51 protein-coding genes, 1 tRNA gene and 3 pseudogenes (2 of these 55 only partly in view) are annotated in these 56995 nt (G+C 65.9%); 18 read left to right on the plus strand and 37 right to left on the minus strand.

The features are described 5' to 3' along the window. From ACQCSY_RS04780 to ACQCSY_RS04790, 3 genes are all read right to left on the minus strand, one after another. Nucleotides 1–710, minus strand: the 5' portion of a protein-coding gene (locus ACQCSY_RS04780) for an ammonium transporter (protein ID WP_427133625.1). 679 nt of this gene lie to the left of the window's left edge; 710 of the gene's 1389 nt are visible here — the first part of the coding sequence; it begins with the start codon at nt 708–710; the stop codon falls past the left edge of the window. Nucleotides 711–1052: 342 nt separating this feature from the next. Beyond that, a complete protein-coding gene (locus ACQCSY_RS04785; protein WP_427133627.1) occupies nt 1053–1829 on the minus strand; it encodes a hypothetical protein in 777 nt (258 codons plus the stop codon). Between the two features lie 125 nt (nt 1830–1954). Beyond that, nucleotides 1955–2530: a helix-turn-helix domain-containing protein gene (locus ACQCSY_RS04790; RefSeq protein ID WP_427133629.1), complete on the minus strand. Its 576-nt coding sequence runs from the start codon at nt 2528–2530 to the stop codon at nt 1955–1957. A 257-nt stretch (nt 2531–2787) separates the two neighbouring features. Between ACQCSY_RS04790 and ACQCSY_RS04795 the strand changes: the two are divergent. Then, nucleotides 2788–3728, plus strand: a pseudogene (locus tag ACQCSY_RS04795) (sodium:solute symporter family transporter). A gap of 187 nt (nt 3729–3915) precedes the next feature. On the opposite strand, the gene ACQCSY_RS04800 reads toward ACQCSY_RS04795, so the two are convergent. Beyond that, nucleotides 3916–4122 (minus strand): hypothetical protein, encoded by a 207-nt coding sequence (locus ACQCSY_RS04800; protein ID WP_427133631.1) that lies wholly within the window; start codon nt 4120–4122, stop codon nt 3916–3918. Nucleotides 4123–4380: 258 nt separating this feature from the next. Between ACQCSY_RS04800 and ACQCSY_RS04805 the strand changes: the two genes are divergently transcribed. Continuing rightward, nucleotides 4381–5589: a VIT1/CCC1 transporter family protein gene (locus ACQCSY_RS04805; protein ID WP_427133633.1), complete on the plus strand. Its 1209-nt coding sequence runs from the start codon at nt 4381–4383 to the stop codon at nt 5587–5589. Beyond that, nucleotides 5589–6554 carry a matrixin family metalloprotease gene (locus ACQCSY_RS04810; protein WP_427133635.1) on the plus strand — a complete coding sequence of 322 codons (966 nt, stop codon included), beginning with the start codon at nt 5589–5591 and terminating at the stop codon, nt 6552–6554. Before ACQCSY_RS04805 ends, ACQCSY_RS04810 begins: the two co-directional genes overlap by 1 nt. Before the next feature lie 4 nt (nt 6555–6558). Here ACQCSY_RS04810 and ACQCSY_RS04815 read toward each other — a convergent pair whose 3' ends face one another. The 5 genes from ACQCSY_RS04815 to ACQCSY_RS04835 form a co-directional block, all read right to left on the minus strand. Further along, nucleotides 6559–7704: an LOG family protein gene (locus tag ACQCSY_RS04815; protein ID WP_427133637.1), complete on the minus strand. Its 1146-nt coding sequence runs from the start codon at nt 7702–7704 to the stop codon at nt 6559–6561. Between the two features lie 92 nt (nt 7705–7796). After that, complete coding sequence (locus ACQCSY_RS04820; RefSeq protein WP_427133639.1) at nt 7797–8573, minus strand: SDR family NAD(P)-dependent oxidoreductase; 777 nt, start codon at nt 8571–8573, stop codon at nt 7797–7799. Between the two features lie 27 nt (nt 8574–8600). Then, entirely contained in the window at nt 8601–9974 is a 1374-nt protein-coding gene (locus ACQCSY_RS04825) for an MFS transporter (RefSeq protein ID WP_427133641.1), read from the minus strand. Between the two features lie 196 nt (nt 9975–10170). Beyond that, complete coding sequence (locus ACQCSY_RS04830) at nt 10171–10878, minus strand: FadR/GntR family transcriptional regulator (protein ID WP_427133643.1); 708 nt, start codon at nt 10876–10878, stop codon at nt 10171–10173. A gap of 14 nt (nt 10879–10892) precedes the next feature. Further along, nucleotides 10893–11393: a polyketide cyclase / dehydrase and lipid transport gene (locus ACQCSY_RS04835; protein ID WP_427133645.1), complete on the minus strand. Its 501-nt coding sequence runs from the start codon at nt 11391–11393 to the stop codon at nt 10893–10895. Between the two features lie 40 nt (nt 11394–11433). Here ACQCSY_RS04835 and ACQCSY_RS04840 point away from each other — a divergent pair, with 40 nt between their 5' ends. Next, on the plus strand, nt 11434–12204 hold the full coding sequence (locus tag ACQCSY_RS04840) for a gamma-glutamyl-gamma-aminobutyrate hydrolase family protein (RefSeq protein WP_427133647.1): 771 nt from the start codon (nt 11434–11436) through the stop codon (nt 12202–12204). A gap of 9 nt (nt 12205–12213) precedes the next feature. On the opposite strand, the gene ACQCSY_RS04845 is transcribed toward ACQCSY_RS04840, so the two are convergent. From ACQCSY_RS04845 to ACQCSY_RS04860, 4 genes are read right to left on the minus strand one after another with little or no spacing between them, the layout of a single operon-like run. After that, nucleotides 12214–13248, minus strand: a complete 1035-nt coding sequence (locus ACQCSY_RS04845) for a Gfo/Idh/MocA family oxidoreductase (RefSeq protein ID WP_427133649.1) — start codon at nt 13246–13248, stop codon at nt 12214–12216. A 24-nt stretch (nt 13249–13272) separates the two neighbouring features. Further along, nucleotides 13273–14178 (minus strand): ATP-binding cassette domain-containing protein, encoded by a 906-nt coding sequence (locus ACQCSY_RS04850; protein WP_427133651.1) that lies wholly within the window; start codon nt 14176–14178, stop codon nt 13273–13275. 11 nt (nt 14179–14189) lie between these two features. Beyond that, nucleotides 14190–15248: an ABC transporter permease gene (locus ACQCSY_RS04855; RefSeq protein ID WP_427133653.1), complete on the minus strand. Its 1059-nt coding sequence runs from the start codon at nt 15246–15248 to the stop codon at nt 14190–14192. A gap of 50 nt (nt 15249–15298) precedes the next feature. After that, entirely contained in the window at nt 15299–16294 is a 996-nt protein-coding gene (locus ACQCSY_RS04860; protein WP_427133655.1) for a substrate-binding domain-containing protein, read from the minus strand. 320 nt (nt 16295–16614) lie between these two features. Here ACQCSY_RS04860 and ACQCSY_RS04865 point away from each other — a divergent pair, with 320 nt between their 5' ends. Both ACQCSY_RS04865 and iolB read left to right on the plus strand, forming a co-directional pair. Continuing rightward, on the plus strand, nt 16615–17355 hold the full coding sequence (locus ACQCSY_RS04865) for a GntR family transcriptional regulator (RefSeq protein WP_427133657.1): 741 nt from the start codon (nt 16615–16617) through the stop codon (nt 17353–17355). Between the two features lie 45 nt (nt 17356–17400). Beyond that, complete coding sequence (iolB, locus tag ACQCSY_RS04870; RefSeq protein ID WP_427133659.1) at nt 17401–18300, plus strand: 5-deoxy-glucuronate isomerase; 900 nt, start codon at nt 17401–17403, stop codon at nt 18298–18300. A 39-nt stretch (nt 18301–18339) separates the two neighbouring features. Here the strand turns inward: iolB and ACQCSY_RS04875 are convergent, their stop codons facing one another. After that, entirely contained in the window at nt 18340–19572 is a 1233-nt protein-coding gene (locus ACQCSY_RS04875) for an MFS transporter (RefSeq protein WP_427133661.1), read from the minus strand. A gap of 173 nt (nt 19573–19745) precedes the next feature. Here ACQCSY_RS04875 and ACQCSY_RS04880 point away from each other — a divergent pair, with 173 nt between their 5' ends. Next, nucleotides 19746–20195 (plus strand): MarR family winged helix-turn-helix transcriptional regulator, encoded by a 450-nt coding sequence (locus ACQCSY_RS04880; RefSeq protein ID WP_427133662.1) that lies wholly within the window; start codon nt 19746–19748, stop codon nt 20193–20195. 34 nt (nt 20196–20229) lie between these two features. On the opposite strand, the gene ACQCSY_RS04885 is transcribed toward ACQCSY_RS04880, so the two are convergent. Both ACQCSY_RS04885 and ACQCSY_RS04890 read right to left on the minus strand, forming a co-directional pair. Further along, a complete protein-coding gene (locus tag ACQCSY_RS04885) occupies nt 20230–20370 on the minus strand; it encodes a hypothetical protein (protein WP_427136040.1) in 141 nt (46 codons plus the stop codon). Nucleotides 20371–20563: 193 nt separating this feature from the next. Beyond that, nucleotides 20564–20824, minus strand: a pseudogene (locus ACQCSY_RS04890) (helix-turn-helix domain-containing protein); the annotation flags it as partial. Between ACQCSY_RS04890 and ACQCSY_RS04895 the strand changes: the two are divergent. The 3 genes and pseudogenes from ACQCSY_RS04895 to ACQCSY_RS04905 all read left to right on the plus strand — a co-directional run bounded on the left by ACQCSY_RS04895 (nt 20823) and on the right by ACQCSY_RS04905 (nt 23935). Next, nucleotides 20823–22043 carry a phytanoyl-CoA dioxygenase family protein gene (locus tag ACQCSY_RS04895; RefSeq protein WP_427133664.1) on the plus strand — a complete coding sequence of 407 codons (1221 nt, stop codon included), beginning with the start codon at nt 20823–20825 and terminating at the stop codon, nt 22041–22043. The pseudogene ACQCSY_RS04890 and the gene ACQCSY_RS04895 sit on opposite strands and share 2 nt — an antisense overlap. A gap of 3 nt (nt 22044–22046) precedes the next feature. Next, on the plus strand, nt 22047–23147 hold the full coding sequence (iolG, locus tag ACQCSY_RS04900; RefSeq protein WP_427133665.1) for an inositol 2-dehydrogenase: 1101 nt from the start codon (nt 22047–22049) through the stop codon (nt 23145–23147). A 90-nt stretch (nt 23148–23237) separates the two neighbouring features. Further along, nucleotides 23238–23935, plus strand: a pseudogene (locus ACQCSY_RS04905) (SDR family oxidoreductase). On the opposite strand, the gene ACQCSY_RS04910 reads toward ACQCSY_RS04905, so the two are convergent. The 9 genes from ACQCSY_RS04910 to ACQCSY_RS04950 form a co-directional block, all read right to left on the minus strand. Further along, nucleotides 23926–25395, minus strand: a complete 1470-nt coding sequence (locus ACQCSY_RS04910) for a sugar porter family MFS transporter (RefSeq protein WP_427133667.1) — start codon at nt 25393–25395, stop codon at nt 23926–23928. The pseudogene ACQCSY_RS04905 and the gene ACQCSY_RS04910 sit on opposite strands and share 10 nt — an antisense overlap. 30 nt (nt 25396–25425) lie before the next feature. After that, the gene (locus ACQCSY_RS04915; protein WP_427133668.1) at nt 25426–26298 is read right to left on the minus strand and encodes a sugar phosphate isomerase/epimerase family protein; all 873 of its coding nucleotides are present in this window, start codon (nt 26296–26298) and stop codon (nt 25426–25428) included. Between the two features lie 50 nt (nt 26299–26348). Further along, nucleotides 26349–27362 (minus strand): Gfo/Idh/MocA family protein, encoded by a 1014-nt coding sequence (locus ACQCSY_RS04920; RefSeq protein ID WP_427133669.1) that lies wholly within the window; start codon nt 27360–27362, stop codon nt 26349–26351. Nucleotides 27363–27410: 48 nt separating this feature from the next. Continuing rightward, complete coding sequence (locus ACQCSY_RS04925) at nt 27411–28322, minus strand: sugar phosphate isomerase/epimerase family protein (protein ID WP_427133671.1); 912 nt, start codon at nt 28320–28322, stop codon at nt 27411–27413. 91 nt (nt 28323–28413) lie between these two features. Beyond that, nucleotides 28414–29925 carry a CoA-acylating methylmalonate-semialdehyde dehydrogenase gene (locus tag ACQCSY_RS04930; protein ID WP_427133673.1) on the minus strand — a complete coding sequence of 504 codons (1512 nt, stop codon included), beginning with the start codon at nt 29923–29925 and terminating at the stop codon, nt 28414–28416. Between the two features lie 34 nt (nt 29926–29959). Continuing rightward, entirely contained in the window at nt 29960–31909 is a 1950-nt protein-coding gene (iolD, locus tag ACQCSY_RS04935; RefSeq protein ID WP_427133675.1) for a 3D-(3,5/4)-trihydroxycyclohexane-1,2-dione acylhydrolase (decyclizing), read from the minus strand. Nucleotides 31910–31913: 4 nt separating this feature from the next. Beyond that, nucleotides 31914–32852 (minus strand): Cgl0159 family (beta/alpha)8-fold protein, encoded by a 939-nt coding sequence (locus ACQCSY_RS04940; RefSeq protein WP_427135685.1) that lies wholly within the window; start codon nt 32850–32852, stop codon nt 31914–31916. 38 nt (nt 32853–32890) lie between these two features. Continuing rightward, complete coding sequence (gene iolC, locus ACQCSY_RS04945) at nt 32891–33904, minus strand: 5-dehydro-2-deoxygluconokinase (RefSeq protein WP_427133677.1); 1014 nt, start codon at nt 33902–33904, stop codon at nt 32891–32893. Nucleotides 33905–34122: 218 nt separating this feature from the next. Then, nucleotides 34123–34527, minus strand: a complete 405-nt coding sequence (locus ACQCSY_RS04950; RefSeq protein ID WP_427133679.1) for a tautomerase family protein — start codon at nt 34525–34527, stop codon at nt 34123–34125. A 195-nt stretch (nt 34528–34722) separates the two neighbouring features. Here ACQCSY_RS04950 and ACQCSY_RS04955 point away from each other — a divergent pair, with 195 nt between their 5' ends. Together ACQCSY_RS04955 and ACQCSY_RS04960 are read left to right on the plus strand one after the other, a co-directional pair. Continuing rightward, entirely contained in the window at nt 34723–35085 is a 363-nt protein-coding gene (locus ACQCSY_RS04955) for an ArsR/SmtB family transcription factor (protein ID WP_427133681.1), read from the plus strand. Next, nucleotides 35082–35564, plus strand: a complete 483-nt coding sequence (locus ACQCSY_RS04960; protein ID WP_427133683.1) for an SRPBCC family protein — start codon at nt 35082–35084, stop codon at nt 35562–35564. Before ACQCSY_RS04955 ends, ACQCSY_RS04960 begins: the two co-directional genes overlap by 4 nt. A 189-nt stretch (nt 35565–35753) precedes the next feature. Here ACQCSY_RS04960 and sucD read toward each other — a convergent pair whose 3' ends face one another. The 5 genes from sucD to ACQCSY_RS04985 form a co-directional block, all read right to left on the minus strand. After that, nucleotides 35754–36656, minus strand: a complete 903-nt coding sequence (sucD, locus tag ACQCSY_RS04965; RefSeq protein WP_427133685.1) for a succinate--CoA ligase subunit alpha — start codon at nt 36654–36656, stop codon at nt 35754–35756. 11 nt (nt 36657–36667) lie between these two features. Next, nucleotides 36668–37837 (minus strand): ADP-forming succinate--CoA ligase subunit beta, encoded by a 1170-nt coding sequence (gene sucC, locus ACQCSY_RS04970; RefSeq protein WP_427133687.1) that lies wholly within the window; start codon nt 37835–37837, stop codon nt 36668–36670. Between the two features lie 361 nt (nt 37838–38198). Next, entirely contained in the window at nt 38199–39509 is a 1311-nt protein-coding gene (locus ACQCSY_RS04975; RefSeq protein ID WP_427133689.1) for a glycosyltransferase, read from the minus strand. A gap of 177 nt (nt 39510–39686) precedes the next feature. Continuing rightward, nucleotides 39687–42218 (minus strand): DNA helicase PcrA, encoded by a 2532-nt coding sequence (pcrA, locus tag ACQCSY_RS04980; protein ID WP_427133691.1) that lies wholly within the window; start codon nt 42216–42218, stop codon nt 39687–39689. 473 nt (nt 42219–42691) lie between these two features. Then, a complete protein-coding gene (locus tag ACQCSY_RS04985) occupies nt 42692–43489 on the minus strand; it encodes an inositol monophosphatase family protein (protein WP_427135687.1) in 798 nt (265 codons plus the stop codon). Between the two features lie 242 nt (nt 43490–43731). Here ACQCSY_RS04985 and ACQCSY_RS04990 point away from each other — a divergent pair, with 242 nt between their 5' ends. Continuing rightward, on the plus strand, nt 43732–44382 hold the full coding sequence (locus ACQCSY_RS04990) for a hypothetical protein (protein ID WP_427133693.1): 651 nt from the start codon (nt 43732–43734) through the stop codon (nt 44380–44382). A 157-nt stretch (nt 44383–44539) separates the two neighbouring features. Here ACQCSY_RS04990 and ACQCSY_RS04995 read toward each other — a convergent pair whose 3' ends face one another. Then, a complete protein-coding gene (locus ACQCSY_RS04995; RefSeq protein WP_427133695.1) occupies nt 44540–45565 on the minus strand; it encodes a hypothetical protein in 1026 nt (341 codons plus the stop codon). Between the two features lie 211 nt (nt 45566–45776). Here ACQCSY_RS04995 and ACQCSY_RS05000 point away from each other — a divergent pair, with 211 nt between their 5' ends. After that, on the plus strand, nt 45777–45929 hold the full coding sequence (locus ACQCSY_RS05000) for a hypothetical protein (RefSeq protein WP_427133697.1): 153 nt from the start codon (nt 45777–45779) through the stop codon (nt 45927–45929). 107 nt (nt 45930–46036) lie between these two features. On the opposite strand, the gene ACQCSY_RS05005 is transcribed toward ACQCSY_RS05000, so the two are convergent. The 3 genes from ACQCSY_RS05005 to ACQCSY_RS05015 form a co-directional block, all read right to left on the minus strand. Next, a complete protein-coding gene (locus ACQCSY_RS05005) occupies nt 46037–47572 on the minus strand; it encodes a putative bifunctional diguanylate cyclase/phosphodiesterase (RefSeq protein ID WP_427133699.1) in 1536 nt (511 codons plus the stop codon). Beyond that, the gene (locus tag ACQCSY_RS05010; RefSeq protein WP_427133701.1) at nt 47562–47903 is read right to left on the minus strand and encodes a hypothetical protein; all 342 of its coding nucleotides are present in this window, start codon (nt 47901–47903) and stop codon (nt 47562–47564) included. The genes ACQCSY_RS05005 and ACQCSY_RS05010 overlap by 11 nt, the downstream gene beginning before the upstream one ends. 158 nt (nt 47904–48061) lie before the next feature. Next, on the minus strand, nt 48062–50407 hold the full coding sequence (locus ACQCSY_RS05015) for a glycosyltransferase family 2 protein (protein WP_427133703.1): 2346 nt from the start codon (nt 50405–50407) through the stop codon (nt 48062–48064). A gap of 205 nt (nt 50408–50612) precedes the next feature. Here ACQCSY_RS05015 and ACQCSY_RS05020 point away from each other — a divergent pair, with 205 nt between their 5' ends. Continuing rightward, nucleotides 50613–52178 carry a chitinase gene (locus ACQCSY_RS05020; protein WP_427133705.1) on the plus strand — a complete coding sequence of 522 codons (1566 nt, stop codon included), beginning with the start codon at nt 50613–50615 and terminating at the stop codon, nt 52176–52178. Nucleotides 52179–52185: 7 nt separating this feature from the next. On the opposite strand, the gene ACQCSY_RS05025 is transcribed toward ACQCSY_RS05020, so the two are convergent. Next, nucleotides 52186–53010 carry a DUF998 domain-containing protein gene (locus tag ACQCSY_RS05025; RefSeq protein ID WP_427133707.1) on the minus strand — a complete coding sequence of 275 codons (825 nt, stop codon included), beginning with the start codon at nt 53008–53010 and terminating at the stop codon, nt 52186–52188. Nucleotides 53011–53096: 86 nt separating this feature from the next. Here ACQCSY_RS05025 and ACQCSY_RS05030 point away from each other — a divergent pair. The 3 genes from ACQCSY_RS05030 (at nt 53097) to ACQCSY_RS05040 (ending at nt 54082) form a co-directional block, all read left to right on the plus strand. Continuing rightward, nucleotides 53097–53169: transfer RNA gene (locus tag ACQCSY_RS05030), tRNA-Arg, on the plus strand. 1 nt (nt 53170) lies between these two features. Then, a complete protein-coding gene (locus ACQCSY_RS05035) occupies nt 53171–53668 on the plus strand; it encodes a DUF6314 family protein (protein WP_427133709.1) in 498 nt (165 codons plus the stop codon). Nucleotides 53669–53677: 9 nt separating this feature from the next. Next, the gene (locus ACQCSY_RS05040; RefSeq protein ID WP_427133711.1) at nt 53678–54082 is read left to right on the plus strand and encodes an NUDIX hydrolase; all 405 of its coding nucleotides are present in this window, start codon (nt 53678–53680) and stop codon (nt 54080–54082) included. A gap of 23 nt (nt 54083–54105) precedes the next feature. On the opposite strand, the gene ACQCSY_RS05045 is transcribed toward ACQCSY_RS05040, so the two are convergent. Both ACQCSY_RS05045 and ACQCSY_RS05050 read right to left on the minus strand, forming a co-directional pair. Next, entirely contained in the window at nt 54106–56037 is a 1932-nt protein-coding gene (locus ACQCSY_RS05045; RefSeq protein WP_427133713.1) for an ABC transporter ATP-binding protein, read from the minus strand. Beyond that, nucleotides 56034–56995 carry the 3' portion of an ABC-F family ATP-binding cassette domain-containing protein gene (locus ACQCSY_RS05050; protein ID WP_427133715.1) on the minus strand. The gene runs 766 nt beyond the window's last position, so only the last 962 of its 1728 coding nucleotides appear in the window; its start codon lies off the right edge, out of view — the gene reads right to left on this strand; its stop codon occupies nt 56034–56036. Before ACQCSY_RS05050 ends, ACQCSY_RS05045 begins: the two co-directional genes overlap by 4 nt.

Raw genomic sequence — 56995 nt, forward strand, 5'->3', positions numbered from 1 at the left:
GCAAGTTCCGAGCCGGCATTGAACCCGAACCAGCCAAACCACAGCAGACCCGCGCCGAGCATCACGAATGGCAGGTTGTGCGGCCGGATATTGGGGTCCTTCATGAAGCCGAGCCGCTTGCCCAGCACCACCGCCAGCATCAGGCCCGCGATGCCGGCGTTCATGTGCACGACGGTGCCGCCGGCGAAGTCGAGGGCCGAAATCTTGCTGCCAACGATGCCGTCAGCCCCGAAGATCCCGCCGCCCCAGACCCAGTGGGCGATCGGCGCGTAGACGAGTGTGACCCACAGCGCGGCGAAGAGGAGCCAGGGGCCGAACCGGACACGTTCTGCCACCGCCCCGCTGATGAGCGCGACGGTGATGATGGCGAAGGTGGCCTGGAAACCGATGAACACCATGTCCGGCAGGCCCGCGGCCTTGCCGCCGATGCTGCTGGTGAGTCCGGTCAGGCCGAAGTTGGCGAAGGGATCGCCGACGAATCCGCTGAGGGTGTCGGGTCCGAACGCCATGCCGTAGCCCCATAGGGCCCAGACGACGGCGACGACGCCCATGGCGCCGAAGCTCATCATCATGATGTTCAGGACGGATTTCATTCTCACGAGGCCGCCGTAGAAGAACGCGAGACCGGGAGTCATAAGGAGGACGAGGGCGGAAGCTGCAAGCATCCACGCCGTCGCACCAGGATCGAGAGCCTGGGGATCTACTTCCATTCCTGCTGCAAGTCCTACTGCAAGCACAGACAAGTTCATTGCGGGAGCCTTCCTCGAGTGATGGCGCTCCGACGGCGCCGAATCGGCGAGACCATTTCAACTGCGGGACTGTTGCACGTCTCCGCAGATGACGCTACCCACGGCATGTTTCAGTCAGGCTCTTCTGCCTTTGCGCCCACGTTACGAGGAAGGCCCGGGAATTAAATCGTCGTGTCCGGCCTGTTAGCAGCATGTGACGCACATCTCACCACGCCCGGCACCCGGGCGGGCGGGCGGGCCGGCGCACGTCCCCTGCCCGCCCGCCTGGCCTCAGCTGAAGTTAAGGCTCACTGTATTTAAGGCTCAACTGTATTTAAGGCTAAACAGCAGCCGCTTCAGCTGGCTGTACTGCTCCGTGGTCATCCACGCCTTGGCGGCCTCGACGGAGGCGAAAGCCGGACTGCCGAAGATGACCTTGGCCTCGGCGGCGCCGTTCGGCATCTGGACCTGGGAATAGCCGGCGTCGGGGAGCGAAGGCTGGAAATCGCGGTCCCGGCGCACTCCCATATGGAAGTCCGGCTGGTCAGCGAAGGAATCAAAGGCAAACCCGAAGGAAAGCTGCTCGCCGGCCGCATCCTTGAGTCCCGGCACCGGTGCGGTGTCCAAGACCGTGCGGAGCACCGGCCCGGTTGCGCCACCGGCGTAGGTGCCGCTCGTGACGGACGCCAGCTCGTTACCGGTGGCGTCGGCAAGAACGGCCCGCACGCCGTCCGGGCGGCCGGGAGTGGCGCCAGGGGCCGCGGACTCCACCACCCGGATGGACCAGTCACTCGGGTACGAGAAGGACAGATGCCCGTCAGGGAAGGTAAAGGATTTCACTCCGGCCACAGGCGCCGTGCTGCCCGTAGGCTTCGCCGCCGTCGGGGTGGCAGGAGGCGGAGCGGCAGAAGCGGATGCCGCGCCGGCCGGAGCGGAGGCCTGCTGCGCCGGAGACGCTGCCGAAGCGGCCGGGGTGGCAGACCCCGTGCCCTGGTCTCCGGCGGCCCGCTGACCACCTGCGGCGCACGAGGTTACGCCCAGCGCGGCGGCGATGGCGGCTGCGAGTGCCAGTGACAGAAAGACGATCTTGCGTTGATTCATGGATTCCCCCGTTGAAGCTGAGCTGAACGATGGCCGGATGACGACTCGTTCCTTATGTTTCCGGATGGCTGTTTCCGGACGGCTGTTGTTTCCGGACGGCCCGGACTGGTCACTGCGCCGCTGCCCTAGCGGCTGGCGGCCGGCACCAGCACCCACAGCACCTCGACGGCGTCGTCCGTGGGGTTGACCCAGGTGTGCGGTTCCCGGCCCGGGAACGTGACAGTGTCCCCGGTGTGGAGTTCGAACTCCTCGTTGGTGAGGATCAGCCGAATGCTGCCCTTGACCACATGCAGCACGTCGACGTCGCAGTCCACGGCGTACAGTTCGGCTTCGCCACGGCCCCGGGGGTCGATCACCGCCTGGATGATCTGGACCCGGCGTTCGGAGCGGGCAGTCAACAGCCGCTCCACGATCCCCTCTCCGCCGAGCGAGATCCGGGGACCTTCATTGCTCTTGGTGAGGTGGGTTTCCGGTGCGGCAAAAAGATCACCGATCGAGATGGAAAGCACCTGGCACAGCGTCACCAGGGAGGCGACCGAGGGTGAGGTGAGATCCCGCTCGACCCGGCTGAGGAAGCCCTTGGTCAGCCCGGTGGCATCGGCGACCTGTTCTATGGTGAGCCGCTGCGACTGCCGCGCGGCACGGATCCGGGAACCGATGGCAACGGGAACGTTGCTCGGTTCAACTGGTAGAGCCTTCATTTAGGAACCTTTCACGGCCGGCCGCTTGGCCCCATCATTGGAGCAATCCTAGCCGGATCGGGGTCCAGTCACGCCTGAAGCGGCTGCGGCGCGGAATGCGTCTTGACTGTTACCGGGATCACAACATACTCTAATTGGCAACAAGTGTTGCCTATTAGGCAATCGCCCGAGATTGCCCAGGGGCATCCTCCTCCAACACACCGTCAAGTAGCAGCCGAATTGCCGCGCGTACTGTTGTCACGGCCAAGGAGCCTTCTATGGACGCACGTTTCGTCAACATCGCCATTGTGGTGGTGTACCTGGCCGCCATGCTGGCGTTCGGGTGGTGGGGCAAATCCCGCACCAAGAACAATAGCGACTTTTTGGTCGCCGGCCGCAGGCTCGGCCCGTTCCTCTACACCGGCACCATGGCCGCCGTCGTCCTCGGCGGCGCCTCGACCGTCGGCGGCGTGGGCCTGGGCTACAAGTTCGGCATCTCCGGCATGTGGCTCGTGGTCGCGATCGGCTCCGGCGTGCTGCTGCTCAGCCTGCTCTTCGCCGGCACCATCCAGAAGCTGAAGATCTTCCAGATCGACGGCATCGGCATCCAGACCTGCTTCCGATCAGAATCGGCGGCCTGGTGCTCGCCGCGGCCGTAGCCGCAATGATGTCCACCGCCTCCGGTGCGCTGATCGCCGCCGCGACAGTGGCACGCGCCGACGTCCTCCCCTTCGTCGCCAGCTGGTTCGGCAAGAACATCAACACGGAGGACACCGACAACCCCGAGCACGACGTCAAGGCAAACCGCATGTGGGTCCTGGGCCTGGGCGTGGTGGCGATCGTCATTGCCATCATCACCACGGACGTTGTGGCTGCCCTCACCATCGCCTACGACATCCTCGTGGTCGGCCTCCTCGTCGCCATCCTCGGCGGCCTGGTGTGGAAGCGCGGCACCGGCGTGGCCGCCGCCGCCTCCATGGCGGTCGGCTCGGTCATCACGCTCGGCACCATGATCACGCTGGAGATCAACGCCGCTGCCCCGCTGGACGGCATTTACGCGAACGAACCGATCTACTACGGCCTGATCGCCTCCGCCGTTGTCTACGTGGTGGTGTCTCTGCTGACCAAACCCACCGACGCGCACGTCATGAAGAACTGGTACCGGCGCGTCGCCGGCCAGGCATCCGTCGAAGAGCCAGTGATGGTTCCTTCCCGGTAGAGATTGGGGCAGGCCCTTTCGTGTCGACTCCGTCGCCACGTAGGGACCCTGCTGCCCCACTCTAGCCCGGACTGCCCGTGACGTACGACGGCGGCGCCTCCCTACAGGGAAGCGCCGCCGTCCTGCTGCGGTGGCGTTGGCCGTTGACGGCGACGATCGGCGCGTAACGGGCCTGTCATTGGCCCGCTTAGTCCGTGTCCTCCGGCTCACGGAACTCGTCCGCGTCCAAGGGCACCACCCGTTCCTCGGCGTCGACGAACTCCCCTTCGGTGGCCTCCCCGTCCTCCTCAGCCCAGTCCTCGTCAACCGGAGCGTCCTCGGCAAAGTCATAGGCGGGATCGGACTCGACTGTGTCCCGTTCGGGCTGGGTGGCGTGTGATCCGGTGGTGTCCATGATGCAACCTCCGTGTCTGGTTGAGCGGCCAAGGGCCGGGATACGGGAAGACCTTCCCTGACAATCATCAGAGCACCGGGAACATCGACGGTCAATAGCCGGCGCCTGGACGGCGGCGAACGCCCGAGCCGGACCGCATATTTTGAGGGCCGCCTAAACTTCCGGGCGAGGAATACCGGCCGAAATTCAGCGTAAAACGAGGGTAGGCTTGGAGCTGCAATGGGGCCGAACCATGCCCTATCAAGCCCAGGAGCCTTCGTGTCTCAGCACGCCCCATCTGACCAAAACCACTCGGACCAAAACCACTCCGATCAAAGCCACTCGGATCAGGATCACCCGGACCATCGCCCCGATCACGGCGCTGCCGCATCCCGTCATGCGGCCCCGGCACCGAGTGCCGCGGACATCAAGCGCTGGCGCCAGTATCTCGCCGACGAGCGCGCTGAGGCCGCCGTCTACCGTGACTTGGCGCAGAACCGCAGCGGTGAAGAGCGCGCCATCCTGCTCGCGCTGGCCGAGGCCGAGGGACGCCACGAGGCGCACTGGCTCGCGTTGCTGGGCGAACACGCCGGCAGGGCCCGCCATGCCTCGCTCCGGAGCCAGTTCCTGGGTTTCCTGGCGCGCCACATCGGCTCGGTGTTCGTCCTGGCCCTGGCGCAGCGGGCCGAGAGCCGCTCGCCGTACGCCACTGACCCGACCGCCACCCCCGCGATGGTCGCCGACGAACAGATCCACGAGGAAGTGGTCCGCGGTCTTGCCACCCGGGGCCGGAACCGGCTGGCCGGAACGTTCCGGGCTGCTGTTTTCGGTGCCAACGACGGGCTGGTCAGCAACCTGTCCCTGGTCATGGGCATGGCCGCCTCGGGGGTCGGGAGCCACGTGGTCCTCCTCAGCGGCGTGGCGGGGCTCCTGGCTGGGGCGCTGTCCATGGGCGCCGGGGAGTTCATTTCCGTGCGTTCGCAGCGGGAACTCCTGGCCGCGACCCGCCCGACGCAGATCACCCTGGCCGCGGCGCCGTCCCTGGATATCGAACACAATGAGCTCCTGCTCGTCTACCTGGCCCGGGGAATGTCCCGGGAGGCGGCCGAACACCGCGTCGCGGAGCGGATGGGCCTGCTGGACTGCGACTGCGATCCGAGCCTGTCACTGCGGCCGGAACTGCCCGAGACCCCGGACCAGCACGAGGCGGTCGGCACCGCCTGGAGCGCGGCGGCGTCGAGCTTCTGCTTCTTCGCCTCCGGCGCGATCGTGCCGATCATCCCCTTCCTCCTCGGCATCACCGGACTGGCGGCACTCGTGGTGAGCGCCGTCCTGGTGGGCTTGGCGCTGCTGTTCACCGGCGGCGTCGTCGGGCTGCTGTCCGGCACCTCCCCCACCACCCGAGGCTTCCGCCAGCTCGCCATCGGCATGGGGGCCGCCGGCGTGACGTACCTGCTGGGCATGGCGTTTGGCGCGGTGGTCGCCTAGTGGAAGGTCCTGATCTCCGGGACCGCACGCCGCGACACAGCCGCTCCAATACCGCCCTGCGGATAGTCAGGAACCTCGCAACTGCCGCCCTGATTGCCGGTGCGGCGTTCCTCGCGGCCGGACTCGTGTACGGCGATCCCCGCTTTGTGGGGCTCTTCGAGGTCAACCACGGCGCGGGACCGAATGGCCGGCCCGCCGGCCACGCATCCGGCAATTCATCCGGCAACTCATCCGGCCAGGCGAATGCCGAGCAGGCCGCCCGGCAGCCCGGCGTCCCCGCCGGCGGATCCCGCACGGATGCCCCGCCGCCGGGACTCGAAGAGCAGGACAAACCGCTCGGAACGCCCCGGAAACCGGCCGCCGCCAGCACCTCGTATAAGTTCCTCGCCACGAACGAAGACGGCACTCCCGTGGGCTACTCGCCGTGCCGCCCGCTGCACTACGTGGTCAACGCCGGACTGGCCCCGCAGGGCGCCGAACGGCTCGTGGAGGACTCCATCAGGACCATCTCGCTGGCCACCGGAATCAAGTTCATCAACGACGGTCCCACCACGGAGGTCCCGTCGCAATCGCGCGCCCCCTACCAGACGGACGCCTACGGTGACCGGTGGGCGCCGCTGCTGATCGCCTGGACCACGCCGGAACAGGCCCCGCAGCTCAAGGGCCCGGTGATTGGCACCGGCGGCAGCACCCACTTCAGCTTCGGCGACGGCCCCAAGAGCTTCGTCACCGGGAGCCTGGAACTCGATGCCCCGCAGATCACCGAAGACCTGGACCGGGCGGACGGGGCAGCCTATGCCACGGCCGTGATCCTGCACGAACTGGGACACGTGATGGGGCTGGAGCACGTTGACGACCCGGCCCAGCTCATGTACCCGGAGATCGGCGCCCCTGACGGCCTGGCCGCCGGAGACCTCAACGGCCTGTACGAGCTCGGCCATGCCCAGTGCCGCAAGGACTTGTAGCCGCCTAGTTACCCGGCTGGGCGTCCAGCACGGCGAGCGCTTCGTCCACGGTGTCGACCAGGAAGATCCGGTTTTCCATCCGCCGGCCGGAGGCGAGGCTCTGCAGCAGGGGCCAGGCCGGGAAGCGGCGCAGCCAGTGCTCCTGCCCCACCAGCACCATGGGGGTGATGGTTTCCGGGGCGCCGTAGTAGTTCTCGCAGGCGTCCTGGAAGATCTCCTGCACGGTGCCGCCCGAGCCCGGCAGGAAGATGATGCCGCCGTTGCAGAGCTCGAGCAGGATGGCCTCGCGGACGGCGTTGGCGAAGTACTTGGCGACGTGCGTGGCGAAGAAGTTCGGCGGCTCGTGCCCGTAAAACCAGGTGGGAATCCCCAGCGACGGATTACCATCCGGATAGCGTTCGACGACGGCGGCGGCCGCGCGCGCCCACGCCGACACCGAGGGACGGAAGGAAGGGACCGCGGCCAGGTCGTCCAGGCCCCGCCGGACTTCCTTTTCCGGTGCCTCGCTGAGGAAGGCACCCAGGTTCGCGGCCTCCATGGTTCCCGGCCCGCCGCCGGTGGCGACCATCCGGTTGTTCCGGGCCAGCAGCCGGCCCAGCCGCGCGGCCTCTTCGAAGCTCGGAGAGCCGCGGCGGGCGGCGTGGCCGCCCATGACCCCGACCAGAGTGCGTCCGACGCAAAGCTTCGAGCGGGTCAGCTCGTCGAGGGCGTCGCCGATCGAGTGGTCGTGCAAGGCCGCGGCGAGCGTCGCATCGAGGCGGTGGCGCTGGCCCCGCCGGATGCTCCACTGGTACACCCTCGCATCCAGGGTGTCCTCGTAGCGTGAGGTGGCGATTCCCGCATACAGTTCTTGCGGGGTGTACAGCCGGCCGCGGTAGGGGTTGAACGGCACCGCCTCAAGCCTGGGGAAGATGAGGGCGCCCCGGCTGCGCAGCGAATCCTCCACGCCGTCGTCGAAGGTGCAGCCCAGGAAGATCGCACCCTGCACGTCCATCGCGTCCAGCGCTGCCCGGCGGCCGCGCAGGTCCAGTGACTGGGCATGCCAGCCCTGCATGCTGCGCGCCCCGGCCGCAACCAGCCGGTCGAAGCCGGCCAGGCTCTCGACTTCAAGCGTGCGCGGGCTGGGGTGCAGGCTGCGGGCGGCGCTCATGAGGCCAGCCTAGACCGTGGCACTCCCGCGCTCCTCCAACAAATACCAGGCGCCCTGCGGAAAATCCGGCAGGGCACCTGGGCGCGAACGGGTCAGGAAACCTGGAGCCCGCCGTTGATGTCATACGTGGCGGCGGTGATGTAGCCGGAGTCCGGTCCAAGCAGGAAGGAGATCAAGGCCGCCACTTCCTCGCGGGTGCCGACCCGTCCCATCATGATGCCCTCCGACATCTGCGCCTTACGCTCCTCGGAAAGCGTGCCGCCCATGATGTCGGTGTCGATCGGGCCAGGTGCAATGGCATTGACTGTGACCCCGAATTCGCCCACCTCACGGGCCAGGGCGCGGGTGAACCCGATGATCCCGGCCTTGGACGCACTGTAGGCAACCTTGGAGTAGGTGCCGCCGCCTCGCTGTGCAGAGATGGACGAGATACTCACGATCCGCCCGAGTTTGCGCTCGATCATTCCCTTGAGGACCCGCTGGGAAACGATGAAGGTTCCGCGCATGTTGATGGCAAACACCTTGTCCCACTCCTCCACGGTCGTCTCCATGAACGTCGTCGGGGAGCTGATACCGGCCAGGTTGGCCAAGGCAACAATCGGGGGCAGTGAGCCTTCGATCTCGGTGATCGCCCGGTCAACGGATGCCGCGTCGGACACGTCTGCGCCTACGCCCACGGCCTTCACCGCGCGGTTGGAGCCGATCTCGGCGGCGGCGGCCATGGCGTCCTCAGCGTTGATGTCCAGGATGGCGATGGACCAGCCCTCGCTGGCCATACGGTCCGCAGCCGCGCGGCCAATGCCGCGGGCCGATGCGGCGCCGGTCAGGACAACTGTGCGTTCGGCGGGGAACGTGGTGATGGAGGTCATTTCGTGTTTTCCTTCGGGAATTCGGGGTCAGGAGACTTTGGCAGGCGCGACCGCTGCAGCCGCGGCAACTGCGGAATCCAGGGCGGCGTCGCCTTCGGGGCGCTTGCGTGCGTAGAGATAGGTGGCCGCCGCAGTGAGGCACAGGCAGAGCGAGAGGAACAGCAGTCCGCTCTGGTTGTTGCCCGTGGCATCCTTGAGCAGTCCGACGGCGTACGGGGCAACGAAGCCGCCGAGGTTGCCCAGCGAGTTGACCAGGGCCAGCCCGGAAGCGGCAGCCGCACCGGTCAGGGCCGCGGAGGGCATGGACAGGAACGGGGCAATGGCGCCGTAGATGCCCATGGCCGAGGCCGTCAGTCCGATCAGGGCCAGGACCGGGTTGACCGGCAGCAGGTACCCGGCGGCCAGCAGGCCCATGCCGGCCAGCACCATGCTGACGGCGGTGTGCCAGGCGCGCTTGCCGGTCCGGTCCGCCCGCTTGCTCCAGAAGTACACAAACACGGCGGCCACCGTGTAGGGGATGAAAACGATGAACCCGATCTCAGCAGTGGAGAACTTGCCGAGGGCGGAGACGATGGTGGGCATCCACAGACCCAGTCCATAGATACCGCAAACCAGGCCGAAGTACAGGGCGGAGTAGGCCAGGGTGCGCTTGTCCTTGAGCCCGGCCAGGAAGTTGTGGTTTCCGGACTGGGACTTGACCGCCAGTTCGGCTTCCATGGTGGTGGCGAGCCAGTTGCGCTCGTCGGTGCTGAGCCACTTGGCGTCCCGCGGACGGTCCGTCATAAGGATGGGGGTCAGCAGGCCCAGGAGAATGGCCGGGATACCCTCGACGATGTAGAGCCACTGCCAGCCCTGAAGGCCCATGACGCCGTCCATCTGAAGGAGCAGGCCGGACACCGGGGCACCCAGCGCATTGGACACGGGCTGGGCCAGAATGAAGATGCCCAGCACCGTCACACGCTGCGCGGCGGGGAACCACAGCGTCAGGTAGAACAGGATCGCCGGGAAGAACCCGGCTTCGGCCGCGCCCAGCAGGAAGCGGACGATGAAGTAGGTGCTTTCGCCGTTCACCAGGCACATGGCCGTAGCGAAGATGCCCCAGGTGATCAGGATCCGGGCCAGCCATTTCCGGGCGCCGAACCGGTACATTCCCGCGTTGCTCGGAACTTCGAGGAGGGCGTAGCCGAGGAAGAAAATCCCGGCGCCCAATCCGTAGGCAGCGGCGTTCAGGCCGATGTCCTCGCTCATGGTGAGCTTGGCGAAGCCCACGTTGTTGCGGTCAAGGTAGGCAACGAAGTAGAGCAGGACTATCAACGGCATGACGCGGCGGCGGACCTTGCGGAGCGTGCGGTCGCCCAGTTCGCCGAGCCCTGTGGACTTTGTGGCTAATGAAGTCATCATCGACCTTCTATCTGGAGGTTCCCTTTCGGCGGCGGTGCCCGGCAGGAATCCGATGGGTATATATGGGGACGTCCTGCCCGCCTGTGTACACGGGATCCAGGATCTCAGTTGAGTCAGATGTCAGACATCTGACTCAAGAACTAGGCTCGATCCTAGAATAGTGATCTGCATTACGTCAAGACCCCTCGGGTGCCGGTCAGGATTTGGTGCCGCGGACGTAGCGTTCGTAGTCCTCGTTGGTCTGGTCCATGTGCTCGTCCATCGCCTGGCGGGAGCGCTCGGCATCGCCGCTCAGGATGCCGTCAAGGACCCGCTGGTGGTAGTCGATGGCGTGCTGCTGGATCTCGTAGACCGCAGAGGTTTCGCGTCGGGTCATGTATAGCAGCTGGCCCAGTTGCCCGAACAATGCCCGGACGAACGGATTGCCCGAGGCCATCAGCACTGCATCATGGAATCCGATATCCGCTTCCACAAAGCGATCCAGATCCCCGGATTCATGGGAGCGCTTCATGTCCGCGATGCACTCGCGCATCCGTTCGGCATGCTCGGGAGTATGGCGTATGGCGGCCAGTGCGGCTGCCCCGGTTTCCACCATGCGACGCATCTCGATCAGCCCCACCGAGACTTGATCGGCTCCGTTGCCGTGGGAGGCCGCCTTAAAGATCGCGTCCAGCCCGGTCCAGTTGTCGGAGGGGTTGACGAAGGTTCCGCGGCCGGCCTTCACATAGAGGATGTTCTGCGCCCTGAGGGCCTTGAGCGCCTCGCGCACCGTCAGCCTGCTGACGTCGTAGGCCTTGGCGATGTCGGCTTCGGGCGGAATGGCGTCATGGGGTTTCAACTTGCCGTCAAGGATGTCAGCGAGCAGGCCGTCGACAAGGTCGTCAACGAGTGTCCTGCGGCCCATCGCGGTTCCCACCTTCAGTCTTGCCTGTTGCTCCCGGTGCCTTCCACATTACAGATGTGGCCGGGCGCGGCCAGATGGGCGTCGAGCTTGGCCAGCGTCTGTTCCAGGTTGGCCGGGTGGCGGCGGAGGTAGCCGGCCAGCCTCAGCAGAATCTTGCCGCGGACACGGCGCGCGTCCCACTGCTCGGTGACCAGGGTGCCGGGCGTGCCGGCTGCGTCCGTGGCAGGCTCCAGCAGATAGCGCCACACATGACCGTAGAAGTGGCGCCAGGCGATGCGGCGGCCTTCCTCGAACTCGCAGACAGTATTGAGGATCTTGTAGTCCACCCGCACGTTCATCTCCATGCCGAACTTGGCGCCGAGGGCCAGCCGCTCGGGGCCGTGCGGCTGCGCACCCTTGACGGTGTCCGAGCCGTCGATGACGCTGTGCAGGGCAGGTCTGGCGAGCACGTCGAAGATGGCTTCCGGGGCCGCCGCGATGAAGCGGCTGCGGGACACGAGATATCTGTTGTTCATCCGGCAATCCTAGTCCTCGGATTCTGTTGCAGAATGAGTCATGCAGACTTCCCGCCACCCCCTCAGCAGCCTGCCCCGCATCGGCATTCCGATCCGCTTCAGCAGTTCTTCCGACCCGGACCCGCGGGTGGCCGAGGCCAACGAACTGTTCGACTACATCGTGGAGCTGGTGCGTGAGGGCGGCGGCGAACCCGTGCTGCTCGCCGCCGCGCCGGCGGACGGCGGCCGGCTCGAAGCGGAGCTCAAGGCGCTCGACGGCGTCGTCCTTCCGGGCGGCGGCGACCTGGACCCCGGCCTCTACGGCAAGGAACAAAGTGCCGTCTGCTACGACGTGAACCGGTCCCAGGACCAGCTCGACCTGGCCGTTGCGCGGCAGTCGATCGACGCCGGCCTTCCGGTGCTCGGCATCTGCCGGGGGCACCAGCTCCTGAACGTCCTCTACGGCGGGACCCTCATCCAGGACATGGCGCCGGGCACCGTGGTGCACAATGAGCCGGCTCCGGTGCACGGTGCGGGCCCGTGGGCCTGGCACGAGGTCCAGGTGCAGGCCGGCACCAAAGTGGCGGCACTGTACGGCAGCGCCGCCGGAGTCACCATGAAGATCGCATCCGGCCACCACCAGGCCGTGGCCCGGGTGGCCGACGGCCTGGCGGTGACGGCCGTGGCCGAGGACGGGACCATCGAGGCGCTGGAGGATCCGGAGCGCTGGGTGGCGTCGGTCCAGTGGCATCCCGAGGCCGTGGAATTGTCCGCCGAGGAGCGCCTCGCACCGTTCCGGGCCTTTGTGGAGGTCTGCCGTAGCCGCCGCTAGCCTTTCATGCTAAAGACTCACCGCGGCGGCCACGCGCACCGGCCGTCCCGTTTCGAGTGATTCCTGGGCCGCATCCGCAACCCGGGAGGCGGCGACGGCGTCTTCCGGTGTGCAGGGATTTTCCCGCCGGCCCAGGATCAGTTCAACGAACGCAGCCATTTCGGAGCGGTAGGCCTGGTCGAAGCGTTCGGCAAAAGTCTTGTGCGGTTCGCCGGAGGGGAAGGTGATGCCTGCTTCGGCTGAGGTCAGGGCCGCCTTCTCGTCCAGTCCCACCATGGCTGACGCCCGGGAGCCCTGGATTTCGAGCCGGACATCATGGCCGGCCCCGTTGTAACGGGTGGCCGAAACGGTACCCACGGTGCCGTCGTCGAACGTCACCAGCGCCAGGGCGGTGTCCACGTCCCCCACCTCGCCGATCGCCGGATCGCCGTTGTTGGAGCCCCTGGCGTAGACCTCCACGATTTCCCGCCCGGTCAGCCAGCGCAGGATGTCGAAATCGTGCACTGAACAGTCGCGGAAAAGGCCGCCGGACGTCGCCAGGAACTCCACCGGCGGCGGCGTCATGTCGCAGGTGACGGCCCGCAGCGAATGGATCCAGCCCAGTTCACCGGCATCAAAGGACCGTTTGGCCTCAAGATAGCCAGCGTCGAAACGGCGCTGATGGCCTATCTGCACGGTTCCGCCATTCTCCGTGATGTAGTCCAGCACCGGCATCGAGTCAGCCACGTTCATGGCCACGGGCTTCTCGCAGAAGACAGGAATTCCTGCGTCAACCCCCGCCCGGATGAGGTCAGGGTGGGTGCCGGTACCTGTGGCTATGACCAGTCCGTCCACGCCAGAGCTGATCAGCTCCCCGACGGAGGGCAGGAATTCGGCACCGAGCCCGGCCGCAACGTTGCGGGCATGGTCCGCCGCGACATCGGTGAGTTTGAGCAGGACGTTGATCCCCTGCGGGTTGAGCACGCCGTTGAGCGCGGAGATGTTGTTGGCGTGCATGACGCCGATGCGCCCCACCCCGACCAAGCCGAGAGTTACGTCTTTCATAGTGCTCCTTGTGTGTGCCATTCGTTATCCGTGATGGCTTGAAGTCCCGGCCACCTCCGCCTGGACTTCCTTCACGACGTCGCCGTGGCCGCCAATCTGCTCCAGCTCGTGGGCCAGCTCCGCTAGTTCCGCACCGCCGGCCATTTGCGCCGTCAGCTCTTCCAGCGTGATGTCCTTCTTCTCGTAGTAGCCGATCGACTTGCCGCGCTTGAGCAGCAGGAAGCGGTCGCCCACGGGGAAGGCATGGTGCGGGTTGTGCGTGATGAAGACGACGCCGAGCCCGCGGTCGCGGGCCTGCAGGATGTAGCGCAGCACCACGCCGGACTGCTTGACGCCGAGGGCCGCGGTGGGCTCGTCCAGGATCAGGACCTTCGCACCGAAATGCACGGCCCGGGCGATGGCCACGCACTGGCGCTCACCGCCGGAAAGCTGACCGATCGGCTGCTCGACGTCGCGGAGGTCGATGCCCATGTCCGCCAGTTCCTTCTTGGTGATGTCCTTCATCCGCTGGACATCCATGCGCTTGAACGGACCCCAGCCAACGGTGAGCTCCGAGCCGAGGAAGAAATTCCGCCAGATCGGCATCAGGGGGACGACGGCCAGGTCCTGATAGACCGTGGCAATGCCGGAATCCAGCGCCTCACGCGGGCTGCTGAGTTTCCGCTCCTCGCCCAGGATCTTGAAGGTTCCCTCGTCGTGCTGGTGCAGGCCGGCGATGATCTTGATCAGCGTTGACTTGCCGGCCCCGTTGTCGCCCAAAACGCAGGTCACCCGGCCATTGTCCACCGCCAGGGTCACATCGCTCAACGCGATGATGTTGCCATAGTGCTTGCCGACGCTGTCCAGAGACAGCAGGTGCACGGGTGTGTGGGTCAACGGGTCTTTTTCATCCTTGAGCAGCGTCTGCTGGTCAATCTGTTTGGCATTCATTGGTTCAGCCCTTACTTGAGTTCTGCGCGGCGCTTGACGATCAGGTTGACTATGGTGGCCAGCAGCAGCATCAGGCCCAGGAAGAACTTGAACCAGTCCGGGTTCCACTGGGCGTAGACGATGCCCTTGTTGGCCATGCCGAAGATGAAGGCACCGATTGCCCCGCCCACTGCCGAGCCGTAGCCGCCGGTCAGGAGGCAGCCGCCGATGACGGCCGCGATGATGTAGAGGAATTCATTGCCCACGCCTTCGCCGGACTGTACGGCGTCGAACGCGAACAGGTTGTGCATGCCCAGGATCCAGCCGCAGAAGCCGACAGCCATGAACAGCCCGATCTTGGTCTTGGTGACCGGCACGCCCACGGCCCGGGCCGCGTTGGCGTCGCCGCCCGCCGCAAAGATCCAGTTGCCCACCTTGGTGCGCAGCAGGATCCACGAGGCCACCGCAACCAGGATGACCCAGGTGAACACGGTGTTCTTGACCTCGACGCCCCCGATGCTGACCGAGGAGGCGAAAACAGCCTGCGCCGATTTGAAACCGTCCATGGTGGAAATCGACGGCGAGGACACGGAGCCGCCGATCAGGCGGGTCAGGCCCAGGTTCAGGCCCGTCAGCATCAGGAAGCTCGCCAGCGTCACGATGAAGCTGGGCAGTTTGGTCTTGATCAGGATCCAGCCGTTGATGAAACCGATGGTCAGCGACACCACCAGCGCCAGGGCAACACCGACCCAGACGTTGGTGGTGAAGTACCAGCTGAGCAGGGACGCCGTCAGCGCGGAGCTGATCACTGCCACGCCGGTGGAGAGGTCAAATTCGCCACCGATCATCAGGAGCGAGACCCCTACGGCCATGATGCCGATGGTGGAACTGCCGTACAGCACGGTGGCGAACGCGTTTGGCTGGATGAAGGTCTGCGAAACAATTGCGAAGAAGACGAACAGCACGATGGCGCCAACGAGCGCACCGACCTCTGGACGGCCAAGCAGCTTCTGGAGCGGGTTGCGTGTCCCCACGCGTTCATCGTCAGCCAGGGGTTTTGTCAGTTTTTGTAGTGTTTCGGTCATGATCATTTCTCCTATGCGCCTGGCCCGGGCCAACCCGGGCCAGGCTGAAAGACTGCTTAGCGGATGCCCTGCTGGGCAAACTTGAGGGCATCTGTGGCAGCAGCCTTGTCAATGATGGTCGGTCCGGTCAGCACGGGCTGTCCGCCGCCGATCTTGAAGCCGCCGCGCTTGGTCTGCCAGATGGCGTCGATGGAGCTGTAACCCTGGAGCCACGGCTGCTGGTCGACAGTGAAGATGATCTCGCCGTCGACGATTTTCTGTGCCAGTTCGGGGTTCATGTCAAAGGAAGCAACCTTCGCCTTGCTGTTGGCCGAGGTAACAGCCTTGAGGATGGTGAGCGTGAAGGGAGCGCCCAGGCCGATGATGGCGTCGGCGTCGGCCGTGGCCTGCAGCTTGGCCGTCACAGTCGAAGAAACCTGCGTCATGTCGGTTCCGGTGACGTAGAGGACTTCGGTGGCCGGGACCTTCTCCTTGACGCCAGCGCACCGTGCTTCCAGCCCCACGTGGCCCTGTTCCTGGATGACGCAGATCGGGTGCTTCAGGCCGAGCGAACTGAGCTTCTCGCCGACGGCGGCGCCGGCAAGCTTTTCGTTGGATCCGAAGTGGGTGAACGCGCCCAGCTGTGCGGATACGGACTCACCGGCGTTGAGGCTGACAACAGGAATGCCTGCGTCGGTTGCCTTCTTGAGTGCATCCTTAAGTGCATCAGGCTTCGCCAGGGTGACGGCAATGCCGTCAACTTTCTGGTCCACGGCCTGCTGGATGAGCTGCGCCTGCCGGCCGCCTTCGGGATCCGAGGTGTAGAGCAACTCAACGTTGTCCTTCGCGGCGGCTTCCTCGGCACCCTTGCGGACAATGTCCCAGAAGGTGTCGCCCGCTGCCGCGTGGGTAATCAGTGCGACTTTGAGCCGCGGAGTGCTGACCGCCTGACCGCCGCCGGCAGCATTTCCGGTGTCTGCCGGCTTCCCGCCGGTGCTGGAGCAGGCACTGAGTCCGAGCATGGGGACAACCGCCGCCACCAGTGCTGCTTTCCGCCAAGAGAACTTCGTCACGATAAATCTCCTTTGATTCCGGGCCAGGCCTGCAGCCTCATCGCTGCATTCCGCTAGCCTCCTACTCAGATCATGGTGACTCGGCTCACAAATGTCAATAGTTTGTCCTGACATTAGGATGTTTGGACGTAACGCCCGCTGTTTGAGCGTACGGCATGCAGCCCAGAGGCCGCCCAAAAGGAACCGCACTGCCCCTTGGATCCCCCAAATCGTCCTGCTAGTATCAAAGAAAAGGCAGTATGTCCTATCAAGCGAACATAACCTGACATACGCGGAGGATCCGGCACAATCGGACGCCGCGCGGCACAAGGGAGCACTCAATGGCGACGCAACTCAATCTCAGCATCGACCGCTCGTCACCCGTTCCCCTCTACCACCAGGTGGTGCAGGGCATCGAGGCGGCCATCCACACCGGACTGCTGGAACCCGGCAGCCGGCTGGAAAACGAAATCGATCTCGCCGCGCAGCTCAACCTTTCACGCCCCACCATGCGCAAGGCCATGGACGAACTCGTCCGCTCCGGCCTTCTGGTGCGCAAGCGCGGGGTCGGCACCCAGGTGGTCTCCAGCCAGGTCCGGCGCCCGCTGGAACTCTCCAGCCTTTACGACGACCTCACCAACAACGGCAGCAAGCCCACCACGGAGGTGCTGAGCTTCTCCCACGTTGAGGCCGACGCCGCCACCCGGGCGGCCCTGCATCTTCCCACCGGCGCCAAGGTTTACCACTTCACCCGGCTCCGGAAGGTGGGCGGCAAACCGCTGGCGCTGATGGAGAACTGGGTCCGCGACGACATCACCACCATCGATGAAGCGCTCCTCGGCTCGCAGGGCCTCTACGGAATCCTCCGCAAGGGCGGTGTGAACTTCCGGCTCGCATCCCAGCGGATCGGCGCCATGATCGCCAACGACTACCAGTCGCCGCTGCTGGAGACTACTCCGGGTTCCGCACTGGTGACCATGGAGCGCACGGCCGTGGATGACACGGGCCGCATGGTGGAAACAGGCCACCATGTCTACCGGGCCGATTCCTACAGCTTCGAAATGACACTGGTCCAACGCTAAGCGCCGGCGCCGGGCGCCGGGCACACATACCGAAAGAGCAAATCCATGACCAACTGGGTCTATCCGCTGGGTTCCGCCGCCGAAGGCAGCTGGGACATTTCATTGGGAACCTCCGACTCCACGCTTGCCGTGGACGGCTGGGCTCACACCGGGCTGAAGGTGGCCACGCTGGCCGCCGGGGGCGCCGTCGAGCTCGACGCCGCGGCCGAGGAACGCATCGTGGTCCCGCTCAGCGGATCCTTCACGGCGAGCGTGGGCGGCCAGGAGCACCGTCTGGCCGGCCGAGCCAGCGTTTTCAGCGGACCCAGCGATGTGCTGTACACGGGAACCGGCAAGGCCGTGACCATCGTCTCGGCCGACGGCGGCCGGGTGGCGGTTGCCACCGCCCCGGCGAAGGCCTCCTACCCCACCCGCCTGATCACCGCCGCCGAGACGCCGGTAGAACTGCGCGGTGGGGGCAACTGCTCCCGTCAGGTCCACAACTTCGGCACCCCGGCGGCGCTGGAAGCCGACCGTTTCATCGTCTGCGAGGTCCTCACGCCGGCCGGGAACTGGTCCTCCTATCCCCCGCACAAGCACGACGAGGAAAAAGACGGCGAGACCAGCCTCGAGGAGATCTACTACTTCGAAACCCGGGTGGCCCCGGGAGCGCCGGACCGCCCGGGCGTGGACGACGACGCCATCGGCTACCAGCGCGTGTATGCCTCCGACGAGCGGCCCATCGACGTCTTGGCCGAGGTGCGGACCGGCGACGTCGTGCTGGTGCCCTACGGCTGGCACGGCCCCGCGATGGCCGCCCCCGGCTATGACATGTACTACCTCAACGTCATGGCCGGGCCAGGACCCGTCCGCGAGTGGCTCATCAGCGATGACCCGCACCACGGCTGGATCCGCCAGACCTGGGCGGGCAAAGACGTGGACCCCCGGCTGCCGTTCGGCAGCTGAGCCGCTGAGTGCCTGGCCGATGAATTCGGCCGGCACGGGCTACAGCGAAACCTTCGCGGGCTCGACGGCGGCTGGCTGGTTTTCGGAGCCCGAAGCAGTTTCGGCGTCCGTGCGCCTGGCGGACAGCCGCTTGGCGCCTGCCGCCGCGAAGGCCATCACGCCGAGGCCCAGCACTGTAATGCCGGCACCGGCCCAGATCGGCGAGGTGGAGCCGAGGCCCGCCGTGATGGTCACGCCGCCCAGCCAGGCGCCGAGCGCGTTGCCCGCATTGAAGGCACCGATATTGGCGCCGGAGGCCAGGGTGGGCGCGCTGCTGGCGTACTTCATGACGCGCATCTGCAGCCCGGGGACGGTCGCGAAGCCGAAGCCGCCCAGCAGCACCATGGAGGCGATGGTCATCGGCTGGTTGCCGGCCGTCAGCGCGAAGACCACGAGCACCACCACGAGGGCCGCGAGGACCACCAGCAGGGTGCGGTCCACGTTCTTGTCCGCGGCCTTGCCGCCGATGGTGTTGCCGATGAACAGACCGACGCCGAAGAGGATCAGCAGCCACGGCACGGTGGACGCGGAGAATCCGGTGACCTCGGTGAGCGTGAACGCGATGTAGGTGAAGGCGCCGAACATGCCGCCGTAGCCGAGGATGGTGACCAGGATCGAGAGCCAGACCTGGCCGGAGCGGAAGGCGCGCAGTTCGCTGCGGAGGCCGCCGGAGGCGGCCTGGCCGGAGCCCGTCTTCGGCACCAGCGTGAGGATGCCGGCCAGGGCCACAATACCGATTGCGGTGATGGCCCAGAAGGTGGAACGCCAGCCCGCGGCCTGGCCCAGCATGGTGCCGAACGGGACGCCCAGCACATTGGCCGCCGTCAGGCCCGTGAACATGATTGCGATGGCGCCGGCCTTCTTGTGGGGCGCCACCATGCTGGCGGCCACCACCGCGCCGATGCCGAAGAAGGCCCCGTGCGCCAGCGCCGCGATGATGCGGCCGATCATCATCGTCCAGTAGTCGGGCGCGAGCGCCGAGACGAGGTTGCCGGCGATGAACAGCACCATCAGCACGGCCAGCACCGGCTTGCGCTCGAAGCGCGTCACGGCGGCGGTGAGGACCAGCGCTCCGACGACGACGGCGAGGGCGTACCCGGAGATCAGCCAGCCTGCCGTTGCCTCGCTGACGTGGAAGCCTGCGGCCACCTGCGGCAGCAGGCCCATGATGACGAACTCGGTGAGTCCGATCCCGAACCCGCCGAGGGCGAGTGCTATCAGGCCAATGGGCATGGAAAAGCTCCTTCAAAACTGTACGGAAAGTAATACGAGGCGTAAGCTATTAGTTGCAGACGCGTTATTTATTGTTGCACAAGTAGATATAGCGCGCAAGCAACTATTATGTGGAGTGCCCGCTTGTCACAGCGGAGCAGGGTGATTGACAGGCTGATTGAAAGGAACATCTGATGGGCATCAAGGACGACGCCGTCGAAGTCCGGGCGCAAGGCTGGCGGACGCTGGCTGCCTTGCACGCGCTGATCGAATCCGAGCTGGAGCGCTCCCTGCAGGCGGACGCACAGCTGTCCGTGGTGGAATACACCGTGCTGGATGCGCTGAGCCGGCAGGACGGGTGGCACATGCGGATGCAGCAGCTGGCCCGGGCCACGGCCCTGAGTGCGAGCGCCACCACGCGGCTCGTCAACCGGCTCGAGGACCGCGGCCTGCTGACGCGCATCCTGTGCTCTGACGACCGCCGGGGCATCTACACGGAGCTCACCGCCAGCGGCATCAAACTGCTGGAAGAGGCCCGGCCCACCCATGACGCCACGCTGGAGCGCGCCCTGGCCGAGGCCCAGGAGGTGCCGGAACTGGCGCCGCTGGTGGACGCGCTACCCAGGCTGCACGCCGGAGTCTAGCCGGCTCCGTGGATCCGGGATCCAGCCGCCGGGATTAGTAGCCCGCGGGAATGTTGAAGGGCGTCACGACGTCGGTCTTGGACACCTCGGCGTCGTCCTGGCCGGCCAACGCCCCGTGGGCCTGCATGATGATCCGGCAGCAGCGCCGGACGTCGTACCGGAAATCGTGCCACACACGCCGCGGCGTTCCACCTCTCATGCAGGTGGAACCGGGCACGGAAGACCGCCGGATGCCGCAGCGGCAGCTCCGCCTCCAAGGCTTTCCGGAGTCCCCTTTGGAACCGCACGGGGGCATCCACGACGACGTCGATCATGAACCGGCGCCCGCTCAGGGCCAGTTGTGCACTTTGTGCTTCAAGGTCCCTGATGGCCTGTTGCACCTGGGCGGCAGTACTCTGGCGCACCCCGGCACGGCCGTGCAGCACCCGGTCCACGGTGGCGTCGCTGACCCCTGCCTGCCGGGCGATCTCGCGGACGGAAAACAGCCGGCCCATGATCACTCCTGATGGATTGCTGATGGATTCTTGATGGATATAACTCTTGTCTCCAGCCAGCCGCCTCAACCAAGCTGTTAAGAGCCCAAGCAGTCCAAACAGTCCAAACAGTCTCGATGAGGAGAAACCTGCCATGACCACGAATCCCGCCACGAAGGACGCTTCCCGTCACGGGTCCCGTCAGGGGTCTTCCCGCCAGTGGTTCAGTACCGCCAGCTGCAATCTGGACGACTTCATCGCCGTCGTCGGTGAAGAGACCAAGCTGGCTGACTACGCCTACGCGGACGCCGTCGAGCGCAACGTCCTGATCTACGGGACCCGTGTCCACAGCTATCTGGACTCCCCTGAGGAGCGAGCAGACGTCCAGGCAGAACTGATCCGGGCGCTCACCGCCGGCCCCGGAATCGTCGTCTTCAAGGGAGCCTTCCAGGACACCGCCGTCGTGGACCGCGCCACCGCCACCTTCAACCGGCTCATCGCGGAGCAGAAAGCGAAGGGCGTCGCCGGCGGTGACCACTTCGCCAAGCCCGGTGCCAACGACCGCGTCTGGGGGGCCCTGGACAAACTGGCTCTGAGCAACCCCGGCGTTTTTGCCGAGTACTACGCCAACGACATCCTGGCCCTGATCTCCGAGGCCTGGCTCGGAGCCAACTACCAGGTGACCTCGCAAGTCAACGTGGTCAACCCCGGCGGCCAGGCCCAGACGGCCCACCGCGACTACCACCTGGGCTTCATGTCGGCGGAAGAGGCGCAGCGCTACCCGGCCCACATCCACCGGCTGTCCCCCGCGCTGACGCTCCAGGGCGCCGTGGCACACTGCGACATGCCGGTGGAATCCGGCCCCACGCTGTACCTGCCGCACTCGCACAAATACGACGCCGGCTACCTCGGCTTCCACAATCCGGAGTTCACGCAGTTCTTCGAGCAGAACTACGTCCAGCTCCCGCTCGAAAAGGGCGATGCCGTGTTCTTCAATCCGGCCCTGTTCCACGGCGCGGGTACCAACAAGTCCGCGGACATCCGCCGCATGGCCAACCTGCTGCAGGTTTCCTCCGCCTTTGGCCGCGCCATGGAGTCCGTGGACCGGACCTCGGTGTCCAAGGCCGTGTACCCCAAGCTTCAGGAGCTGAAGGCCGCCGGCGCCCACGAGCGCACGCTCCGCAACGTGATTGCGGCATCGGCGGAGGGCTACAGCTTCCCCACCAACCTGGACCATGACCAGCCGATCGGCGGCATGGCACCTGAGACCCAGGCGCAGCTGGTCTGGCGGGCGCTGGATTCGGGGCTTTCCGCCGCGGCCTTCGAGGCCGAGCTCGACGCGCAGCAGCAGCGCCGGCACGCGGACGGGAACTAGGCCATGACGCAGGAAGCAAACCAGCAGGCCGAGGTAACCCGGAAGGTGAGGATCGCGCTTTTCGGGTCCGGCCGGATCGGCCGCGTCCATGGGGCCAACCTTGCACGGCACCCGGGCGTGGAACTCACCTGGGTCGCTGACCCGTTTGTCGCCGGGGCGCAGGAACTCGCCGCCATGTACGGTGCCCGGGCCACGGCGTCGGGCGCGGAAGTCTTTGCGGACGGCTCGCTGGACGCCATCGTGGTCTGCTCACCCACGGACACCCATGTGGAGCTGATCAGGACGGCCGCCGAACACGGTCTGGCGGTCCTGTGCGAAAAACCCATCGATCTGGAGCTGGAACGCGCCCGGCGCTGCCGGGACACTATTCTGGCGGGCAGGAAGGACGACGGCGGAGCTCCCGTCATGCTCGGATTCAACCGCCGCTTCGACCCCGCTTTCGCCAGCGTCCGCGAGCGCGTGGCAGCCGGCGAAATCGGCTCGCTGGAGCAGCTGACGATCATCAGCCGGGACCCCGCTCCGGCACCGGAGGCGTACATCCGGACGTCGGGAGGGATTTTCCGGGACATGAGCGTCCATGACCTGGACATGGCGCGGTTCTTTGTACCGGACATCGTTGAGGTCACGGCCCACGGTTCCAACGTCTTCTGCGGCTACATCCGGGACGCCGGCGACTACGACTCCGCCGTCATCACGCTTCGCGGCCGGGGCGGCGAGCTCATCACCATCACCAACTCGCGGCACAGCGCATACGGCTACGATCAGCGGCTGGAGGCATTCGGCAGCACAGGCATGCTTCAGGCAGCCAATATCTCACCGCTCACCGTGCGCAAGTACGCGGCCGACGCCGTCGAGCAGGCAGTGCCGTACGAACCGTTCTTCCTGGAACGCTACGCTGCAGCGTACCGGCGGGAATTGGACCACTTTGTCGGCGCGGTCAGGTCCGGAAGTACCTGCAGCCCCGGAATCGACGACGGCGTGGCCGCCCTGGTACTGGCCGAGGCCGCCGGAGAATCGGCTGCCACCGGGCGGACCGTTCCGGTGGACCTGGGCGCCTTCGCTTTCGGGAAAAACACCACAAGCACTATTGAAGGAGCGATCTGAGTGGGATTCGAGAAATTGCTTGACGGCAAGTATCTGCTGGTCAGCGGGGGCACACAGGGCCTGGGCGCCGGCATTGCGCGGGCCGCCGCCGTGCAGGGTGCCGCCGGCGTCGCCGTCACAGGCCGCAATCCGGACCACGGCCATGCCGTGGTGGCCGAATTGGAGGATCTCGGCGCCCGTGCTGTGTTCTTCCGGGTGGACCTTACCGAACCGGCGGCAGCCGCGCGGACGGTGACGGACGCTGTCGCGCATTTCGGGCAGCTGGATTGCGCCGTCAACGCGGCCGGCCTGACAACACGCGGAACCATGCTGGACACCACTCCGGAGCTGCTGGACCAGCACCTGAGCGTGAACCTCAAGGCACCGTTTTTTGTGATGCAGGAGACGATCCGGCATCTGTTTGACCGCGGGGCGCCGGGCAGCATCGTCAACATTATCACCATGTCGGCCCATCGCGGCAGCCCTACCTTGCACCCTATGTGGCGTCCAAGGCCGGGCTGATCGGGCTGACCAAGAATGCCGCCCATGCGCACCGCTGGGACCGGATCCGGATCAACGGACTGAACATCGGCTGGACCGCCACCGAAGGCGAGGACGCCATCCAGCGCCGCTTCCACGGCGCCGGGGACGACTGGCTGGAGAAGGCGTCCGCGTCGCTGCCGATGGGCAAGCTGGGCCATGTGGACGAGATCGCAGACTTTGTGGTGTTCCTGCTCTCGGGCCGCAGCGGAGTGGTCACCGGCTCAGTCATCGACTGGGACCAGGAAATCCCCGGCGCCTACGACTGAGCGGGTGCCGGCGACTGAGCCGGTGCCCTGCTGATCCCGGCCCGGGTCTTGAAGAGCTGTTCCAGCTGCTCAAGGCTCTTACCCCTGGTCTCCGGAACAACCCGCTTCACCCAGACGATGGCGAATGCCTGCAGGACCACAAAGATCAGGAGGGTCGCGGAGATTCCCATCCAGGAGACCAGCTGCGGAAAGAAGAAGCCGATCAGGAAGTTGATCATCCAGAGGACAAATACGCAGATGCCCATCGCCACGCCACGGACGTGCAGGGGGAAAATCTCGGACATCGTCAGCCACGTCACAGTGCCGATGCAGGCCTGCATCGAGGCCAGGAAAGTCACCATGAAGAGCAGCACCAGGTAGGCCCGGAGCAGCCCTTCCGGTACGGCCAGGGAAATAATGGCGATGGCGAGCAGCGACGATGCCGTCCCGCACAGCCCGAAGACCAGCATCGATTTCCGGGCCACCTTGGTCATCAGGTACATGCCAGCGATCACGGCCACCACGGAGGTGACTCCGTTCAGGACATTGGCCAGCAGCGCGCCCTGATCGCCGAATCCGGAAGAGGACAGAATGCTCGTGCCGTAATACATGATGGCGTTGACGCCGCTGATCTGGTTGATCACGGCCATGCCGAGCCCCACGACGAAGATCCGGCGGATCCACGGAACGGTCAGATCCTTCACCGTTCCCAGCTTGGATTGGTAGTCCTGCCGCGCAGCCTGCCGGACTTCATCAAACTCGCCGGAGACGTCATCGGCGGCACGCGTGCGGCGGAGCACTTCCATGACTTCGCCGAACCGGCCTGCGGAAGCCAGCCAGCGGGGGCTCTCCGGCAGGACCAGCATGCCGAACCACAGGATGACGGCGGGCAAGGTGGCGATGACCAGCATCCAGCGCCACACGTGCGTTGATTCCGGGAAGACATTGCCCAGGACGGCGTTGAAGGTGAAGGCCAGAAACTGGCCGGTGACGATCATGAGCTCGTTCTGTGTGACGATCCGCCCGCGTTGGGCTGCCGGTGACATTTCGGCCAGGTACACGGGGACGATCACGGAAGCCCCGCCGACCGCCAGGCCCAGTACAGTACGGGCAGCGATGAGCAGTTCCGTGCTGGGAGCGAATGAGCAGGCGATCGTGGCCACAGCAAAAATAAGGGCCAGCCCCATGATCGTCCGGCGGCGTCCGTACCGGTCGGACAGGCGGCCCGCGCTGATGGCACCGAACGCGGCACCGAACAGCAGCGTGGAGGTGACCAGCCCCTCGGTGAGCGGCGTCAGCCCGAGATCTCTTTGCATGAAAGGCAGGGCGCCGTTGATAACCCCGGTGTCATAGCCAAACAGCAGACCGCCGAACGTGGAGAACAGTGCCACCCGGCGCATGAATTTCTTCGGGTTCGACGGCGGCGCAGGGGTCTTGGCAGGGGGCGCGGCGGAGGTCTCGATTACAGATGATTTCGCCATGGTTCCTTCGGGTTGCAACATGTCTCGCCGCTACTTGACGGCGGCGACGTAGTTGCCGATCGTCTCCAGTTGGTAGCGGGAGACTTCAGCGGCGTTGTCGTCTTCCGCGAAGACGCTGGACACCATGACCGTGTCGTCGCGGTCCAGGAAGCCGATCTCCTTCAGGCCGCCGAAGAACTCGTCCCAGTTGACGTCGCCGTCGCCGATCTTCAGGTGCTGGTGTACCCGGACCGGGTTGCCGGGCGGATTGGTGATGTACCGCAGCCCGTGGGAGGCGTGGTGGTCCATGGTGTCCGCAACGTGGACCAGCCGCAGCTTGTCCCCCGCCGCCCGCATGATGTCCAGCGGCGCGTTCTTCATGTGGAAACTGTGTGAGGCCACGTAGACCAGGCCCACGTTCCTGGAGTTCAGGCCCCGGATCACCCGGATGGCGGCCAGCCCCTCCTCCACGAAGTCATCCGGATGCGGATCGATCAGCAGGTCGATCCCTTCCCGTTCAATGATGGGCAGCAGCTCCTCCATGGAGCGGTAGAAGGCCCGCTCGGATTCCTCGGCCATTTCGGGCCGGCCGCTGAACTCGGTGTTCATGGTGCTGACGCCCAGGTCCACCGTGATCTGGATGGCCCGCTTCCAGTAGCGGACCGCAGCCTCGCGGGCGTCCTCGTCCGGTCCGGACCAGCGCAGCACCGGCAGCACCGAGGCGATCCCGATTCCCACGTCCTTGCAGGCCTTGGCCAGCTGGCCCACCAGTTCCTCATCCGCCTTGGGGTGGTTGAAGAACGGGATGAAGTCCGGGTGCGGGGTCATCTGCATGTATTCGTAGCCGAGGTCAGCGACCACCTTGGGGAATTCCAGCAGACCGTGGCTGTGATGGAACGGCGTGGGGTCAAGGGCGATTTTCACTAGGCGTCACTCCATCGTGGATCAGGCGGGGGCAAGGCTGTTGGCCGGCTTCAGTTGTAGAGGGCAGGCTTGGCGTTCAGCTTCACGGCGACCTTTTCGCCGTTCTTCTGCGCTTCCACACCGGCTTCGCAGCAGGCTGCAGTGGCGTACCCGTCCCAGGCGGTGGGGCCGCCGATTTCGCCGCGGAGGGCGGCGTCCACCCATGACTGGATTTCGACGTCGTACGCCGCGCCGAAGCGCTCCTCGAAGCCGGGGGTGACGTTGCCGCCCCAGCGGCCGGCGCTGCGCGTGTAGGGCCCCTTGTCCCCGCCGATGCTGACAATGCCGTCCTCGAAGGAGGCCTGGGTACCCACTTCATAGCCGAACTTGGCGTTGACGTAGATCTCGACGTCGGCCAGGACACCAGACTCGGTCTCGATCAGGACGTGCTGGGGATCGTGCTGGCCGGCCGGGGCATTCCGGGTCGCCTTGCCCAGACGGACCTGGACGCTGGTGATTTCCTCGCCCGTGAAGAACCGGATCGCGTCGAATTCGTGGACCACGGAGTCGTTGATGAGCATCTCGTTGGTGAATCCGGCCGGGGTGCTGGGGTTGCGGTGCTGGTGGTGGAGCATCAGCAGCTCGCCGAGTTCGCGGTCACGGATCACGGCGCCCAAGGCCGCGTATTCGGCGTCGAAACGGCGCATGAAGCCGACCTGGATGCGCTTGTGGCCCAGCTGTTCCTCGGCCTGGACGATCCTCCAGGCGGATTCGGCGTCCGGGGTCAGCGGCTTCTCACAGAGGATCGGGATGTCCCTGGCGATCGCCTTGAACAGGATGTCCTCGTGCAGGAAGCCCGGGGTGGCGATCAGGACGGCGTTGACGTCGCCGTTGTTGAGGGCTTCTTCGGCATCGGCCAGGGCGACGGCGCCCGGGATGCCTTCGATGGCGGCCTGGGCACGGGCCAGGTCGACGTCGACGACGGCGGCAACTTCCGCGCCGTGGATGCGCGAGTTGAGCCGCTGGATGTGGTCTGCGCCCATCCGGCCGGCACCGATGACAGCTACGCGAAGGGTTTCAGTCATTGTTCTTTCCTTACGTCTTGGCTTGCTGAGGAAGGTGGTTGGCCGTGCTTAGCTGACGGCGGTGCGGGAACCGCAGGAGAGCAGGTAGTTGCGGGTGCGCTTGGCGATCGGCATGGGGACGTCGAAGGCCACGGGGTACATGTCCTGTTCCACGATGCCGAAGACGGGCCTGTTCAGCGCCTCGACGGCCTCGATGACGGCGCGGAGGTCCGGCAGCCCGCCGGGCGGCTCGGTCATCACGCCGGCCAGGTTGGCCGCCGCCCACGTCATGTTTTTCTCGTTGACGGTCTTGAGGATGGCCGGGTTGATCTGCTTGAGGTGCAGGTAGCCGATGCGCTCAGGGTATTTGTGGATGAGGTCCAGGCTGGACGCACCGCAGTATTCCGCGTGCCCGGTGTCCAGGCAAAGGTTCAGCAGTTCCGGGTCCGTCTCGGCCAGGAGGTGCTCGATGTCCGCCTGGGCGCCCACATGGGAATCGGCGTGGGAGTGGAACTGCTGCTTCAGGCCGAAGTCCTCCAGGAGCGTCTTGCCCATCCTGTTGTGGCCGGCAAAGAGATCGTTCCACTGCTGCTGGTCGAGCTCGCCGCTTTCCACGGCCTCACCGGTGACGTCGTCGCGCCACATGGCCGGGATGACCACGATGTGCTCGCCGCCCATGGCGGCCGTCAGCTCGGCTACCTTGCGGGCCGGCTCCCAGGCCTCCTCGTATTGCCCTGCGCCGCGGTGGAAGGCGGTGAAGACGGTGCCGGCGGTGACCTTGAGGTCGCGCTGCTTGAGTTCCTCGGCCAGGCGTGCGGGGTCGGTGGGGAGATAGCCGTAGGGGCCAAGCTCGATCCACTTGTAGCCGGATTCGGCCACTTCATCGAGGAAGCGTTCCCACGGGGTCTGCTGGGAGTCATCGGCGAACCAGACGCCCCAGGAGTCCGGCGCAGTGCCGATGATCAGCTTGTTCTCTGTCATGTGAATTCCTTTGCGTCGACTGCTCCGCAGGTGCCCTTATGGACGCTCAAAACGGCGCCTACGGAGCAATCGATCGTGTTGGTGGGAGAGGCTAGTTGGACGGGAAGTTGTAGGAGGCGCCGGATGCGTGGGTCGGCTCCGGCCAGCGGGAGGTGACTACCTTGCCGCGGGTGTAGAAGGAGACGCCTTCCGGTCCGTAGATGTGCTTGTCGCCGAACATCGAGGCCTTCCAGCCGCCGAAGGAGTGGTAGGCCACCGGCACGGGCAGGGGCACGTTGATGCCGATCATGCCGACGGTGACGGAGCGCTGGAATTTGCGGGCGTTGGCGCCGGAGGAGGTGAAGATCGCGGTGCCGTTGCCGTAGGGGTTGGAGTTGATCAGGGCGATGCCTGCATCGAGGTCGTCCACCCGGACCACCACGAGGACGGGTCCGAAGATCTCCTCGGTGTAGGCGGTCATCTCCGCCTTGACGTGGTCCAGGACGGTGGGGCCCACCCAGAAGCCTTCCTCGTGGCCCGGGACCACCAGGTCGCGGCCGTCCACCACCATGACGGCACCGGCCTGCTCGGCTTCGGTGACGATCCGGATAATGCGGTCCTTGGAGGCCGGGGTGATGACCGGTCCCATTTCGGCATCGGGCTCGGTGCCGTTGCTTACCTTGACGGCCAGGGCACGCTCCTCGACCTTCTTGACCAGGAGGTCTGCGGCGTCGCCGACGGCGACAGCAACGGAGATGGCCATGCAGCGTTCGCCGGCGGAACCGAAGGCGGCGGCGGCGAGGTGGTCGGCGGCGTTGTCAAGATCGGCGTCGGGCATGATGATCGCGTGGTTCTTCGCCCCGCCCAGTGCCTGGACGCGCTTGCCGTGGGCCGTCGCGGTCTCGTGGACGTACTGGGCGATCGGGGTGGAGCCGACGAAGGAAATGCCGTCCACGTCCGGGTGGGTCAGCAAGCCTTCAACGGTTTCCTTGCCGCCGTGCAGGACCTGGAACACGCCGTCGGGCAGGCCGGCCTGCTTCCACAGCTTGGCCAGCAGCATCGAGGCGGAGGGATCGCGTTCGGAGGGCTTCAGGATGAAGGCGTTGCCGGTGGCGATGGCCATCGGGGCCATCCACAGCGGGACCATGACCGGGAAGTTGAACGGCGTGATGCCGGCGACGACGCCGAGCGGTTCGCGGAAGGAGAAGACGTCGATCCCGGTGGAGACCTGGTCCGAGTAGTCGCCCTTGAGCAGCTGCGGGATGCCGCAGGCGAACTCGATCACCTCAAGGCCGCGGCCGATCTCGCCCTTGGCGTCGGAAAGCACCTTGCCGTGCTCGGCCGTGATCAGCTCGGCGAGCTCGTCGACGTGCGCTGCCACGAGCTCCCGGAACTTGAAGAGGACGCCGGTGCGCTTGGCCAGGGAGATATCGCCCCAGCTGACGGCAGCCGCCTTGGCAGCCGCAACGGCAGCGTCCAGATCAGCCCTGCTGGCCAGCCGCAGCTCTGCGGAAACGGCGCCGGTGGCGGGGTTGTAGACGGGCTGGGTGCGGTCGCCTTCGCCGGCAGTCTCGGCGCCGTTGATGAAGTGGTGGATGGTCTTGGTGGTGGTCGTCGTCGACATAATAGTGGACTTCCTTGGTCTGTTACTGAACGGGTCAGCCCAGCAGCTTGCGCTGGCGGTTCTTGTGGTCGGTGTAGGTCTTGAAGGCCTGCTGGGTGGAGTCGAGCTCCGAGACCTGGGAGACCGGAACGTCCCACCAGGACTCGGAGCCGGGGGCATCCAGCAGCGGGTCGGATTCGACATGGATGAGGATCGGGCCGCCCCTTTCGGGCGCCGCCTTGGCGTCGCGGATGGCCTGCTCGAGCTCGGCGATGACCTTCTCCCCCGGTTCGATCCGGATCACCTTCACGCCGAGGCTTTCGGCGTTGAGGGCCAGGTCCACGGGGAGCCGCTCGCCTTCGTCGAAGCTGTGGTGTTCCTCGTCCAGCGCGCGGTACTGGGTGCCGAAACGCTGGGAACCGAGGGACTCGGAGAGCGAGCCGATAGAGGCGTAGCCGTGGTTCTGGATCAGGACGACGATCAGCTTGATCCGCTCGGCGACGGCGGTGACGAGTTCGGTGTGCATCATCAGGTACGAGCCGTCCCCCACCATGACGACGACGTCGCGCTGCTCGCCGCCCGCTGCGGCTTCCGCAAGTGCGGCGCGCTTCACGCCGAGGCCGCCCGGGATCTCGTAGCCCATGCAGGAGTAGGCATATTCCACGTGGTAGCCGAAGGGGTCACGGACGCGCCACATCTTGTGCAGGTCCCCGGGGAGGGACCCTGCGGCGCAGATGACGACATCCTGGGTGTCCATGGCCCGGTTTGTGGCGCCGATGATCTCGTTCTGGGCCGGCAGCGGCGTGAACCGGGTATCGAAGGCTTCATCCACCGTAGCGTTCCAGCGGGTCTTCTCCGCCGCGATCGCCTGTTCCAGGTCCGCCCCGACGCGGTAGCCGCCGAGCGCCTGGTTCAGCTTGACCAGGGCCTTGCGGGCGTCCGCGACGATCGGCAGCGCGGTGCCGTGCTTGTATGCGTCGATGGGGGCGACGTTGATGTTGATGAACTTCACGTCAGGGTTCTGGAACGCCGTCCGGGACGCGGTGGTGAAGTCCTCGTAGCGCGTGCCGATGCCGATGATGAGGTCCGCACCGGCGGCGATGGCGTTGGCCGCCGTCGTGCCGGTGGAGCCGATGGCGCCGAGGGAGAGCGGGTGGTCCCATGGGAGGACCCCGACGCCGGCCTGCGTGTTACCTACCGGGATGCCGGTCAGCTCCACGAACCTGGCCAGTTCATCGTTAGCGTAGGCGTAGAGGACGCCGCCGCCGGCGATGATCAGCGGCCGCTTTGCGGCGCGGATGGCGTCGGCGGCGCGGCGGATGTCGTCGTCGTCGGCGTCGGGGCGGCGGATCCGCCATTCGCGTTCGGCGAGGAATTCCTCGGGGACGTCGAACGCCTCGGCCTGGACGTCCTGGGGCAGCGAGATGGTGACGGCGCCGGTTTCGGCCGGATCCGTCAAGACGCGCAGCCCGTGGTGGAAGGCGGAGAACAGCTGCTCCGGGCGGGAGACCCGGTCGAAGAAGCGGGACAGCGGCCGGAAGGCGTCGTTGACGGTGACGTCGTACGCGTCGGGGCGTTCCAGCTGCTGCAGCACGGGGTCGGCCGCGCGGGTGGCGAAGGTATCGCTGGGCAGTAGCAGCACGGGAAGCCGGTTGGTGGTGGCCAGTGCCGCTCCCGTGAGCAGGTTGGTGGAACCCGGGCCGATCGAGGTGCTGATCGCGAACGTCTGGCGGCGGCGGGTGTGGCGTGCGTAGCCCACGGCCTGGTGCACCTGGGCCTGTTCGTTGCGGCCCTGGTAGTACGGCATGATCGTGGGGTCTGCGGCCTGGTACTGCTTCAGGGCCTGGCCGACGCCGGCAACATTGCCGTGGCCGAAGATGCCGAAGGTGCCCGGGATCAGCCGTTCGCGGTAGTCCTGGCCGCCGATCGAATCGACGGTGTACTGCTTGGACAGGTATTCGACCACGGCCTGGGCGACTGTCATTCTGCGTGTTGCTGATGACATGGGGCTACTCCGATGCTTCTGCGATGCGGGTGGTTTCGGTGCGGCTGCCTGCGGTGCGGCTCAGGAGGGAGGCTGCGGTTGCCACTGCGCCGGCGACGTCGCCGTCCTGCGGGTACAACAGCGTCCGGCCCACGGTCAGGCCCTGGACGCCGGGAAGAGCCAATGCAGCTTCCCAGCCGGCGAAAACCTCATCCGGGCTGCTGTCCGGGTCCCCGCCAAGCAGCACGGTGGGCAGGGTGGTGGCCGCCATGACGCGCTCCATGTCGGCCACGACCGGCACCTTCATCCAGGTGTAGGCGCTTGTGGAGCCGAGCCCCTCAGCGATGGCAATGGACTTGATCACGGCGTTGGCCGAGAGGTCGTTGCGGACCTTGCCGTTCTCGCGGACGGACAGGAAGGGCTCCACCATAGCGATCAGCTTGCGTTCGGCCAGCGAATCGATGGCCTTGGCCGTGGCCTCGAGGGTGGCAACGGTGTCCGGGTCGCCGAGGCAGATCCGGGTCAGCATCTTGCCGCCGTCGGCGCCGAGGGCAACGAGTGCGGCGGCCGTGTGCCCGGTGAAGCGGTCATCGAACTCATTGACCAGACCGGAGAGCCCGCCGCGGTTCATCGAACCGAAAACCAGCTTCCCGTCGAGCGCACCCAGCAGGAGCAGATCGTCCATGATGTCCGGGGAGGCCAGGACGCCATCAACGAGCGGATTGGCCAGCGCAATCTGGAGACGGTCCAACAGCTGGCGGCGGTCCGCCATGGCCACGGGATCGTTCCCCACGGCGAGGGCGCCGCGCGCCGGGTGGTCGGCGGCCACAATGAAGTTCTGCTGGCCGTACTTGAGGCCGGGATGGCGGCGGCGGGCCTTCGCCGCGCGGGCGATGGCATCCGGATCCTCCAGGCGGATCGTGCTGAGGTGCGCGTAGCGGCGGGGGTCGTCATCCGCCGTGATGGTTGACGGCGTCGTTGCTGAGGAAACGGAATCGCGAGTCACAGTGCTGCTCCTTCGGGGGCGTGCTGACCGGGGAGGAACTGGCCAGGCGCGAGGCGGCCCCGCTCGGCCAGCAACGAGGTGACTTCCTCCGGCGTCGGCATGGCGTCCGCGCAGGACAAGCGGGACGCCACGATGGCGCCGGCCGCGTTGGCGAAATCGAGGATCTCGGCCAGCGGCCAGCCGGACAGCAGTCCGTGGCAGAAGGCTCCGCCGAAGGAGTCGCCCGCCCCCAGTCCGTTGACGGTTTCCACCGGGACGGGTGCGGACACGACTCGTTCGGTGCGGGTCTTGGCCATCACGCCCTCGGGGCCGAGCTTGACGACGGCGATTTCCACACCGGCGGCAAGGAGCCTGTCTGCCTGCTCGTCGGGGGTGCCTTCGCCGACAGCAACGGCACACTCTTTGTCATTGCCGATCGCGACCGTGACCTGCGGGAGGATCTTGGCGACCTGGGTGCGGGCTTCTTCTTCGGAGGCCCAGAACATCGGGCGGTAGTCGAGGTCCAGGATGGTGTACTGACCCTGCTTCAGGCCGGTGCGCGGCCGGGCCTCATGGGCTTTCAGATGCGCCTCGCGGCTCGGCTCCTGACAGAGTCCGGTCACGGTGGACCAGAAGATTCCGGCGTCCCGGATGGCGCCGAGGTCCAGTTCTTCGGCCTTGATCTGCAGATCCGGTGCGGTGGGGAACCGGTAGAAGTAGAGCGGGAAATCTTCCGGCGGCTTGATGGCGCAGAAGGTGACGGGAGTGGGCCATTCCTTGACGGCGGTGACGAAAGAGTCGTCCACGTTGAACTTGCGCAGTTCGCGGTGCAAGTACCTGCCGAAGGCGTCGTCACCGGTGCGGGTGATCACCCCGGTGCGGCGTCCATGCCGGGCAGCGGCGACAGCCACATTGGACGGGGATCCACCAAGGTACTTTCCGAAGGACGTGACATCCTCCAGATCCACCCCGATGTCGTTCGGGTAGATATCAACGCTGATGCGCCCGATCGTGAGCAGTTCGTGGGTCACGGTGATCGTGGACCTTTCTCATGTGAACTCTGTACCTCTACACAGCTGGAGCTCCGTTGATTGGCGGTCCCGCGTGAGCCGGACCACATCCACTACTTTGCCCTAGAATTCATGTCCTGTCAAAGGTTTGTACTGACATATTTACAACTTGCCACGGTGCGACCAAAGGGCGCCTGAATGGGACCGGCGCCGGGTGTTCCGGAAGGTGAAGCCGGGCGCTATTTCCCGGGAACGGCGAGCTCGCCGGTGACGTACTGGGCCCGGCCGAACCCGAAGGACCAGTCCCCGGCGGTGTTCTCGAGGTAGCCGATGAACACGTCCTCACCGGCAATCCCGAGGTCGGCCAGCCTCCCGGCAATGGCGGCGAACAAGGACTGTTTGGCCTCCTGGCTGCGGCCGCCCTGCGTGAAGATCTGGATCATCACCACGTCGGGCGTGCGCTCGAAGCCGAGGCCGGCATCCTGGGCGAAAATCTGCCCCTGCGGATGCTCGGTCAGTACGTGGAAGTAGTCCCGTTCCGGGATGCCATATTGGGCCAGGATGGCGTCATGGATACCTTGGCTGAGCGCGCGGAGCTGTTCAGGGCTGCGGCCCTGGTTGACGTCGATTCGTACGAGGGGCATTTGCTACTCCTTCGATAGTTTGTCCTGACATACTAACAAACTTAATTTGGGCAGCACAAGGGGCACGGGCATTGCGCAGGCGCGGCGTCAGGCGTAGCGTTAACAACCAAGAGATTGATAAACGTTTTGATTGACTAGTGCTGATTGATCACTTCTGATTGACTGCTGGAGCTTCATAAGGAGGTGCCCGACCACATGGATTCCAGCGACGACGAGCAGCTCGACGCGGCCTTCCTGGCCCTTGCCGATCCCGTCCGTCGCCGCATCATCTCCCGGCTCAGCCGGGGCCCTGCAACTGTCAACGAACTGGCGGAACCTTTCGCGATCACCAAGCAGGCGGTCTCGAAACACATCCAGGTCCTCGAGCAGGCACAGCTTGTCACCCGCACGCGTGACGCGCAGCGCCGGCCCGTCCACCTGAACCCCGCACGGCTGGAGGCGCTCACCGCATGGATCGACCAGTACCGGCTGGTCCGCGAGGGGCAGTTCCGCAGCCTCGACGCCGTGCTCCAAACCCGCGCCGCGGCGAGCGGCAATCAGGAAAAGGACGCATCATGAGCAACGCACTGAAACTCACGGTCCCTGAGGGGCTGCCCTTCATCGACTTTGAGCGGGAATTCGATTTTCCCGTCGCCGAGGTTTTCCGGGCCCACAAGGAGCCCGAACTGATCGCGCAGTGGCTCGGCCCGCGGCGCATGACCATGAGCATCGACCACTACGACTTCAAGACCGGCGGCAGCTACCGGTACCAGCACACTGGGCCGGACGGGATCCCGTACGCCTTCAACGGCGTTTTCCACACGGTCCGCGAGAACGACTTCGCCATCCAGACCTTCGAATTCGACGGCTACCCGGACGTCGTAAGCATCGAGTTCATGACCTTCGAAGACCTCGGCGCCGGGCGCTGCCGGCTGCGCGGGCATGGGGTCTATCCCAGCATGGAGGCGCGCGACGGGATGGCGCAGTCCGGCATGGAGGGCGGCATGTCGGAAGGCTACGAACGGCTCGAGGAGCTCCTCAGCGGAGCAAAGGTCTAAAGAAGGTCCAACGGCCGGTATTCGGCCGCGGAGAAATACAGCACGACGGCGGCCGGCCGCCTCCGCGGGGAAGGCGCCCGGCCGCCGTCGTACTTAAACCAGCAACGCGGGGTCACCTCGAGCCCATCCCACCGAGTGGAATGGGCCGTGTGTGACCCCGCGTTGTTTTGGTGCTGTGCTGCTTCGGGCCTAGAGGGCTGCGAAGACTTCGCGCAGGAGCTTGGCGGTCTCGGAGGGCGTCTTGCCGACCTTGACGCCGGCAGCCTCGAGGGCTTCCTTCTTGGCCTGTGCGGTGCCCGCCGAACCGGAGACGATGGCGCCTGCGTGGCCCATGGTCTTGCCCTCCGGAGCGGTGAAGCCTGCCACGTAGCCGACAACCGGCTTGGTGACGTTGGCCTTGATGTAGTCGGCTGCACGCTCTTCGGCGTCGCCGCCGATTTCGCCGATCATGACGATCGCCTTCGTCTCCGGGTCAGCCTCGAAGGCCGCCAGGGCGTCGATGTGGGTGGTGCCGATGACCGGGTCGCCGCCGATGCCGATGGCGGTGGAGAAGCCGAGGTCGCGCAGTTCATACATCATCTGGTAGGTCAGGGTGCCCGACTTGGAGACAAGGCCGATAGGGCCCTTGCCCGTGATGTTCGCCGGGGTGATGCCGACGAGGGCCTCGCCCGGGGTGATGATGCCGGGGCAGTTCGGTCCGATGATGCGGGTGACCTGCTTGCCGTCGGCGTCGACCTTGGACTGCGCCAGTGCCCAGAACTCGGCAGAGTCCTGAACCGGCACGCCTTCGGTGATGACGACGACCAGGCCGATGCCGGCCTCGATGGCTTCGACGACGGCGTCCTTCGTGAAGGCCGGCGGCACGAAGACGATGGAAACGTCAGCGCCGGTCTCGGCCATGGCTTCCTTGACGGTGCCGAAAACGGTGATTTCGTTGTCGCCGTGCAGGACCGTGGTGCCGGCCTTGCGCGCGTTGACGCCGCCAACGATGTTGGTGCCCGCCTTCAGCATGAGGGCGGTGTGCTTGGTGCCTTCGCCGCCGGTGATGCCCTGGACGATGACCTTGGAGTCTTTGTTCAGATAAATAGACATAGCTGGTCCCTTTACTTCGCTGCGTTGGCGAGCTCGGCAGCCTTGTCGGCGCCCTCGTCCATGGTGGCGGCCAGGGTAACCAGCGGGTGGTTGGCCTCGGCCAGGATGCGGCGGCCTTCCTCAACGTTGTTGCCGTCGAGGCGGACTACCAGCGGCTTGTTCGCGGAGTGGCCCAGTTCGGCCAATGCGCCAACGATGCCCTTGGCCACGGCGTCACAGGCGGTGATGCCGCCGAAGACGTTGACGAAGACGGACTTGACCTGCGGGTCGCCCAGAATGACGTCGAGGCCGGCAGCCATGACCTCGGCGGACGCTCCACCGCCGATGTCCAGGAAGTTGGCGGGCTTGACGTTGCCGTGGTTTTCACCGGCGTAGGCAACGACGTCCAGGGTGGACATGACCAGGCCGGCGCCATTGCCGATGATCCCGACTTCGCCGTCCAGCTTGACGTAGTTGAGGTCCTGCGCCTTGGCCTTGGCCTCGAGCGGGTCAGCGGCGTCCTTGTCTTCAAGGGTCGCGTGCTTGGGGTGGCGGAAGTCCGCGTTCTCGTCGAGGGAGACCTTGCCGTCAAGGGCAACGATGTCACCGGCGCCGGTCTTGACCAGCGGGTTGACCTCCACCAGGGTGGCGTCTTCCTTCTTGAAAACGTCCCAGAGCTTCAGGATGACGGCGGCGACCTTGCCGCGCAGTTCCTCGGCGAAGCCGGCGGCGGCGACGATTTGGTCGGCCTTGGCCTGGTCGATGCCGACGGCCGGATCGATCGCGATCTTGGCCAGGGCTTCGGGGCGCTCGACGGCGAGCTGCTCGATTTCCATGCCGCCTTCAACCGAGCACATGGCCAGGTAGTTGCGGTTGGCCCGGTCCAGCAGGACGGAGAAGTAGTATTCCTCGGCGATATCCGCACCCTGGGCAATCATCACCGTGTTGACGGTGTGGCCCTTGATGTCCATGCCGAGGATGTTGGTGGAGTGTTCAAACGCCTCGTCAGCGGTCTTCGCGACCTTGACACCGCCGGCCTTGCCGCGGCCTCCGGCCTTGACCTGCGCCTTTACGACAGTAACGCCGCCGATTTTCTCGGCAGCTGCCTTTGCTTCTTCAGGGGTGTGCGCCACGATGCCAGCAAGCACGGGTACACCGTGCGCCTCGAACATATCGCGCGCCTGATATTCAAACAGGTCCACGGTTTAGTGTCCTTCTACGTCGAAGTAGTTTCTGTACAGCCGGACCCCACGTTCTCGCGGTTACCGGGCTGCGGAATAAACGCACCCTGCGACAAGCTTGGAAACGAGCCACACGGCGCAATGCTCCTTCCGGAACTCTAGTCCTTCCTTTGGACCAGCCCGTCCCAGAGTACCCGTTATGTGAGTAAGGACACTATTCTATTGAGCGTAGAAAAACCGCTAGATTACGGGCTTTTTGGGGCCTCGCCGGCGTCGCGGAGGTCGCTTTGCCGCCGTCGGAAATTAGTTCGTAACGGTCCCGCGACACCAAAAACTCCACGCCGGCGGGCACGTCGCCGCAGGCCACGCCGTCGTCGCACGTTCACCCAGCGCTGGTGCCCGCGGTTTCCGCCGCCCGGACGGCGCCTTCGATGACTTCAACGGCGGCGCCCGCGCTGTCCTCGGCTTCAAACTGCTCGCGCATGGCCTGTGCGCGGGCCTTCCAGGCAGGATCCGAGAAGACCTTCTGCACGGCGGCGGCTAGGGCTTCGGCGCTGGGCGACTCGGTCCTCAGGTTGATGCCAACGCCCGCGTATTCAACCCGCGCGTTCACGTCGCTCTTGCCCTCATTGATTCCCGCAGCAATAACCGGCACACCGTGTGACAGGCTCAGGAGCACTCCGCCAAAACCGCCGTTGGTGATAAACACGTCCGTGGAGGCGAACGCCTTGTCAAAGTCGACGAAGTCTTCTACCACCACGTTGGGCAGGAGGTAGCGCTGCCTCAGTTCCCGGGTTCCGACCCCTCCCGTGGCCACAATTACAAGGGCGTCCATATCCTTTAGCGCCTCGATGGCCGGAACAATGAGCTTGCCGTGGTCCTTGTTGTCCACGGTCCCCTGGGTGACCACCACGGTGCGGGAATTTTGCCGCGGACGTTCCGCGGAGAAAGCGTCCGGTACCGCTTTCGCGCGGTAGGGAAGCAGGGCGCCGACGTACCGCACCTTGGGATTGGCGATCCGGCGGGGGAAGTCCAGCGACGCGCTCCCTGTCTGAATCACGGCGTCCGACCACCTGTAAGTTTCATCGGTGATTGGTCCGCGCCTTGACGTGCGGAGGCCGTAGTGTTCCAGGTGCTTTGTGTAGCTGACGCGGGCGGGTTTAAGGACCAGCTGTTCCGATACCAGCCGGGCACCGGCATGGAGCAGTTTCTGGGGCAGCGTCCGGGCCGGCAAAAAGCCGAAGAACATCGGCGGGACCAAGGGGTCGCTTTCCATGTTGCCGATCGCAAAGAAACTGACGACCGGTTTGCGCAGGATGGTCGAAACCAGCCTCTGGACCAACATTGAGCCGTCCACGACAATGGCGTCGAACGGAAACTGGTCATGGATGTCCCGGATGTCTTCGAAGAAACTGCTCGTGTTGCTGGCAAAGAGCCGTTCGAGGTCAAAGCGTATGGCTGCGGGGCCCTTCAGCCGGACCCTCTCCGGATAAAGTTCGCCGAGGTTGTCGGCGGTGTGCTCAATGGCCCGGTCAAACGGAAAATGCCGGATGCCCAGCCCCTGGAGCTTCCTGCCGAACACCCCACCCGTGTACCAGGCCACCTCATGCCCGGCATCGGCCAGGCGCACGGCAATGCCCGTCATCGGGTTGAAGTGGCCCGCAATGGCCTGGCTCGCCAGCAGAATCTTCACGCGGGTGCTCCTTCGATGGAGGTGCGGCAGGAGGATGGCGGCCGCGACGCTTCTGACACGACTGTATGCGTCCCGACCCGCAGCCACAACGTCTGCCGCCACCGGGTTTTTCCTGTTCCAGGCACGCGCTGCGGCCGCCCGCCGGGCTGGAACAGGCCGGCACCGGCGCTGGCGGTCCTAGGAGTCCAGCTTGGTCAGCGGCGCATAGCGCAGCAGCAGCCGCTTCTCGCCGACGTCGAACTTCACCTTTGCCACCGTCTTGTCCCCTGCACCTTCAACAGCCAGCACCGTGCCGTTGCCGAAACTGGTGTGGTTGACCTTGTCCCCCACGCTGACCGCGACGACTTCCTTCTGCGGCTGCACCCGGTTCTTCGCGACGGCGGCCGGGACATCGGCATTGAACCCGGCGGACGGGCCGGCGGCCGCGCCGCGTGCAGTGCCGGCACCCCAGAACGACCCTCCGTACCGGCTGGAACCGATCGGCGCTCCGCTCCCCCAGCCGCTGACCTGCCGGCTCGTTCCTTCGCGCTTCCACTCCACCAGCTCTTCCGGGATTTCCTCGATGAACTGGCTGGCCGGGTTGTACTGGCTCTGGCCCCACATGCTGCGCACCTCGGAGCGGGTCAGGTAGAGGCGCTTCCGGGCACGGGTCAGGCCGACGTAGGCCAGCCGGCGTTCCTCGGCCAGTTCCTTGGGGTCCGTCGCCGAGCGCTGGTGCGGGAACAGCCCGTGTTCCATGCCGGTGAGGAACACCACCGGGAACTCAAGTCCCTTGGCAGTGTGCAGCGTCATCAGCGTGACGACGCCCAGGCGCTTGGCCTCGGCGACGGCGGCATCGATATCACCCCCCGGCGCGTCCGGGATCTGGTCGGCGTCGGCCACGAGGGACACCTGCTCCAGGAAGGCGCCCAAGGAGCCCTCGGGGTTGTCGCGTTCGTATTCACGCACGACAGCGACCAGTTCCGCGAGGTTCTCCACCCGGGATTCATCCTGCGGATCAGTGCTGGAGCGCAGCCCGGCCAGGTACCCGGTCTGTTCCAGGACGGCTTCCAGGGCGGCGGCCGCGCCGGAGCCGGAGGCGACCTCGGCGAGGTCGTCAAGCAGTTTCACGAAGCCCAGCACGGCGTTGACGGACCGGGTGGCCATGCCGGGGGCCTCGTCCGCGCGGCGGGCGGCGGTCATGAAGGAGGTGCGTTCGCGCTCCGCGAGGGCAGCGACGGCGCCCTCGGCACGGTCTCCGATGCCCCGCTTGGGCTCGTTCAGGATCCGGCGCAGGTTGACGTCGTCGTCCGGGTTGACGAGCACCCGCAGGTAGGCGAGGGCGTCCTTGATTTCCTTGCGCTCGTAGAAGCGGGTGCCGCCGACCACCTTGTAGGGCAGCCCGACGCGGACCAGGACGTCCTCGATGGAGCGGGACTGGGCGTTGGTGCGGTAGAAGATCGCGACGTCGCCCGGGCGGAGGTTGCCCTCGTCCTGCAGCCGGTCAATTTCCTTGGCGATGAACTGGGCCTCGTCGTGCTCGTTCTCGCCGACGTAGCCGACAATCTTCTCGCCGTCGCCTTCCGCCGTCCAGAGCCGCTTCTCCGGCCGGTTGGGGTTGCGCGAGATCACCGAGTTGGCGGCGCTGAGGATTGTCTGGGTGGAGCGGTAATTCTGCTCAAGTTTGATTGTGCGGGCGTCCGGATAGTCCTTCTCGAACTCGACGATGTTCCGGATATCGGCGCCGCGGAAGGCGTAGATGGACTGGTCCGAATCGCCGACGACGGTGAGCTCGGCCGCGCCGGGACCCTCGCCCACGATCTCGCGGACCAGGGCGTACTGGGCGTGGTTGGTGTCCTGGTACTCGTCCACGAGGACGTGCCGGAAACGGCGCCGGTAGGAATCCGCGAGTGCCGGGAAGGCGCGGAACATGTAGACGGTCTGCGCGATGAGGTCGTCGAAGTCCATGGCGTTCGCCTGGCGCAGGCGCTGGGAGTAGCCCTTGAAGACCTCGGCGACCGCCTGTTCGAAGGGGTCGTTGTAGTTGGCACTGGAGGCGTAGGATTCGTCGTCGATCAGCTCGTTCTTGAGCGCCGAGATCTTGTGCTGGATGGCCTTGGGCGCAAACCGCTTGGGATCGAGGTCCAGGTTCTTCGCCACGAGCGTGATCAGACGCAGCGAATCCGCGGAATCGTAGATGGAGAAATTGGAGTTCAGCCCGACGTTCTTGGCCTCGCGGCGCAGGATCCGGACGCAGGAGGAGTGGAAGGTGGATATCCACATGGTCTTGGCTCGGCCGCCGACCAGCGCCTCGATCCGCTCCCGCATTTCGGCCGCGGCCTTGTTGGTGAAGGTGATGGCCAGGATCTCGCCGTGATGCGCCCGGCCCGTGGCGATCAGGTAGGCGATCCGGTTGCTGAGGACGCGCGTCTTGCCCGAACCGGCGCCGGCCACGATCAACAGGGCGCTGCCGGTGTGCTTGACGGCTTCCTCCTGCGGCGGGTTCAGCCCCTCCAGGAGCTCGGCCGCCGTCGGGAGCTGCGGACGGTCCCAATCCCCTCCGTTTGACCCGTTTGCACCCATGTTGGCGGCGAGGTCGAGGGCTGCCATTCCGTTCCCGGCGGGTGATCCGGCAGAGGTTCCGGCAAACGGCCAGGCGGGCGATTTGGTGGGCGCCGCCGTCTTGGAGGCAGCTTGGAAGGGTCCGTCGGCGTAAGGGTCAAACAACATGTCCATGGTGTATATAAGTCTAGGCGGTGCTACTGACAGTGGCGTCCGCCCCCTCGGGACATGCCCTCCCCTTGCTGCCGCCACTGGACATATGGCCCATATGCCCACTCCTCGCCGCGAAGAATGAGCTTGTCCCGCGGGGGCGCTCCCTCCATGAATGGGTATGTCCCGTGGCCTATGAAGCCCCGGGAGGACATGCCCTCCCCTGGCTGCCACCGCTGGACATATGGCCCATATGCCCAGTCCTCGCGGCGAAGAATGGGCATGTCCCGCGGGGGCGCTCCCGCCATGAATGAGCATGTCCCATTCCTCCGCGCGATCCTCCCCCCACGAATGGGTATGTCCCGTGGCCCATGAAGCCCCGCGTGGATATGCCCTCCCCTGTCCGCCACCACTAGACATATGGCCCATATGCCCACTCCTCGCCGCGAAGAATGGGCATGTCCCACGGGGAATCAGGTGGCCGGCGGAACTTAGCCGACGGAGCCTGACTCGAGCGCGGCACGCAGCTGCCCCACCGCCGTCGTGCCTCCTGCGACGAACCAGTCGAGTCCGTTGACACGCACGACGTCGGCCGCACCACCGGCCGCCAGGACGATCGCTTTGCCGGGTAGCCAGTCCCATTCCGGGCAGCTGTGCTGGAACCAGCAGCCCAGCTCTCCGTCGGCCACCCGGCCGAGGTCGCAGGAGCCCGACCCGAACATGCGCAGGGCGGCCGCCGAGGTCGCGGCCGCGTGCCAGGGCATGGCGCACACCGGGTCTGCGAGCCAGGTCGGGTGGATGTAGGTGGCGGCGCCGAGTTCGGAAACCGGAGTGTCCGATCGGCCCATGCCCCCGGAATTGCCGGGCATGAAGGTGGTCAGCCGTTCCCCGTTGAGCGTTGCGACCCGAGATGTCCCGCCGAGCCAGAGCTTGTCCTCCTCCGGCTGGAAGACGGCTCCGAGCACCGCACCGGACGAATCCTTGAGGGCAATCGCCGAGCACCAATAGGTGGATCCGTGCAGGAAGTTGTATGTCCCGTCGACGGGATCGATGACCCAGGTCCGGCCGCTGGTGTCCGCCACGGAGGCGCCCTCTTCGCCCAGGATGCCGTCATCGGGGCGGCAGCGCTGGAGCTGTTCCAGCACGTAGGCCTCGGCGGCGTGGTCGGCTGCTGTGACAACATCCGAGACGGACGTCTTCTGCCGGCCCTCGAGCCCCGCCTGCCGCATCAGCAGCGCCAGAGTGCCGGCCTCGCGGACCAAGGCCTCGGCGAGCTGGTAGTCATCCAGCGCGGGGTTCAGTTCAGCGGTGCTGTGCCGGCCAAGCCGGTGTCTGCCAAGTTCATTTCTGCCTGGTTCATTTCTGCCTGGTTCATTTCTGCCTGGTTCATTTCTACCAAGTTCATTTCTGCCGAGTTCGGTCACGCACTCCAGACTATCGGCGCCCCGCAACAGTGAACAGCCGGACAGTGAACAGCAGGGCGGCGGCCCGAGCGGCGCAGACGCGGCCGGAAACCGACGATAATGGAGCCATGGCCAAGACACCTGCACAGCGGATCAAGAAGCACGGCGCCAAGGCAGCCGTCCCCCAGCACCATCTGCCTGCGGTGATCAACCCCAGCACCAGCCGGACCCCGCAGAAGGCGCAGAACAACAGCAATCTGATCCTGATTGCCGGCGCCGTGGCCAGCCTGTTCCTCTTCTGGTACCTCCATCTCCTCACCTTGAACCAGCTCACGCAGCTGTCCGGCGGCCTGGCCATGCCGGATTCGCTGATCGGCGGCTTTGACCAGGGATTCGTGGAGAAATTGCGCGCCGCCATGGACTCCGACGCCCGGGGGCAGCTCAACTACGTCCACAAGACCGCGGGCACCCTGTTCCCGCTGATATTCGGTTTCAGCTGGCTGCTGCTGATCGGAACCAACGTGGCACGAAAACCGCTGCGCTGGGCGCTGTGGGCAGTGCCGCTGCTCTTTGCCGGCGTGCGCCTCTGGGGCAACGCGGTGATCGACGCGATGATGTCCGCCGACGCCGTCGACGCCGGCCAGGTCGCGTTGGCGTCCGGGCTCACCGTGGCGGGCTGGGTGCTGCTGGTACTGAGTCTGGTGGCTGGCGGCATGGCTGTGTTGCTCGGCCGGAAGGCTGCCGCGGCCGCTCCGGCCACGGGACATGCCCAGACCTAGTCCGCGCCACTGGACATATTCCCACGTCGGCCGCTCCGGCCACGGGACATGCCCAGCCCTAGGCCTGGCCGCTGGACATATTCCCGTTATGTCCATTCTTGGACGGTAACGGAGGGCATGCTCACTTGTATCCGGGTGTCAGGACACGGCTGCAGTGTCAGGACACGGCTGTGGGGAACTCACGGGCCTGGTCAGCACGCTGCTGGGCGCCTGCCATCTCGAAGTGATCGGCGGACTTGAGCAGGTGCTCCCGGGCCGAGGAACGGTTTCCCATGGCAGCATGTGACCGCCCCAGCAGCAGGCACGCCTCCCCCAGAATCTGGGGCAAAGGCTTGTCCGCGTCGGCGCAGACACCCTCGAGAAGTTCGATCGCCGCCTTCGGGTCACCGGCCAGGAAGTTCCAGTGGCCGCGGTTCAGTCTCATCAGCAGGTAATCGTTCGCAGTTCCTCCGATAACGTCCGTGGCCAGTTCCGCCCGTTCGATGCAGCGAAGTGTGTCGGCGTCAGCTACGTCGGCCGCAAGCCGCATGGCTGCCGATGCCTTGTTGAATTTCGCCCAGATGTCGAGGTTTCTCGCTGGTGAAAAAGTCGCGGCCGCGAGCTCATGGTAGTGCAGCCCCTCTTGAACTTTGTTGCAGAGAAAAGCCACATTCCCGATAACCCAGTAGCCCTTGCCGAGCAGTTGATCATCGACTTCGGCCGAGATGACGTCTGCCAGCATGAGGCTCTCCGCCCAAGCCTCCTCGAGCCGACCACTATCTGCGAGGGCCGCAATTAGCGCCTGCCGGGCCTTGACGTTTGTCTCGACGTCGGGGTCACCTTCCAGAAGGCCGGCGGCCATCCGGGCAGCGTCAGCTGCTTGTTCAAGCAGTCCGGCACCCTGCCTGGCCTTGGCCAATAAGATGAATGTGCGTGCTTGGGCATGTCGCTCAGTAGTTGCGCGAGGTCCGTTGACCAAGCTGGCGGCAAGATCGGCACATTCGTCAAAGTCCTCAGCGTCCAAGAGATTTTCCGCCTGGACGAACGTCATGTTCCACCACGAGTCCGAGTCACCCGCCTTGAGGGCAATCTCCGCGGCGTTTTGGGCGCTGCTGGCTGCGTCGACGAATGCATGCTTTGTCCGGTGCTCGTGTGCCTGCAGTTCGGCGGTGGCATACAACGGTGAGACGGAGTTGTGTGGCATAACTCAATTATCCGTTGTCACGGGAGCGGAATCGTACAAATCGCGCAAGAAAGACCTGCGCAATGTTCGCTCAGCATCAGCGCAGGTTCGCGCGAATATCACGGCTTTCTTGATTCCTGACAAAATTCTTATACAACGGCGTGTCGCATGCCCCTATACTGAACTTGTATCACACGTGTCACATCAGCCTCTTACGTATCAGGAGTCCTTAATGAAGAAAACTCTCGCAACACTCCTCGTCGCCGGTGCGCTGGCTGCCGCGGGCCTTTCCGCCACTGCCGCAGTATCGGCAAGCGGTGAAAACTCCGGGCAGGGCTCGGTCGTGGCAGTGGGCTGGTGGCCGAACTCCACTCCGAAGAACTGACGGAGACAGCAATTACAGACGGCGGGTATCGGAAGTTGATTCCGACACCCGCCGTTTGTTGTTGTACCCGCTGCTGGCGACGTAGCCGCTGACGGCAACGTCGGCCGCTACCCCGGACCCCGATCCCCAGGACTGAACAATGCCACGATGTCCGCCGCCGGGGCAGGCCGGCCAAAATAGTAGCCCTGGCCGCTGGCGCAACCCATCCGGGTCAGCACCTCCGCCTGTTCCGCCGTCTCAATGCCTTCGGCCAAGGCCTTGAGGCCACACGCGTGGATCAGATGCAGTACCGCGGCCACAAAGTTTCCTTGTTCCTCGTCGGTACCCAAGCCGCTGATCAGGCTCCGGTCGATCTTGACCACGTTCACTGGCAGCTTGCGGAGGTAGCTGATGGAGGAGTAGCCGGTCCCAAAATCATCAATCTCAAGCTGCACGCCGAGGCGCCGCAGCCCGTTCAGGGAATACTGGTCCACGTCCCCGCCGTTGACGGCCATGGACTCAGTCAGCTCCACAATCAGGTTCGAGGCATCCACGCCTGTCTCCCGGAGGATGTCGCGGACGTGTTCGATGAGCTCCAGGTTCTGCAGTTCCGTCGTTGAGATGTTGACACGGACGTTGAAGCTGCTGTCCACCTGCAGCTCCTGCTGCCAGTGCCGCAGCTGACGCACGGCATTGCATAGGACCCAGTGGCCCAAATCCACGATCATGCCGGTCTCTTCGGCCAGCGGGATGAACTGGTCCGGCATCAGGAGTCCCCGTTCCGGATGGTTCCACCGCACCAGTGCTTCGACGCCTTCGACCCTGCCCGTGGCCAGCTCCACCACCGGCTGGTAATGCAGGGTCAACTGGTCCTGGCGGATGGCTTCGCGCATTTCCGTGATCATGACGCTTTGCAGCCGCCGTGCGTACAGCAAGGCAGGCTCAAACACCTTGATGCTGCCGTGCGGCTGGGCCTTGGCGGCATACATAGCAGTATCGGCTTCCATGACGAGGTCGTCGACGGACTGTCCTGGTTCCGCGATCCGCAGGCCGATGCTGGTGCCGCAGGTAATCCGCAGGTCTCCGACGTCCAGGCTTTCGTTGAGCGCCTTGAGGATTCTGTTGGCTACGCGCCGAGCCCGGACGAGGTTGGATTTGGGCAGCATGACGGCGAATTCGTCGCCGCCAAGGCGCGCCACTGTATCCGTCTCGCGGACGGATTCCTGCAACCGGCGCCCGATCACCCGCAGGACATCGTCCCCGGCGCTGTGTCCCAGAGTGTCGTTGATGCCCTTGAACGAATCAAGATCGAGGATCAGCAGGGCAGGGGGCATCTCGCCCCGCGACGACTCCGCCAGCGCATGACTCAGCACCGAGTTCAGCGCCGTCCTGTTGGCGAGTTGTGTCAGCGGGTCCGTCAGCGCCATGCGCTCAAGTTCAACCTGCGCCTCGCGCAGCATGGCCGTGCGGCTCTCGACCCGTTCCTCGAGCTCCTGATAGATGGTCTGCAGGTCGTCCGCCATCAGGTTGATGCCTGCGATGACGGCGGCGACGTCGTCGCGGGCCCCGGAGTGAGGGATCCTCGTGCTCAGGTCACCTCCGGCGATCCGGACGATGCCCTCCACGAGGGCGTGGAGCCGGGGGTCCGGAGGATCAGTCTTCACTCGCGTACTGCCTTAACCACTCGACTGCGTCGGATTCAGACGTGAAGAACTGTGCAGGGATCGTCTCGGTCTTGGACCGGAGAAGATAGTGGGCGATGACCCGGTCCACGGGACTCTCGCCCACGAGGGCGAACGCGGCCGCCGCAATCGAGCCGGCGTAAACTTGCCGCGCCTCGAGGCTCACACCCAGCACACCGGTGATCACAAGCAACACCGGCAGACGCCGCCCGTTGGCGAGGGCGCGGACCGCGGCTCGTGCGACACGCGCCTCCGGCCCCGCGATCTCCTGGTTGGCAGGCAGCAGGACCTCGATGATTCCCGGGTCGATCATGCGTACCCCGATGGGTTCAGCCGTACCAACATCAGCCGCACCAGTATCAGCCGCACCAGGGCGGGCAGGGTCAGCCATGCCGGCGTCGTTTGCGGTCGCCGGTGCAGCCGGATGCTGATCGGGCAGTCTCTTGTCGGTCCCGGCCAGGGCTTCGACGGTCAACGGACCGCAATCCGACGGCGGCGGTCCGTTGAACCGCGGAGGTCCCGGTTCAGTCGGCGGTCGCCATGGTAGAGAATCGTCTCCCAGTCGACTTCCTCAGCTGCTTTGGCAATCACAGGGCTCTCCTTCACTTTCTTGGGCCGGGGACTGACGTAGAGCCAGTTGACCACTCCGAGGAATACATCCACCGCCGAGTTGAAGACTCCGATATAGGCGCGGATCGCGCCAGCGGCAAGAACGGCGTTGAGGGAGGCGAAGGCCACGTTGCCCCAGTTTCCCAGGTGCGCGTCCCGCCACACCGTCAGCAGGGAGAACGCCACGATCGCGTAGGGCGTCAGCACGTAGATGGCCGGCGCCGCAGTGCGGTCCTTGACCTTGGGGGTGCGCGCGAAGGGAATCTTGTCGCCCGTGACAGCCTGCTGCAGCGATTTCAGGACGCCGGCCAGGTTCACCGGCAGCAACACCAGGTTGAAGCCGTAGATCCGGAGGATGTCGCTGAAGCGGTGCCCGCAGTCCCGCAGGTCACTGCCCATGGCCAGGAAGTAGGGCAGGGCTGCGAGGAACACGATGGGGCTGAGCAGACGGCTGTCATAGGGGTACGCCAGCAGGAAGAGGAGGCCGAAGCTCGCCCAGGCGATGGATGCCATGTAGTTCACCCTCAGCAACACCTCGCGGAACAGGATCGCGCGCCGCTCGGACCTGTGCTGGCGGAGCTGGGTCCACAGCTTGGGCAGGATCAGCAGGCCGCCGTTGGCCCAGCGCCGCCGCTGGACCACGAGCGAGCCGAAGTCCGGCGGGGTGGCGCTGTAGCTCAGCCGTTCCGGGTAGTTCACCAGGGTCCAGCCGTGCTGGCCCAGATCGATGCTGGATTCGGTGTCCTCGATGACAGTGCGGTCCTGGATGTAGGTCCGGATCTCGAAGCCGCCGCTGCTCTCCACCTCCACAATGTCCTCCAGCGCGCCCTTCCGGATGACTGCGTTGGCGCCCACCCAGAACGTCGCCCCGTAGTAGGTCATGCCCTGGTGGAGGATGTGCTGCAGGTCCGTGGTGGCTCCGGCTACCCGCTCGATACGGGTGGGGGCCCCGCGGAAAGAGGAGTACGGCGTCTGGGTCACGGCGACCCGCTCGTTTCCGGCCGATTCCAGGAAGTAGACCAGACGCAGGCAGTAGTCGCGCAGCAGCAGCGAATCGGCGTCGAGGGTCAGGACGTAGGTGGTGTCACGGACCTCCAGGACCCGGCCCGGGCCCTCGGGCTCGACGTCGTCCGCCACCTTCCGCAGGACCACGCCGTCGGCCGTGGTTTCCTTGTTCCAGGAGTGCCCCATCAGGGAAATGTAGGCATTGAGGTTCATGGCCTTGTTGGCCTCGTGGGAGAGGCTTGCGTACTTCTTGCGCTCGAACGTCTCGGTGGAGACGTTGAAGATCCAGGTCAGCCGCAGGTACAGCTCCTCGATCCGGGGACGCGGCGGCGAGGCGTGCTGCACGAACGCCGCGTTCAGGCCCAGGAGCACCAGGCGCAGCTCGCGGGCCAGCCCCATGAGCACCAGGTCCACAAAGAACTCGTCCACATGGTCTTCCACCTGCTCGGCCGCTGCCATCGACTCAAGCCACCCGGCGGCTGTCTCGTATTCGGCGATCAGCAGGGCCAGCTCGGCGGGTTCGCTGGGTACCGGCGTCTTTCCGCGGCGGCGGAATTCCGCCAGAGCGGTGTTGAAGCGCGCGGCCGGTGCGCTCATGGCCGCGGCGATCTCCGCCGTCAGGACCCGGGTCTTGTCCAGCCTGGCACGATCGGCCGGGTCCGACGGGTGCGGTGGATCGTCAAGAAGCAGTACCACCTTGAGGTCCGGGAACTCCTGCAGCGCGGCGGACCACAGCGTGGCCCGCACAACCTGGGGCTCCTCGGCATAGGACGGCACCAGGACCGTGATGCCGTCAGCGTACTCGGCGAAGTGGCGGTCCAGCTCGCCGCGGGGCACGCGGGAGTGGTCCCGGAAACGATAGAGGGCCCCTTGCCGGGCCATCAGGTACATTAATGCCGAAAACGTCAGGAATGTTACGACGACAAGATAGGACACCGTCTCAAACTGGAACCTGAAACCCGCATTCGGGTTGTCCGCGAGCTCTTTCAGGATCGTGGAAATGACATAACTGATCCACGCCGCCAGCGTGGTGAGAATGCCCAGACGGCCAAGGATGATTTTGCGCCTGGACGGCCTCGGATGAACAATTGACAGCGGCTCGGAACGCCTCTCCGCTCCCCATTGGCGGCGCCGCACCGCGCCCTTTTGTTCGGTCGTGACGCTTTCTGCGTCCAAGCGCGGCAAGACAAGCTGATCAGACATTAGTCCCCATAAGACTGCAAGGTCGGCGTTTCGGCATGCGCTTATGTCAAATCGCGCACGATGCACCGGAATGTTCCGGTGAGTGCCCTTATGATAATGCAAGGTCAGACGGCTGCCGGACATCAGACACCCCGGAAATTATGCGAACTGATCCCGGCGGCCGGCGTGTGCCCGGCAGTTCAACTTAATGACATAAGGGGGCCCTGTGTCCGAACGATTCCCAGGCCGAAAGTTATCTCTGGTTCGGCTGGGCGTGCTCATCGGCGTCGTGGTGGCAATCACCGCCGGGGGCGTGGCGGCGTGGGGCAATTTCCAGGACGGCAGGACTGCAGAGGCCATCCCCTCCATCTTCTCCGGTTATGTCGACGCCACGGCGACGCCCCGTTATGCCTTTGAGGCCCCGGCGTCCAAGGAAGCCGAAAAAGTGGTGCTGTCCTTCGTGGTGGCCGACGCCAAGGATCCCTGCACCCCGTCCTGGGGCGCCGCCTACTCGCTGTCCGAGGCGGCCTCGGCCCTGGATCTGGATCGGCGGGTAGCGCGGCTCCAGCAGCTCGGCGGCACAGCCTCCGTTTCCTTCGGCGGGCTGGCCAACAACGAGCTGGCTACCGGCTGCACGGATCCGGACAAGCTGAAGTCGGCCTACCGCGCAGTCGTTGACCGCTACAACGTCAGCAGCATCGATCTGGACGTCGAGGGTGACGCCCTGTCCGACGTCGCGGTCCTGGACCGGCGCTCGGCGGCCATCGCGGCGCTCCAGCAGGACAGACAGCGCGACGGCAAGGCCCTGAGCGTCTGGCTGACGCTGCCGGCTGACCCCAACGGGCTCACGACGGCGGGCAGCGACGCTGTGCGCCGGATGATCACCGCCGGCACCGACCTCGCCGGGGTGAACGTCATGACGATGGACTATGGCGGAAGCAAGCTGCCGGGCCGGTCGATGTACGAGAACGCGGTGTCGGCCGCCGAAGCCACGCACGGGCAGCTCACGGATCTGTACCGGGCCGCGGGAAGCGAGCTGGGCAGCGAAACAGTCTGGCGCAAGATCGGCCTGACGCCGATGATCGGCCAGAACGACATCGCGGGCGAAATCTTCTCGCTCAAGGACGCGCAGGACCTCAGCGGCTACGCGAGCGCCAAGGGCGTCGGCCGCCTGTCTATGTGGTCCCTCAACCGTGACCGGACCTGCAGCCCGAACTTCCCCGACGTCAAGCAGGTCTCGGACGGCTGCAGTGGTGTCGACCAGGGCGGCTCGACTTTCGCCGCGATCCTCGGCGCCGGCGTCATCGGCAGCCCGGCCGCCGAGGCTCCCGCACCGGTGGAGCAGACCCCGGTTCCTGCTGTCACCGATGATCCCTCCACCAGCCCGTACCCGGTGTGGTCCGAGAGCACCGCCTACACCGCCGGCGAGCGGATCGTCTGGCATTCAAACGTGTACGAGGCCAAGTGGTGGACCCGCGCCGACACCCCTGACGACCCCGTTCTCCAGGGCGCCGCAACGCCGTGGCGCATCATCGGCCCGGTGCTGGCCGGTGACAGGCCGACGCCCCAGCTCACGGCGCCGGCCGGCACGGCCCCGCAGTGGCAGCCGTCCACCGTCTACCGCAAGGGCGACCGGGTGCTCTTCGAGGGCCGGGTCTTCGAAGCGAAATGGTGGACCCAGACGGACAGCCCCGAGGCCGCGCTGCAGGGCTCGCCGGAATCGCCCTGGTCAAAGCTGCGCGACGAGGAGCTGCTGAAGATCATGGCGACAGCAACAGCACCAGCACCGTAGACGCCGCCTACGCCTTGAGGGCCTTCCGTGCCTGCCGGGCCTTCTGCGCCTTCCGGGCAACGCGCTCCTGCCGGACGCGCTGTGCGATGACCAGGCCAACCGCGGCCAGGCCGACCGTGATGGGATAGCCCATGAGCCGCTCCAGCGTTCCGGGTTCCGGCACGTGCATCCCCGTCAGGCCGCCCGTGATGAGCGCGCCGAGGGACAGCGCACCGCAGGCCAGGACGAACCAGCCCAACGGCGTCTGCCGGAGCCAGAGACAGCCCAGGACCAGCAGCGCCAGGGCTCCGGCCGCGAAGTACATTACCGCGCCCACCCCGTGCCACACCGATCCCGCGTCCTCGGGCACCAGCCCCACAATGACGGTGCCGGAACCGGCTGCGCCGGTGAGCACCCGTGCAGCGACTGCGGCAGCGACCCCGGCGGTCCGCGGCGTCCGCAGTCCCGGACCCTGTCCCGGACCGTGTCCCGGACCTCGGGCAATCCGCCCACCGGGCCGTGCCGCAAGACACAGCAGGGCCGAGCCGAGCAGGAGCGCCCCGATCACCATACCCAGGCCCTGGACCACGAAGGACGCGTTCATCAGCACATGCGCGGGTGAACAGACGTCCCGGCTCTGGAAGACGCCGCAGCCCCGGGCGCCGAGGTCGCTGATGAGCCCGGTCCGGCGGCTGTACGGCTCCGGCCCCGCCCAGGCGCCGATCACGGCCGCCTCCGCCACGAAATACTGCAGCACGCTCAGCTTCGCCAGGGCCCCGATGTAGAACCGGGTGGAGGCCACATCCGGAATGTAGATGACGTCGTCGGGAATCGTCGCGGCTGCTGCGGTCATGCCAAGAGCGTAGTACGCGCGCACACCTTGTATGCTTATATCCGTGTCCGAACGGGCCGGCCCATGGCCGGCCGGGACGGATGCCCGCCCTCGTAGCTCAGTGGATAGAGCACGGCTCTCCTAAAGCCGGTGTCGTTGGTTCGATTCCAATCGAGGGCACTTGAACTCCCAGCCGCCGGTCGCCGATTCGGATTTCGAGCTGCGCGCCTACCTCCTCGGGTCCTGGTCCGTGGAGCGCACGCTGCTTGACCGCACCTCCGGCACGCGCGGCACGTTCACCGGCGTCGTGCGTTATTCCGCACTGGACGACGACGGCGGGCTCAGCTTCCACGAAGAAGGAACCGTCCGCTTGACTTCCCTTGACGGCGACCCCTTTACCGGGCCGGCGAGCCGGCACTATGTCCTCCACTCCGCGGAATCCCCCGATGCGATGGACGTGACCTTTCCCGACGGGCGGGCGTTCCACCGCATGAGCTTTACGCAGAACGCCAGCCAGGACCAGCACTGGTGTGATCCGGACACCTACCGGGTCACGTACACCCTCCGCGGCCCAGATGAATTCAGCTATGCCTGGGACGTGCGCGGACCGAAGAAGGTCCAGCTCCTGGAATCCGTGCTGCGGCGGCTGGACCCGCGGTCAGGGCCAGGAACCGGCTAGGCTCGTAGCGTGAAAGCCCGCATTGTTGTCTCCGCCGTCTGCGTTTTTGACGAGGCCGGCCGCCTCCTGACCGTCCGCAAGCGCGGCACGGACAAATTCATGCACCCGGGCGGTAAGCCCGAGCCCGGCGAATCCGCTGCCCAGGCCGCCTCGCGCGAGTTGCTGGAAGAGGTAGGAATCGCGGTGGCGCCGGACGCGCTTCAGCACATGGGCGTCTGGCTGGCCGACGCCGCCAACGAGGCCGCCACGGACATCGAAGCGACGGTCTTTACCGCTCCCGGCGTGTGGAGCGCCCATCCGTCCGCTGAGATCGCCGAAATACGCTGGCTGGACCTGACGGCCGACTTGCCGGCTGACCTGGCACCGCTGCTGACGGACCACATCCTGCCGGCACTCTCGCCGGACCGACCCTAGCGGACCTACAGCCCGGGACCTCCCTACAGCTCGGGAACAGCGTCCAGTTCAGGAACGGCTTCTTCGGCCACCGCGCTCGCCTCGGCGAACTGCGTCCTGTACAGCTCCGCGTAGCGTCCTTCGGCGGCGAGCAGCCCGGCGTGGGTTCCGCGCTCCACGATCGAGCCGTCCTCCACCACCAGGATCACGTCGGCCGCGCGGATCGTGGAGAGCCGGTGGGCAATCACGAGGGCCGTGCGCCCCTCGAGCGCGGCGCCGAGCGCCTCCTGCACTGCGGCTTCGTTGGTGGAGTCCAGAGCCGCCGTGGCCTCGTCCAGGATCACGACGCGCGGCTGCGAAATCAGCAGGCGGGCAATGGTGAGGCGCTGGCGTTCGCCGCCGGAGAGCCGGTAGCCGCGCTCCCCCACCACGGTGTCCAGCCCGTCCGGCAGCGACCGGATCATGTATTCGAGACGGGCCTGGCGCAACACGTCCCACATCTGCTCCTCGGTGGCATCCGGGCGGGCCAGGCGCAGGTTGGAAGCGATGCTCTCGTGGAACAGGTGACCGTCCTGCGTCACCATGCCCAGGGTTTCCCGCATCGAATCGAAGGTGAGGTCGCGGACGTCCACCCCGGTACCGGGTTCCTTGCCGCCGAAACGGACGGCGCCGGAATCGACGTCGTACAGCCGCGAGAGGAGCTGGGCGATCGTGGACTTGCCGGCGCCCGACGAGCCCACGAGCGCCACGGTCTGGCCGGGTTCCACCCGGAAGCTGATCCCATGCAGCACCTCTTCGCCGCCGCGGGTGTCCAGCGTGGACACGTCCTCCAGCGAGGCCAGGGAAACCTTGTCCGCCGAGGGGTAGGCAAAGCGGACGTCGTCGAACTCCACGGACAGCGGCCCGGCCGGCGATTCCACGGCGTCTGGCTTCTGCTGGATGAGGGGCTTGAGGTCCAGGATTTCGAAGACGCGCTCGAAGCTGACCAGGGCGCTCATGATCTCCACCCGGGCGTTGGACAGCGCCGTGAGCGGCGCGTAGAGGCGGGTCAGCAACAGCGCCAGCACGACGACGTCGCCCGCGGCCAGCTGCCCGGAGAGCGCCAGCCAGCCGCCCAGGCCGTAAACCAGGGCAAGGGCCAGCGCGGAGACGAGCGTCAGGGCCGTCACGAAGGTGAACTGCAGCATGGCCGTCCGCACACCGATGTCGCGGACCCGGCCGGCCCGGAGGGCGAACTCGCGGGACTCCTCATCGGGGCGGCCGAAGAGCTTCACGAGCGTGGCGCCGGGGGCGGAGAACCGCTCGGTCATCTGGGTGCCCATGGCGGCGTTGTGTTCCGCGGCTTCGCGGCGGAGATCGGCCAGCTTGGAGCCCATCCGGCGGGCCGGAATCAGGAAGATCGGCAACAGGATCATGGCCAGCACGGTCACGAGCCAGGACTTCCCGAGCATCACCGCGAGCGTCAGCGCAAGGGCCACGACGTTGCTGACCACGCCGGACAGCGTGCCGGCGAAGGCCGACTGCGCACCGATCACGTCATTGTTCAGCCTGCTCACGAGCGCGCCGGTCCGGGTGCGGGTGAAGAAGGCGATCGGCATCTTCTGGACGTGGTCAAACACCCTGGTCCGCAGGTCCACGATCACGCCTTCACCAATGGTGGAGGACATCCAGCGCGTCACGAGGCCGATCCCGGCCTCCGCAACGGCCACGAGGGCGATCAGCACGGCCAGCCAGACCACGACGTCGGTGTGCGCACCGGCGATGATCGCGTCGACCACCTGGCCGGCCAGCACCGGAGTGGCCACGGCTAGCACAGCCATCACAATGGACAGCAGCACGAAGGCGATCAGCTTGCCGCGGTACGGCCTGGCGAAGCTGAAGACGCGCTTCAGGGTCTCCTTGGAGAACGGCTTGGAACCGCTCGAGGCGCGCGTGATGTTGTAAAGGGAGCTCCAGGCGACCCGGTCCATACTCATTTGTTGTTGCCTTTCGGGGCGCGATCGTATCCGCCCGGTGATGCCGTGCCAGTTGTCGCGCTGCGTGGTGCCGTGCCGGCGCTGTTCACGAGTTCGGTGACGACGCCGTTCTCCACGTTCCAGCGCACGTCAAGGCGCACGTTTTCCAGCAGTCGGCGGTCGTGGGTGACCAGCAGCAGCGCGCCGTCGTAGCTGTCGAGGGCTTCCTCAAGCTGCTCGATGGCCGGCAGGTCGAGGTGGTTGGTGGGTTCGTCCAGCACCAGCAGGTTCACGCCGCGTGCCTGCAGCAGCGCCAGGGCGCCCCGGGTCCGTTCCCCCGGCGAGAGGGAATCCACAGGGCGGCCGGTGTGGTCCGCCTTGAGGCCGAACTTGGCCAGCAGGGTGCGCACTTCCGCCGGGGTCATCTCCGGCAGCACGGCCTCGACGGCGTCCGCGAGCAACAGGCGCCCCGCCAGGAGCCCGCGGGCCTGGTCGATTTCCCCGACGGCCACCGAAGCGCCCATGGACGCGTCGCCGGAATCGGGGAGCCGCACGCCCAGCAGGAGCCGGAGCAGGGTGGACTTGCCGGCACCGTTGGGACCGGTGATGCCGATCCGCTCCCCCGCGTTGAGCTGCAGGTTCACGGGGCCCAGGGTGAAGTCGCCCTGGTGCACGACGGCGTCCCGGAGCGTAGCCACCACGGCGCTGGACCGCGGGGCCTGGCCGATGCTGAACTGCAGCTGCCATTCCTTGCGGGGCTCTTCCACCTCGTCAAGCCGCGCGATCCGGGATTCCATCTGCCGGACCTTCTGCCCCTGCTTTTCCGAGGACTCGGTGCTGGCCGCGCGGCGGATCTTGTCATTGTCCGGGCTCTTCTTCATCGCATTGCGGACGCCCTGCGAGCTCCACTCGCGTTGGGTCCGGGCCCGCGAAACGAGGTCCGCCTTCGTGGCGGCGAACTCCTCGAAGCGCTCACGGG

It is taken from the genome of Pseudarthrobacter sp. S9 (assembly GCF_050156545.1).
Taxonomy (GTDB): Bacteria; Actinomycetota; Actinomycetes; order Actinomycetales; family Micrococcaceae; genus Arthrobacter.

Coding starts and splice junctions, on each gene's coding strand:
- ACQCSY_RS04785 (WP_427133627.1), bottom strand. CDS start 1,829: ATGAATCAACGCAAGATCGTCTTTCTGTCACTGGCACTCGCAGCCGCC.
- ACQCSY_RS04865 (WP_427133657.1), top strand. CDS start 16,615: ATGGCGACGCAACTCAATCTCAGCATCGACCGCTCGTCACCCGTTCCC.
- ACQCSY_RS04850 (WP_427133651.1), bottom strand. CDS start 14,178: ATGAATGCCAAACAGATTGACCAGCAGACGCTGCTCAAGGATGAAAAA.
- iolD (WP_427133675.1), bottom strand. CDS start 31,909: ATGTCATCAGCAACACGCAGAATGACAGTCGCCCAGGCCGTGGTCGAA.
- ACQCSY_RS04930 (WP_427133673.1), bottom strand. CDS start 29,925: ATGTCGACGACGACCACCACCAAGACCATCCACCACTTCATCAACGGC.
- ACQCSY_RS04995 (WP_427133695.1), bottom strand. CDS start 45,565: ATGCCACACAACTCCGTCTCACCGTTGTATGCCACCGCCGAACTGCAG.
- ACQCSY_RS04840 (WP_427133647.1), top strand. CDS start 11,434: ATGCAGACTTCCCGCCACCCCCTCAGCAGCCTGCCCCGCATCGGCATT.
- ACQCSY_RS04955 (WP_427133681.1), top strand. CDS start 34,723: ATGGATTCCAGCGACGACGAGCAGCTCGACGCGGCCTTCCTGGCCCTT.
- ACQCSY_RS04855 (WP_427133653.1), bottom strand. CDS start 15,248: ATGATCATGACCGAAACACTACAAAAACTGACAAAACCCCTGGCTGAC.
- ACQCSY_RS05025 (WP_427133707.1), bottom strand. CDS start 53,010: ATGACCGCAGCAGCCGCGACGATTCCCGACGACGTCATCTACATTCCG.
- ACQCSY_RS04800 (WP_427133631.1), bottom strand. CDS start 4,122: ATGGACACCACCGGATCACACGCCACCCAGCCCGAACGGGACACAGTC.
- ACQCSY_RS04895 (WP_427133664.1), top strand. CDS start 20,823: ATGACCACGAATCCCGCCACGAAGGACGCTTCCCGTCACGGGTCCCGT.
- ACQCSY_RS04875 (WP_427133661.1), bottom strand. CDS start 19,572: ATGCCCATTGGCCTGATAGCACTCGCCCTCGGCGGGTTCGGGATCGGA.
- ACQCSY_RS04950 (WP_427133679.1), bottom strand. CDS start 34,527: ATGCCCCTCGTACGAATCGACGTCAACCAGGGCCGCAGCCCTGAACAG.
- iolB (WP_427133659.1), top strand. CDS start 17,401: ATGACCAACTGGGTCTATCCGCTGGGTTCCGCCGCCGAAGGCAGCTGG.
- ACQCSY_RS04830 (WP_427133643.1), bottom strand. CDS start 10,878: ATGGGCCGCAGGACACTCGTTGACGACCTTGTCGACGGCCTGCTCGCT.
- ACQCSY_RS04960 (WP_427133683.1), top strand. CDS start 35,082: ATGAGCAACGCACTGAAACTCACGGTCCCTGAGGGGCTGCCCTTCATC.
- ACQCSY_RS04815 (WP_427133637.1), bottom strand. CDS start 7,704: ATGAGCGCCGCCCGCAGCCTGCACCCCAGCCCGCGCACGCTTGAAGTC.
- ACQCSY_RS04820 (WP_427133639.1), bottom strand. CDS start 8,573: ATGACCTCCATCACCACGTTCCCCGCCGAACGCACAGTTGTCCTGACC.
- ACQCSY_RS04990 (WP_427133693.1), top strand. CDS start 43,732: ATGGCCAAGACACCTGCACAGCGGATCAAGAAGCACGGCGCCAAGGCA.
- ACQCSY_RS05045 (WP_427133713.1), bottom strand. CDS start 56,037: ATGAGTATGGACCGGGTCGCCTGGAGCTCCCTTTACAACATCACGCGC.
- ACQCSY_RS04910 (WP_427133667.1), bottom strand. CDS start 25,395: ATGGCGAAATCATCTGTAATCGAGACCTCCGCCGCGCCCCCTGCCAAG.
- ACQCSY_RS04825 (WP_427133641.1), bottom strand. CDS start 9,974: ATGATGACTTCATTAGCCACAAAGTCCACAGGGCTCGGCGAACTGGGC.
- ACQCSY_RS04880 (WP_427133662.1), top strand. CDS start 19,746: ATGGGCATCAAGGACGACGCCGTCGAAGTCCGGGCGCAAGGCTGGCGG.
- ACQCSY_RS05000 (WP_427133697.1), top strand. CDS start 45,777: ATGAAGAAAACTCTCGCAACACTCCTCGTCGCCGGTGCGCTGGCTGCC.
- ACQCSY_RS04920 (WP_427133669.1), bottom strand. CDS start 27,362: ATGACTGAAACCCTTCGCGTAGCTGTCATCGGTGCCGGCCGGATGGGC.
- ACQCSY_RS04845 (WP_427133649.1), bottom strand. CDS start 13,248: ATGAAAGACGTAACTCTCGGCTTGGTCGGGGTGGGGCGCATCGGCGTC.
- ACQCSY_RS05015 (WP_427133703.1), bottom strand. CDS start 50,407: ATGTCTGATCAGCTTGTCTTGCCGCGCTTGGACGCAGAAAGCGTCACG.
- iolG (WP_427133665.1), top strand. CDS start 22,047: ATGACGCAGGAAGCAAACCAGCAGGCCGAGGTAACCCGGAAGGTGAGG.
- ACQCSY_RS04925 (WP_427133671.1), bottom strand. CDS start 28,322: ATGACAGAGAACAAGCTGATCATCGGCACTGCGCCGGACTCCTGGGGC.
- ACQCSY_RS04790 (WP_427133629.1), bottom strand. CDS start 2,530: ATGAAGGCTCTACCAGTTGAACCGAGCAACGTTCCCGTTGCCATCGGT.
- sucD (WP_427133685.1), bottom strand. CDS start 36,656: ATGTCTATTTATCTGAACAAAGACTCCAAGGTCATCGTCCAGGGCATC.
- pcrA (WP_427133691.1), bottom strand. CDS start 42,218: ATGTTGTTTGACCCTTACGCCGACGGACCCTTCCAAGCTGCCTCCAAG.
- ACQCSY_RS04835 (WP_427133645.1), bottom strand. CDS start 11,393: ATGAACAACAGATATCTCGTGTCCCGCAGCCGCTTCATCGCGGCGGCC.
- ACQCSY_RS05010 (WP_427133701.1), bottom strand. CDS start 47,903: ATGATCGACCCGGGAATCATCGAGGTCCTGCTGCCTGCCAACCAGGAG.